Source organism: Pedobacter ginsenosidimutans (assembly GCF_001442625.1).
GTDB classification, from domain to species: Bacteria; Bacteroidota; Bacteroidia; order Sphingobacteriales; family Sphingobacteriaceae; genus Pedobacter; species Pedobacter ginsenosidimutans.
Genome location: NZ_LMZQ01000003.1, coordinates 1 through 57671 on the forward strand (window position 1 = coordinate 1; position 57671 = coordinate 57671).

Below are 57671 nucleotides of genomic sequence, written 5' to 3' on the forward strand. Positions count from 1 at the left end.
ATCCGTTTCAATCTTTTTTCTGTTACCTTTCCGGCATCCGCCGTTCCGGTTTTCCCCGCTTCCTTTCGGTTGGGAGTGCAAAGGTAAGGAACTTTTCCGAACTTCCAAATAAAATAAATTTTATTTTTTCGTCTTCTTTTTTTCCCTTCCTCTTATTTCAATATGCCGGTTTTGACCAGCTTTCCGTTCTTCCGATCCGGGCTGCAAAGGTAGCAATCTTTTCTTCTCCCGCAATATTTATTTTAAAATAAATCCTTGCCTGCGCGCTCCAATGCCATCCTTTCAACCAAACCCTTCCTCCGAAGCGGGATGCAAAAGTAGGGATTTTTAACCTATATCCAAAGGATAGGCAAACATTAGTTACCCTATTTATGTAACACAATGGTTTTCAGACAGAAAAAATGTTGGCACATACAAAACTTTTTGAACGAAAGCATGTTTAGCGGCAGATGCATCACTTAAGGCTTCCGGAGTTTTCCCTGCAACCGGCCACTTGAAACTTAGGAAGCCCCTGCCACCTAAACCCGATAGCAGCGGGCATCCCGATTTTCATCGGGATAAAGCGGATAGCGGGAACATACCTATATAGTAGCACTAAACCTGCTTTGCTAAAAAAACAAAAGCACTCCTATATATAGTGTAGCAATAACATGGGTGAGTGAATAAACTTCCCAAGTTCTTGAGCAGCAATTAACAACCATCATATCGAATTTTTGAACAATAATTAATACTTTTATGGCTTATTAAACCATCCATATAAATGAAGTTGATGCTCAAACTATACTTTTCTCTGCTATTTATCGGCATGGCGGAAATCGGTTATGCGCAAAATTATAAAAATGAGCTTGTTATTATCTCCGAGAATGATGCTTATATAGATATTACGAGCGATCGATATTATACAAACGGTGCTTTTATCAAATATCGGCATGCCCTGAATGGGGAGAACTTAAAAGCAGGAAGAAGTAAAGAAATTATCGGTTTTGAATTCGGCCAAAAAATATACAATCCATATTACAGCTTTGTACCAAACCCTGCCCTACACGACCGCCCTTTTACGGCATACCTTTATGGCGAGGCAAATTATAGCCGGTTTTACGCAAATAAACAGATGCTTAAGGTTTCTGCACAGATTGGACTTACCGGAAAAGATGCTTTAGGTGAGCAGTTTCAAAAAGCATTTCATAAACTGGTTGGTCAAAATCAGATTGAAGGATGGGAATATGGTCTAAACAGCGAACCAACATTAAACCTGGGTGTAGAATATAATAGGCTTTTAATGAGCACAAACAATAAAATATTCGATATTACAGGAACAACGTCAGCAGCAGTTGGTAATGTGATTACAAAAGCAAATCTCGGGGCAATGTTCCGTCTGGGCAGATTTAATGATATGGATGGTTCATCGGCTTTTAATAGCTTGGTGAGCAATAACCATCTGAACAAAGCACAGCGCAAATACGAACTTTTCCTTTCTGTTAGTCCTCAGTTACATGCCATTGCTTTCGATTCGAGTTTGCAGGGTGGATTATTTTTGAATGATAAAGGCCCAATTACTTTTAAACCTAAGCCAATTGTTTTTACCACACAAGTAGGTTTAACCTTCGCCATTGCACGTTGGACAGCCAATTATACCGCTACTTTTACTTCGAACGAAGTTAAAAACAGTGCCACAGGCTACCGTTATGCCTTTTATAGTCTTGCTTACCGTTTTAGTAAAAGCTAATGAAAAAACAACTACTCTCTTTTATTTTCGTTATTACAGGTTGCACATTTGCTAAGGCTCAAATTGCACCCGAAAATCATTCGATTATTATCAAGCCCGTATTTGGCACACACGTAAATAATGACCAGGGTCATCTGTTTCAGGATCAGATTACCGGATTTGACGCGGCATATTTTAAAGACATCAGCCAGAACAGCGATAAATGGATCGGATTTGGTGGTGCCAAATCTTATGGGATCGGATTTGTTTTTAGAGATCTGAGCAAGCTGAAAGGTACAAAAGATACCTCAGCCAATGCTTTTGGACAGGTATATGGCTTAGTGGCACAGATGGATTTTCAGTTATTCAAAGTCGGAAAAGCTAAATTTAATTTTACGCCGGGCGTTGGCTTGGGTTATACAAACAAGTATTACTTTAATAATACCAAAAACCGATTTTTAGGAAGCCCGATTAACGAAACCATTAAAGCAGATTTAGGAATGGAGCTGCCCATGAGTAAATATACTGATCTACTGTTAGGCTTTGGCTTTCTACATGTATCTAATGGAGGGGCCACTGTTCCAAATGGTGGATTGAATACAGGAAATGTTTACATCGGACTTAAACTAAACAATCCAAAAACATTAACTGCTGAGCTGAAAAGCACCTACACCACTCTACAGCGTAATTCGATTGAGCTTAGTGCGGGTTTAGGCGCAAGGGGCGTATTTGCGAACAGGAACAAAAGCTTATACAAAAGCGGGTTATATGCAGGTTACAATTTTTACCTGAATGATGTGATGTCTCTTAAGGCTGGTGCGGATGCTGTTTATTATTATACTGTATTTGACCCAGATAATTATGGGGAAACTTTCCAAAACTACGGAACTTCGTATGATAAATGGCGTACCGGGGTCAGTGTTGGTGCTGATATCAACTTATGGCGCATAACCGTTGCGGCTCAGATTGGAAAATACATCCACTACAACAGATTGATGGATAAAGCGACCTGGTACTGGACCTTCGGACCTACTTTTAATATTACGCCACACATTGGCTTGCAGGCAAAAACCTATATGCACTTTGCCCAGGCAGATTATGTAAACTGGGGCGTGGTATATAGATTTTAATATTGCCCTGTGCTTAGCAACACCAAAGTACAGGCTTCAACGGGTTCGATATTGTGCTGATCCAATAATTTTTCGAGCTCATAATTTTCAGTTCCTGGATTGAAAATTACCCGCTTGGGTTTTGTTGCAAGGATGTAATCATGATATTGCGCCTGTAGAGGTGGCCCAATATATAAAGTTATGGTATCTATATCAGTGTGGATCTGATCCGGTTTTTCAATTTCTACGCCTGCAACCTCTCCTTTTTTTATGCCTACGTTAACAATCTCGTGATTGAAGCGCTTGAGCATATTGGCTGCTTTATAAGCGTATCTGGATGGGTTTGGCGATGCGCCGATAATAAGTGTCTTCTTCATAAAGGTGATTCCAAAGATTTATTGATTACAGATTAATTACTAAAACTTAGAAAGCAAAGCAATTTGACCGGAATGGTAAGCATGGTGTTGTGCCAAACCACTTAAAAGTTCTGCATTGGTTACCCCTGTTCCCAACGCCGGGTTCCGCTCACTCTTTACTTCATCATTCCATTGGTTATCTTTTATGCTTTCGCACAAGCGGATAAGTTCTTCATTAGCAATTTTAAAATTAAAGATAATGCGCTCCCAGGCCTTAGGCGTTCTACTTTCAGGCATTGGCCAATCGCCCATTGCGGGTTCTGCAGCAGGTTTCCCGCTCAGTCTTGAGGTAACTTCTTCTGTCCAAGCAGTTAAATGCAGGGCAATTTCGGCAATAGAATGCGCCCCTGGCACAAAATGACTAAATGCACTTTCAGGATTAACGTTATTTAAGGTTTGCATTACATGGTTACCATGCCAGGCATCACCATTAAATGCCTTTTTAATTTCGTTCGTGATATTAAACATACCAAAACAACAATTAGAGCAATATAAAGTTTGTTAAGATGCGTTTAATATTGCATTGGCACAGTTAATACCATCTATTGCTGCCGATACAATTCCACCGGCATAACCTGCGCCTTCTGCGCAAGGATATAAACCTTTTACCTGAGGATGCTGATAAGTCTCTTTATCTCTCGGAATTCTAACCGGGGAGGAAGTTCTGCTCTCTACCCCTACCAAAATGGCTTCATTTGTATAATAACCTTTAATCTTTTTTCCAAACAAGGGTAGTGCTGCACGTAAGCTATCCGATACGAAATCGGGTAAAATATTATCCAGCATTGAACTTTTGGTGCCAGGCAGATAGGAGTTCTTTGGTAGATCGATCGATAATTTATTGTTCACAAAATCAACCATGCGCTGGGCCGGAGCTACCAGATTTCCACCACCGGCCTCAAAAGCCAATTTTTCAATCTCCGATTGGAAGTGCAACATTCTAAGCGGATCGTAACCCTGAACATCGTTTAAGGTAACTTGAACCACCGTTCCAGAATTGGCATAAGGATTATTCCGTTTAGATGGCGACCAACCATTTACCACGATTTCATTTTCGCCTGTAGAACAAGGCGCAATAATGCCTCCAGGGCACATACAAAAAGAAAACACCCCACGGGCACCAACCTGCTCCACCAAACTGTAGTACGCGGGAGGTAAAAACTCCGATCTAATATTGCAGTGGTACTGGGCTGAATCAATAATTTCCTGAGGATGCTCAATCCGCACGCCTAAAGCAAACGGCTTCGCCTCAATCAGGATATTTTTACTGTTTAGCAATTCGTACACATCTCTTGCAGAATGACCAGTTGCCAAGATGATATCATCAGCAAACAACTTTTCTTCAAAATTTACCTCAATTCCTTTTACTTTTCCGAATTCGATCAAAATATCAGTCATACGGCTATCGAACATCACCTCGCCCCCAGCATTCAGGATAGTATCTTTTATGGAAGTGATAATATGCGGAAGTTTATTGGTGCCTATATGTGGGCGGGCATCGATAGCAATATCGGCTTCTGCCCCATGGTTTACAAAAACCTGGAGCACTTTATTAATATCGCCCCGCTTATTAGAACGGGTATACAGTTTACCATCCGAATAGGTTCCTGCCCCACCTTCACCATAACAATAATTAGATTCAGTATTCACTAATCCCTGTTTGTTTATGGCAGCCAAATCTCTCCGGCGTTGTTTTACATCTTTACCACGTTCGATAATAATGGGCTTTAATCCATTCTCTATACACTGCAAAGCTGCAAACAAGCCCGCCGGGCCAGCCCCGATAATAATCACAGGCTTAGCGTCGCTTACATTTTTATAATTAATGGTGTATACTTCGGAAATGGCTTCCTCATCTACAAAAACTTTTACCTGAAGTCTGAATATCACTTTTCTCGAGCGGGCATCTATCGATCTCTTCAGTATTTCATAGCCTTTAATTCTTGAACCAGGTAATTTTAGGGATTCAGCCAATTTCTGGTTAATCACTTCTTTTTGCTCTACCTCGTGCGGGAGCAGCGTAATTTCGATGTCTTTCTGCATATCATGTCAGGTTTTTATCCCGAACAGTACAAAGATAAATATCTGATAGCATATTTGATGATTTCAGCATATGAATAAAAACTATTAGCAGACTAAAGTAATGCTTTTATGTTTTTTGGAAAGCAATTGCAGTGTTTCATTGGAAAAAACTACAGTCCCGCTCTACCTCCAGCCCCGATGAAAAATCGGGGCTGGAGGTAGAGCGGGTTTAGATGGCGGCTTTGTTGCTACTATGCCGGTTTTCCGTGCCACAGCCCAAAGTTTTTAGCCCCGATCGGAGCGGGCACGAAGTAGAGCGAAGAGCGGGAGCAAACATTAAAAAAAGCGAATGACCTTGCGCTTCAAAACAAAAACATCAGTTTAAACATTACCCTAAGCTTGTCAACCTGTCAGATAAATACCGAAACTGTAACAAAGGCATGCAATTTGATATCTAATTCGTAAATTGACCATAAATCAATTCTATTAAAAAGACAAAAACCATAAAAATGAAAAGATTAATATTTGGAATTTTAGCTGCAGTTATTGCAGTGAGCACTTTAAGTTCATGCGGATATAACAGCATGGTTAAACTTGATGAAAACGTTAAATCGAAATGGGGAACTGTGCAAACCCAGTATCAAAGAAGAGCAGATTTAATTCCGAACCTGGTAGCTACGGTAAAAGGAGCGGCTAAATTTGAGCAAGGTACTTTAACTGCTGTAACCGAAGCACGTGCAAAAGCAACACAGATGACAGTTAAAGCTGACGAATTAACACCAGAAAACATCCAGAAATACCAGGCTGCTCAGGGACAATTGAGCCAGGCTCTGGGTAAATTATTATCGATTACAGAAAATTACCCTGAACTAAGAGCTACACAGCAATTTAGTGATTTATCGGCCCAGTTAGAAAGTACTGAGAACAGGATTACTGTTGCCCGTAAAGATTTTAATGATGCAGTACAAGAATATAATGGCAAAATCAGATCGTTTCCTACCAATTTAACAGCTGGCATGTTCGGCTTTAAAGCTAAAGGATATTTTGAAGCCGATGCTACTGCAAAAGACGCCCCTAAAGTAGAATTTTAATATTCTCAATTAATATATATAAGGGTAGTGAATGTTTATTAAATAAGCATTTATTACCCTTTTTACTTCATACAAAATAAGCACATGTCGTTATTTTCAGATATTGAACAAGAAAAAATAGCAACCGCGATCTCCGATGCAGAAAGAGCAACATCTGGAGAAATTAGGATTGCTATTGACAAACACTGCGCGGGTGACCCATACGAAAAAGCTATAGAATATTTTACAAAGCTGGATATGGACAAAACAGCCAAAAGAAATGGGGTACTGATTTACCTGGCACATGCCGATCATAAATTTGCCATTATTGGCGATGTGGGCATTAACCAGGTAGTACCTGAAAATTTTTGGGAAACGGCCAAAATAGCGATGACTGCACACTTTGCAAAAGGCAATTTAGCTGATGGCATTATTGCGGGCGTAGCATTGGCGGGAGAAAAGCTGGCCTTGTTCTTTCCTCCTCAAAAAGGCGACATTAATGAATTGCCAAATGATATCGTTTTTATGGACAATCTAGAGCAGAAATAAGCGATGAAGAAAACATTCCTTTTCTCGTTACTGAGTTTATTATTCACTTTCGCCTTTGCACAGGATTTTCCCGAGAAACCCAATACTTTGGTTAATGATTATGCTAATGTGCTATCAGCCGATCAAAAGCAGCAACTGGAAACTAAATTAGTAGCTTTTAATGATTCGTCATCAACGCAGATTGCTATAGCGATATTAAAATCTGTAGGCGATTATGATATTAATGAATACGCCGTTGAGCTGGGCCGAAAATGGGGAGTTGGCCAAAGTGGCAAAAACAACGGTATTATGATCGTTGTGGCTGTTGGCGACCGAAAAATCTCTATCCAAACGGGTTATGGCTTAGAAGGTGCATTACCTGATATTTATGCCAAGCGTATTATTGATAACGATATTAAACCCAATTTTAGAGCAGGAAACTATTATGCCGGCCTAGATGAAGGTACTACTTCGATTATAAAATATACCAAAGGTGAATATAAAAATGATAATCCTAAAACTTCTTCAAAGAAAGGTGGCGGAGGTGGTAGTATTGTGATTATTATCATTATTGTAATCGTAATCATCATCATCATGAGGAAAGGCGGCGGAGGCGGCAGTGAAGTAATTGGCGGTCGGGGTGCATCTAACGCTTTGTTCTGGGCTATGCTTTTTGGAAGCGGTGGCGGTGGTGGCCGAAACAGCGGTGGCTGGGGAGGCGGTTCTTCTGGTGGAGGCGGCGGTGGATTCGGTGGTTTTGGCGGAGGAAGCTTTGGTGGTGGTGGCAGCAGCGGAAGCTGGTAAACATATTAGTTCATTGGTCATTGGTCATTAAGTTAGAATCTACTGCATTTTGAACTTTCCAACAGATTAAAACATTACAACAATAATGTACAGAAGAGATTTAATCACAGCAGAAATACAGAAACTTGCACAGGTTTTGGCCCGTATTATGGGCTTAAAATTAGAAGGCAAGTTGGCCGAGGCCAATCAACTTTTTGACGAAACTATGGAAGGCGGTTTTCAATTACCAAAAGAAATTCTGGAAAATGAAGCGCTTTCCGTTTTTGAAAATTGGTTAGCGGAAGGCAACCTCCCTCCCGAAAAACTCGACTCACTGAGCGAATTCTTATATTACGAATTAGGTATAAGCCCCGATAGAAACCTAATGATTGCGCCAAAACTGAATTTAGTCTATCAATACCTGTCAGATCGGCACAAGATCGTACATTTGGTAAACTTGCACCGTCAGAAAACGATACAGCAATACCTTAGTTAAGCGTTGACAGTTTTCAGTTTGGAGTAATTCAATTAACATAAATAAAATAATGATTATAGAAAAGTGGCAAAAGCTTGCCTCTAAATATTTAGTAAAAGAAAAGTGGGCTACCTTAAGGGTAGACGAAGTTAAACTTCCTGATGGTATTATAAAAGACGATTATTATGTTTTAGAGTACCCGAACTGGGTTAATGCGATTGCACTGACAGAAGCAGGAAAAATAATCATGGTGCGCCAGTACCGCCATGCGGCCGATATTGTTTCGCTTGAAGTTCCGGGTGGTGTAATTGATGGCGACGAAGCACCTGAGTTCGCTGTTAAACGCGAACTCTTAGAAGAAACAGGTTACAGTTTCAAAACCTGCAAACTTATTGCCGAGCTTTATCCTAATCCGGCAACATCAAACAACAGAACCTTTACCTATTTCTTAACAGGTGGTATTAAAACGCATGAACAGCATTTAGATGAACATGAAATATTAAATGTTGAAGAATATACTGTTGAGGAGGTAAGGCAACTGATTAAGGAAAATAAAATAGCTCAGGCATTACATGTTGCGGCCTTATTATATGGCTTAGCTGAAGTAGAAAAACTTTAAACTTATCTTGGTCAAAACGAAAAGCTCCTTAACCCAAATAAATTAAGGAGCTTTTTTATTAGTGAACAGTTTTGCTACCTAATACTTCGTAAGCTTTTTCGAGGTATAATTTCTTATCTTTTTCTTCGTTTCCAGTAAGCTGACCAATTTTAATGTCACCCACTAATCCTGCTCCGACGTTCACGTATTGTTTTAAATTCCTGTCGATGGTAATGCCTTCTGTTAGTACCAAAAATGCGCCATCACTAAGTTTATGTTCCTGATTTGCCGAAGTTAATCCATTTGTTTTATTCCCAATTATGGTAACATTTTTCTGTCCTACGAAAGATATAGCGGCAAATTCGGCGCTACTGGCAGTTCTTTCATTTATCAATAACACCAGATTAGGATTCTTGATTTTTATTTTATGGGTAGTTAGTTTAAATAGATAAACAGCTTTTTTATTTTCGAATAACCTATCATCTTTAAAATTAAAAAAATTGTTTTCCCCATTTCTATCTATCCAGCCGATTACATTAGATTGATCTAGCAATGGAGCAATTGCCGCATACATTGGCGCAAACATTCCGCCTTCATTATCCCTCAGATCCAATATCCATCCTTTAGGTTTTTGAGCTGAAAGTTTTGACAGCTCTGCTCTAAAATTATTTACAAATTCGTTCCATTCATCCATATTATAAGAATAAAAGGCTGGTAATACGATATATGCATAACGATTTGCTAAAAATGCCGTCTTTATTTCAGGGAAGGATATTCCTGTTGCACGGTAACCTTTCACGTAAGATGCTACAGTTTCGGGCGGAAAAAACTTGGAATGCGAATCACCTAGTTTTTCCAGTACGTTTTTTATAATGGGGTAGGTTTCCCTAATACTTTTTAACTTGCCAATCTTTTGTGCAACCTCCAGATCAATTTTATTCCAATCCATTTTGCCACTATTTATCGATCTGTTCTTTATAATCTGAAGCACATTATCTACATAAATTTTAATGCTGTCTCTGTTTTGAGTTTGTACCACTGCGTTAACTTTAAAACCAGCCAACAGCAATAGTGATAAAAAAATCTTTTTCATAAATATATTTTAAGGAGTTACTGAACTGATTTAATAGCAAATTTGAGCTGCCTATCCATATCTGAGAAGATATCTTCAATTTTTGGTTTAACTATTTTATTGATCCTCACTCCTTTTCCCTGTGCTGGCGTTCCATCTGGATAATAAATGGCATTACCTGTAAAACAGATATTGTAATTTCCGGGAATATTAATTTGCTTTTCGTCGCCATCTGCCCCCGCCGATTGCTCGCCGATGGTAATCGCCTTAGGGAATATGTGCTGCAGATTCATGCTGTACCATTCTGATGCACTTTGTGTTTGCGCATTAACAATAATGCATACTTTACCTTTATAACTGAAACCATCTGTAGTTACATTATCTGGATAGTAAGTAATTGTACCGGGGATAGCAGTAAAACTTCCAAGGTTTTGGGTATCAGCCTGAAAATACTGCGCAAAAAGGTTATTCTGTTTTGAGAATTTTTTATAAATGTAGTGAAAAACAAAACCACCCCAATGTGGATAGCCCCTCATATCGAAGATCATTCCTTTTTGTTTTGCAGCTAAGTTTAAAATAGAATCAATTTTTGTATCCAAATGATCATCGTGTACGTCATTTAACAACTCATGTATTTTATCGATATTAAAATAAGCGATTTCATTATCTATCACCCGAAATGGCAAAATACTTTCCGCCACCTTCAATTTGGCATTCATGTAGTTGTTGATCGCCTTAATAGCTACACCATTTTTTGTAGTTACAAAAGCTACCGAAAGCACTTTTTTCTTTCCCGATGAAGAAACGGCTAAACGAAATCGCGAAGAATCACTGCTCCATATCAAATTGGTCTTGTAATTGTTCAATTTATAAACCAGGGTATTCCGGTTCGAAGCAGAAAGCAGTTCTTTGAGACCGTCGATCAGTTTATTTACCGTTACTCCATTAACCGCTGTGATTAAATCACCAGCCTTAATGCCTGCTGCTGTACACAGGTCTGGAACAATAATTCTCTTAACCAGTATTTTGTTATCGATAATCTGGTAGTCGAAAGGAGGATAATAATTGTTTTTAAAGATCTCCCTTTTATAAGTTAGGTCATCGTAAAAGCGGTTGTAGGCATGAGTATCGTTTAGTTTGGCCACAATTTTAAGAAGCAGCACTTCATAATCCATACGGGAAACACAGTTTTTAAACAGCAGGATATTATTCTTCACTGTTTGATCCCAGCCTTCATCCATTAAACCTTTATGTGGATAGAGATAATCGATTACGCCTTGTAGCCTGGCCAACGCTAATAGCCTCATGCCCAAAGGCAGGTTTATTGAATCCGGGAATTTGTATTTCCGCTCATTAGGGATTTCTGAGGCGTAGTTAAGGGTTGGCACATAATATTTCCCAACGGTATCGCGGTGCGTGTAAACATCCAATAGTTCATTTTTCAGTTCAGCATTGATCAACGCATTCTTCAGGTACCATTTATGTAACGGATTAACTTCCAAAACAGTTAGATTAGTATTTTTCAGATCCTTTTTATTAGTACCGAGATCAGTAATAATCATCCGCATCAAAAATGTATTCAGCTCAGTCTTACTACTAATATTATCCAACAGGCTCTGGTTTTTCATAAAAACAGCATCTGCATCCTTTTTTCCACTTGCAAATTGTGGATGATAATATTTCAGGAAATTCCATGTTTTAAAAAAGAGAAAGTATTTCTCGGTTTCATTTATGGGTTGTGCACTAGCATGATAAAAAGCACACATTAGCAATAAGGTATAAAAACAGCGTGTTAGTTTAAATAGATTTCTCATTCCCTGATGATTTAATTTTCTCCAAAATTGACACGAAAAGAAAATAATAAAGGATGTAATTGATCAAACCCAAAATTTCATTGCTGAATAGCCTTTTTAGTCCAAAAAAGGGTAAAACATGATAATTCCGGCCTTGGTGTATAAAATTCAGGGTTTTATACTTTTTAAAGTGCTCTTATAAGGTGATTATAGTATTTTTAGCAAATTTCGGAAATGAAGAAAGCGTATTTTATATACCTACACATTGGCTATTGGCTAATTTTATGGCTAAAAGAGTTTTTATTTGGTTTTCAAACCTACAATCTTAACGATTTAAGTTTTGCAACCATTGTATCAACTTTAAGCGTTAAGCTTATTGTGCTTTTTTTTCCGGTATGCATTTTCTACGCTAATTTTTTAGTATTGGTACCAAAACTGGTCAGGACAAAAAAAATTATACTTTACATAGCAGTACTTTTTATTCTTTTCTCCTTGCTGGCTCCTATCCACAAATATGTGTATGCAACGCTGCTCCCACTAAAATTCGGTTGGTACTCTTATGTATATATAGATAAGCTGAATTTTTGGTTATCATTCCAAACTTTACTGTTTGAAAACTATGTGTACATTTTCTTCAGCATAGCTATAAGTTATGTTGGCGAATATTTTGAAACACAGAAAAAACAACAGGAACTGGAGAAAGAACAAGCCATAACAGAATTGGCTTACTTAAAATCGCAGATTAACCCGCATTTTTTATTTAATACCCTGAACGATATTTATTCATTAACCTACCAAAAAGCAGAGATGGCACCCGAAGCGGTATTAAAATTATCGGAACTGCTAAGGTACATGCTTAAAGAGAGCAACGATAGATTTGCTTCGGTTGAAAGGGAAATCAACTACCTGAAAAATGTGGTAGAATTATTTGAAATAGGGCAAAAAGGTAGCGCCTATATCGATCTCGAAATTAATGGGAATTATAAAAATAGGAAGATTGCGCCACTGATATTGATTAATTTTATAGAGAATGCTTTTAAACACGGAATTGTAAATGACCCTAATAACCCTGTAAGGATTAAACTTTATATCAATGAAAGCGATTTTGATTTTGAGGTTTTTAATAAAAAGAATAAGGATTACAAAGATAAAACCGGTGGTATAGGACTGACCAACGTACAGAGAAGGTTGGCACTGATTTACCCCGATCGGCATAAGCTCGAAATTATTGATGAAAATGATACTTTTACCGTTCACCTGAATATAGAAAACATATGATCCGTTGTGTAGTTGTGGATGATAAGCCGCTTGCTATCGATATCCTGAATGATTATATCAGTAAAATTCCAGACCTAACGCTTGCTTTTAGCAGTACCAACCCATTAGAGGCTTTAGAATATGTGATGAAAAATGATGTAGAACTCGTTTTTCTGGATATACAGATGCCGCAGCTCAATGGTGTACAGTTCATGAAAATTGTGAACGAAAAATGCCTGATTATCCTGACTACGGCTTATGCAGAATATGCGTTGGACGGTTTTGAAAACAATGCGGTTGATTATCTCCTTAAGCCGGTATCTTTTGAGCGCTTTTATAAAGCTGCACAAAAAGTTGTGCGCCATTTCAGTTTAGCAGCGCCAGCGCAAGCAAGCAACGCTTATCAACCTGCAGAATCCGAAAATGACTTCATCTTTGTAAAAACTGAATATAAATTGATCAGAATCAACACAGATGATATCCTTTTCGTAGAAGGCATGCAAAATTATGTAGCTATCCAGACCAAAACAGATAAAATCCTATCGCTTCAAAGTATAAAGAAAACTGAAGAACAGCTCCCCAAAAAGCAATTCATCAGGGTACATAGATCTTTCATTGTTGCGGTAAAAAAGATAAATAGTATCGAAAGAGCCAGGATATATATTGGCGATGCTGTTATTCCTTTTGGCGATTTGTACAAAGAAGATTTTTATAAACTGATAGAGGGCAAAAAGTAAAGGCCAGATAAAATACCTGGCCTTTACTGTTAACGCATAAACTTTTGAACATAAACGAAAGATTTTATTTAAACCCTTCTATCTTTCCGTTCCTGAACTTAGTCTAGCTCATTTTTAATTTCTTTTGGATATCGTGTACGTAAGCTTTAAACTTTTTATCAGTATCAATTAAATCTTCTACTGTTTGGCAAGCATAAATTACGGTACTGTGATCGCGGCCGCCGAAGAAAGCACCAATCGTTTTCAAAGATGATTTAGTATGGCTTTTAGAAAGGTACATCGAAATCTGACGTGCCTGAACAATTTCACGTTTACGCGTTTGCGATTTAACCATATCAACTGGAACCTCGAAATACTCACAAACCAATTTCTGGATATATTCCATTGAAATTTCTTTAGAAGTATTTTTAATAAAGTTCTTCAGCATTTGCTTAGCAAGCGCTAAATCGATTTCTTTTTTATTCAAAGTGGCCTGTGCCAGAAGAGATACCATAGCGCCCTCTAATTCACGCACATTGTTATCAATGTTGTGTGCCACATATTCTACCACCTCGCCTGGTAACTCAATACCATCAGCATACATTTTCTTTCTTAAAATAGCAATACGCGTTTCCAGATCAGGGATCTGTAGATCTGCAGATAAACCCCATTTAAAACGGCTTAACAAACGCTCTTCCAAACCAGCTAAATCTTTTGGTGCTTTATCAGATGTTAAGATTACCTGTTTGCCCGACTGGTGTAGGTGGTTAAAGATATGGAAGAAAATATCCTGTGTTTTTTCCTTACCAGCAAAGTTGTGTACATCATCCATAATGATCACATCCATTGCCTGATAAAAGTTAACGAAATCGTTAATGGTGTTGTTTTTCAATGAATCTACAAACTGCTGGCAGAACTTCTCACAGCTTACATAGATCACCAACTTATCTGGCATGCTGCGTTTAATCTCGTTACCGATCGCTTGCGCCAAGTGTGTTTTACCCAAACCTACTCCACCGTAAATCATTAAAGGGTTAAAAGATGTGCCTCCTGGTTTAGCAGCTACAGCGTAACCTGCAGAACGCGCCAAGCGGTTGCAATCTCCCTCAATATAATTTTCGAAAGTATAGTTAGAGTTTAATTGTGGATCAACATTTAATTTTTTTAATCCAGGGATAATAAAAGGGTTTTTAATATCCTTATTAATGGAAACCGGAATCGGCATCGATTGTACCTTTGCCTCCGCTCCATTTCCATTTGAGGGCATATTGGTAGTATAAGGATTACCGCTGTTTGATGATTTATCTACAACGATGTTATATTCCAACCTGCCATCCTCTCCAAGTTGTTTTTTTACAGTCTTGCGCAGCAAGCCCACATAATGTTCTTCAAGCCATTCGTAAAAGAACAAACTTGGCACCTGTATAGTTAAAACCTTACCTTCCAATTTAAGGGCTGTTATTGGCTCGAACCAAGTTTTGAAACTTTGACTCGGAATGTTATCCTTAATAATTTGAAGACAGTTCTTCCATACTTCTGTACAAGTTTTTTCCATTGCGATTTCTATAATTTATTGGTTTACAGTGCCTATTCGAATTAAAGGGATGGTCCGTTTAGGGACTACGAATATTGAGAAAATTATCAACATTTTAAACAAAAATTTCAAATAAATCGTAACATACTGATAAGGAATATAGTAGCCCGCTTAACCTCAATTTTTTATGTTGATAACTATTTATTAACACTGGTTATCCACATTAACCATTACTTAACATTAAAATACCCTCATCACATCGAATTGCTGTTGAAAAAGCAAAATCTAAGCCATTTTAAGTACTAGTTAAGCGTTTTAGTTTTTTTAAATCTCGAATAAACTGAAAATCAAAGCCATAAGATAAATAAATTAATATTAATTTAAGCCGATCGTTTAAATTGATTTTGTATTATTTCATTATGCCTTGTTTTTGTATGAATTTCACGACACTTTAGCTTATTATTTTAAGATCAATGAACGAAGTATCTGTTCATTTTATCATCGTTTCATTAAAAGCAAAATACTTTTAATTTTAATCTGGAATAAATCACAGAATCAGGGTGCTTAAGTTTCTTAGTAAACTCCAAAAGTACCCCTAAACACATCTGCAATTTCGCCAAGTGTAGCATACTTTTCAACAGCATCTATAATCAATGGCATCAAATTTTCTTCACCTTTAGCAGCTTCACGCAACCTTTGCAATGCTTTTTCTACATCATCACGATCGCGCGTAGCTTTTAAAGCTTCCAGTTTTTCTGTTTGCAGTTTGCGGATTGAATCATCAATATTAAAAACCTCTGTCAAGCCATCTTCCTCCTGGGTAAATTTATTTACACCTACCGAGATCCTTTCGCCATTTTCGATTTCTTTCTGATATTGGTAAGCTGCATCAGCAATCTCATTTTGCATATAGTTGCTTTCGATGGCATTAACCGAGCCGCCCATTACATCTATGCGGTCGATATAAGCCCAGGCAGCAGCCTCTACTTCATCAGTTAAGCTTTCCACAAAGAACGACCCCGCCAATGGATCTACGGTGTCGGTAACGCCGCTCTCGAAGGCAATGATCTGCTGGGTACGCAAAGCAATTTTTGCAGCCGATTCGGTTGGAAGCGAAAGCGCTTCATCATAACCATTGGTATGTAAGGATTGGGTTCCGCCAAGAACTGCAGCCATAGCCTGATTGCTTACCCTGATTACATTGTTTAATGGTTGTTGCGCCGTTAAGGTTGAGCCTCCGGTTTGGGTATGAAACCTTAACATCTGCGCTTTTTCGTCTGTGGCACCCAAATCTTTGGTAATTTTCGCCCACATCCGCCTTGCAGCCCTAAATTTAGCTATTTCTTCAAAGAAATTATTGTGACAATTGAAGAAGAACGATAACCGTTTCGCAAACACATTAATATCTAAACCTTTATCCAGCGCTGCTTTTAGGTAGGTTTTACCGTTAGCCAATGTAAAAGCAAGTTCTTGCACAGCGGTTGATCCAGCTTCACGAATATGATAGCCTGATATAGAAATGGTATTCCACTTCGGCACTTCTTTGCTACAAAACTCAAAAATATCGGTAATTAAACGCATCGATTGTTTTGGCGGATAGATATATGTGCCTCTTGCTGCATATTCTTTTAAAATATCATTCTGTATCGTCCCCGAAATCTGTTTTAAATCTGCACCTTGTTTTTTAGCCAGCGCAATATACATGGCCAGTAAAATTGAAGCCGTTGCATTGATCGTCATCGAAGTAGTAATGTCTTTCAGCTCAATACCATCAAATAAAATTTCAATATCCTTTAACGAATCGATAGCTACCCCCACCTTACCCACCTCTCCATCGGCCATTTCATGATCAGAATCGTAACCGATCTGTGTTGGAAGATCAAAAGCAACAGATAAGCCCGTTGTTCCCTGAGCCAATAAATAATGATAACGCTTGTTTGATTCTTCAGCGGTCGAAAAACCAGCATACTGCCTCATCGTCCACAAGCGACCGCGGTACATATCCTTCTGGATTCCCCTGGTAAAAGGAAATTCTCCAGGCAACTCTTCCATTGGCCTCGCTTCGGTATACAGCGCTTTTATTTCAATACCTGAAGTGGTGGTATATTTTTTCTCGCTCATAATTGGTTAGTTTATTCGTTCAATGGTCATTGGTTCATTGGTCAAGCCGAGTTGGCTAATTGCGCATATTTTGCAGATCAATCTAAAACAGTTAACCAATTAACCACATCAAAAAAGTTGGTGAATATCCTTTTTGATCAGTTCGATGGTTAAATCGTAAGGATTTTCATCAATACTGGCCATGTGCTGTAAAATTGCTTTACTCAACTCAATTCCATTTGCATCAGGAGGTAAACCTTGTACTGCATTGTTAATCATGGCAATAGTATCGTCTTTTAATTTACGGACCACACCCCAGGTTACGCTATCTACATACAACTGTTGGGTAATATTATGTTGGTACTCTGAGCGGACTTCATTTAAAACACCAGCTTGCAGCGTAGCAATGGCAATTCCTTGCTGATGCAGGCGAACAAGCAAATTTGCAGGGTTAATACGATCGATAAATATAATTAAACGCTCGTGTGCCTGTAAGCGCAAAGGCAAAATATGTGCCCGGCTTTCTTTGTTCAGCTCGATGGTTTTTAAGTTAAAGAAACGCTGGATATCGTTCTTTAAAATATAATAAACAGCCATTAGTGCAATGAAAATGCCTGCAAATAAGATCACTATATCAACTAAAATTTGTTGGGTATTCATAAGTATTGTTTAATTACGGTAATATTAACGGACCGTTAAAAGCAAAAATGTGCATTATTATTTATATTTGTAACAGATAAAATTTAAATAACATGAGCACAACAGTTGATACAGCATTTGCACCAGTTACTTTTTCTGAAGGAGCAGCTAAAGAGTTATATAAATTAAAGGATCAGCAGGAGATCAGTGAAGATTATGGATTACGTGTTGGCGTAGAAGGTGGCGGCTGTGCTGGCATGAATTACGTTTTAGGTTTTGATCAGAAAAAAGATGGCGATCAGGAATTTTTTATTGATGGTATTAAGGTTTTTATGAACAAAGCACACCAGATGTACTTAATGGGCATGATGATCGATTGGCAGGATGGATTAAATTCACGCGGTTTTACCTTCGTTAATCCTAACGCAACCAGCACCTGCGGTTGTGGCACGAGTTTCTCGGCATAAATAAAATATTATTGTAACATATAGTGCAGTCCCCTTGTCTAAACATCGGGACTTTTTTTATTTTTACCCATAGAGGTTGAAGGCAAAAGGTATAGGGTATAAGGTTAATCCATCTTAATACTTGATACTCAATACTTGATCCGATACTTGATACTTACAATAAATGAATTACAGAGAAAACATCAGACTGGCATTAGAATCTATTAAAGCGAACCGCTTACGTACTATGCTTACCGCCTTAATTATTGCCATTGGTTTAATGGCTTTGGTTGGGATTTTAACCACTCTCGATGCTGTAAAGAAAAGTATGACGGATGCTTTTAGTAGCATGGGAGCCAACTCTTTTACCATCAGAAACCGCGGTACGGGGATTAGAATTGGTAATGGCAAACGCCCAAAACCTTTTAAAGCCATCCGCTACGAAGATGCCGTTAAATTTAAAGATAGTCTGAATACGCCTGCAACTGTTGCCGTAAGTGTTTTTGCCAGTGGTGGTTCTACCATCAAATATGGGAGTTTAAAAACCAATCCCAATATCAATGTTCAGGGTATAGATGAAAATGGCTTAGCCTCTCAGGGATTAAATTTATCACAAGGAAGAAATTTTAGTGTTTCTGAAATACAGCTCGGAAGCAACGTTTGTATTGTTGGTGGCGAAGTAGTTGAAAAATTATTTAAAGATTCCGATCCGTTAGACAAACTGATCAACGTAGGTAACAACCGCTTTAAAATTGTTGGCATATTAGAGAAAAAAGGATCGAGCATGGGCTTTAGCGGCGATAGGGCGGTTTATGTGCCTTTGCTAAAAGCCAAACAGATTAATGCTAATGCCAATCCATCTTACACCATAACGGTAATGGTACCCAGCAATGAGATGCAGGAAAACATTATTGGCGAATCTACTGCACTATTCAGAAATATCCGGAAGGTAAAAGTGAACGAAACCAATAATTTCGAGATTACCAAGAGTGATGCTATTGCTCAAACTTTATTCGAAAACCTGGCATTTGTAGCTATTGGTGGTGTTGCCATTGGAATTATAACCCTGATTGGAGCTTCAATCGGCTTAATGAATATCATGCTGGTTTCGGTTACTGAACGTACACGCGAAATAGGCATCCGTAAAGCTATTGGCGCAAACCCGAAGGTAATTCGCCGCCAATTCTTGATCGAGGCTGTGGTAATCTGTTTAATGGGTGGAGCCCTGGGGATTTTTCTGGGAATAGTTTTAGGAAACCTGATCTCCCTCGCTATGGGTGGTGCATTCTTAATCCCCTGGCTATTTATTATTGGTGGTTTTGTATTATGTGTATTGGTAGGTATCCTATCTGGGTATTACCCTGCTAAAAAAGCATCAAAGCTAGATCCTGTAGAGGCCTTGAGGTACGAATAACCCCCAGCCCCTAAAGGGGAGTTAATGGCAGGGAGTATATAGCAACAGTAAATCTATATTTTATCCTTCCTCTAGTTCTGTCCAAAGTTATTTAACTAACAAAATTAAATAACGTCTTTTTTAAAAGATTAGTTATTACCGTCAGCAAGGCAAAGTCCCTTTTAGGGGATTTAGGGGGCCTAAAGCAAGGCGTTATTCAACTGAGACTGAGTAAGCAGTTGTTGCATCAAGGGCATACTAAGACTATCTTCGAGCGCTGCAGCATGTTTTAAATGGTGCATATCACTGCCTACAAAATCGACCATATGGTTTTCGACCATTTCTCCTGCTACTTTTTTTGCGCCAGCACCATAATAACCTGTTAAAGCAATGCCGTTCATTTGCAACAGGCAGCCGGTTTCTCTGATCTGATGATAACTTTCGAAAGAATTGTAGTAGTAAGGGTAACGCTCAGGATGCGCCAACACAGGTTTGTATCCGGCATCCTGCATCATCTTTATAAAATCGATCAGGTTCTGAGGGGCATTTATATAAGATAATTCAAACAAAAGATAATTATTCCCAAAAGTTAAAACCTCTTTCTGTCTGATTTTTTTCTCCAGGGTTTCATCCAGATAATATTCGGCAGCGGCATCAACTTCCAGATCGAGTTCAATTTCTTGCAAACCTTTTCGTAATGTATCAAGGCCACGGTTAATGGTATCGGGCGTATTCCGAAAATAATCAGCCATGATGTGCGGAGTGGCAATCAGTTTCTTATAACCTAAAGCTTTAAATTTTTTCGCCAAAAGGAAAGAATCTTTAAGCGTTTGTGCACCATCGTCAATCCCAGGAATAATGTGCGAATGCATATCTGTTCCAATACCGGAGAAGTTAAATTCGGGTGCTATTTTTTTCTTTTTAAATAATCCGAACATAATGGTAGATCATAGCTTTAACTTATCTCTTTTGGCAAATTACTTGCCTCTGCTGCACCAGCTAATTTAGAGGAATAGATTTTATCGAGCAAATTATTTAAGTCTTCACTTAAATCGAACTGCAGGTCTTCGTGCAGTTTTTTGAATTTATTTAGGGTTACCGCGACAGTTTTTAAGTAAAATATACTAAAAAGCATCATAAAATCACGGTAACCAAAAATTGATTTCTTATAATCAAAAGGGATGGCATTGAGGATAAACAGTTTCAATTCTACCTCACCAACAGGATCTTTAGTCACTTTATAAAAATGATTAACCGAGGTAATCATTTTCCGAACCTTTACCAATGCCTCTTTGGCATTTAGTTTTTTCAGTTCCAGAATCTGTTCTTCCACATCGGCTTTAATCCTTTCCTTCCGATCTTCCAAATCGGTTTCATCTTCTAACAATTTGTAATGAAGATGCTCTGTAAGCACTTTATCTTTAGCCACCAAACGCAGCAATAGCTTGTCTTTTTCTTTGACAGGCAATTCTGTTATAGCAGTTTTTAGATCCTTGTGCTCCGATAACTTCATTTAAAAAGGGTTAGCCTTGATGTATTTTTCCCACTCCCATGCAGAGCGCATCATCTCATTGATATCAAGATTGGCTTTCCAGCCCAGTTCGTTATTCGATTTTTGAACGTCGCCATAAATCTGAACAATATCACCGGCCCTTCTTGGACCGATTTTATACTCAAGTTTCTCTCCGTTCACTTTTTCGAAAGCTGCAATAATTTCTAAAACCGAAGAGCCTTTACCAGTACCAATATTGAACACATCATAATTACCGTTAGGATTTCCTTCTTCCAGTTTCTTAATCGCTGCAACGTGTGCTTTTGCCAGATCAACCACATGGATATAATCGCGGATGGCGGAACCATCAGGCGTATTGTAATCGTCGCCATAAACCGTAATCGGACCACGTTTGCCAATAGCCGATTGGGTTATGAAAGGGACAAGATTGGCAGGAACACCATTTGGCAATTCGCCAATTAAAGCGGTTTCGTGCGCTCCAACAGGATTGAAATAACGCAAAGCGATAACATTTAGGTTGGGAGTTACTGCAGCAGTTTCTGCCAATATTTCTTCGGCAATCTGTTTGGTATTTCCGTAAGGCGATTCGGCTTTCTGTACTGGCGCAGCTTCAGTTACCGGTAAAGTTTCTGGCTGACCATAAACGGTACAAGATGAAGAAAAAACAAAATTGATCTTCCTGTTAAACGAAGTTAATAGGTTAATTAAACCGTAAAAATTGTTTTTATAATACTTTAAGGGTTGTTCTACCGATTCGCCAACAGCTTTTGATGCTGCAAAATGAATAATTCCATCAATATCGGTGTGATTTTCTGCAAATTCCTGAACTGCTCTATCATCCTGTAAATCGATCTCATGAAAATCGAACCATTTGCCAGTAATCGCATGAAGCTGGGTTAAAATTTTGATGTTCGAGTTAGAAAGGTTATCTACAATTACGACTTCGTATCCTGCGTTGTGTAACTCTACTGCTGTGTGCGAACCTATATATCCTGTTCCACCAGTAACTAATATTTTTGCCATTTTAACGGTTAAATGTGGTAAAATCTTTATGATCTATCTTCTCCAAAGCCTCTGCAGGCAATGATTTAAAATATTCGTATGTAATTTTCAATCCTTCAGCACGGCCTACTTTTGGCTCCCATCCTAATATCGCTCTCGCTTTGGTAATATCAGGTCTGCGCTGTTTAGGATCATCCTGCGGAAGTTCTTTATAAACAATTTTCTGCGTGGTGCCCGTAAGTTTGATAATTTCCTCACAGAACTGCTTGATGGTGATTTCATCCGGATTACCAATGTTTACAGGCTGTGCATAATCGCTCATCAATAAACGGTAAATTCCTTCAATCAGGTCATCAACATAACAGAAAGAACGTGTCTGACTTCCGTCACCAAAGATAGTTAAATCTTCGCCTCTTAAGGCCTGCCCGATAAAAGCTGGTAAAACACGACCATCATTCAGGCGCATTCTTGGCCCGTAAGTATTAAAGATTCTGACGATTCTGGTTTCTACGCCATGGAAGGTATGGTAGGCCATGGTGATGGCTTCCTGAAAACGTTTGGCCTCATCATAAACGCCACGTGGACCAACCGGGTTTACATTGCCCCAATATTCCTCTGGCTGAGGGTTTACATTTGGATCGCCATATACCTCAGAGGTTGATGCAATCAACATCCTCGCATTTTTATTCCTGGCAAGGCCCAAAAGATTATGCGTACCCAACGAACCTACTTTAAGGGTCTGTATCGGAATTTTAAGGTAATCGATCGGACTTGCAGGTGAAGCAAAGTGTAAAATGTAATGAAGTTTGCCCGGAATATGTACAAATTTGGAAACATCATGGTTATAAAACTCGAAATTTTCCAGTTTGAACAAGTGTTCGATATTTGCCATATCGCCCGTAATCAGGTTATCCATTCCGATAACGTGATAGCCCTCTTTCACAAAACGATCACAAAGGTGCGAGCCTAAAAATCCGGCGGCACCTGTAATCAATATTCTCTTTTGACCCATTTTAATCTATTAGTTTTCTACCTATGCTATTATAATAATAGCCAAGATCGATCATTTTTTGCAAATCGTACAAATTTCGACCGTCGAAAACCACTTTATTTTTTAAAATGTTGTCGATTTTCTCAAAATCAGGGTTACGGAAAACCGACCATTCTGTTGCAATCAACAGTGCGTCAGCACCTTCTAAAGCTTCGTATTGGTTTTTAGCATAATTTACCTGATCGCCAATAACGTTTTTAACATTTGTCATCGCCTCCGGATCGAACACGGTAACGGTTGCACCGTTCTTAACCAGTGCATCGATAATATATAAGGCCGGTGCCTCGCGGATATCGTCGGTTTCTGGTTTAAAGGCCAAACCCCAAAGTGCAAAATGTTTGTCCTTGATATCACCTTTATAGTATTTAAGCACTTTGTCAACCAGGATTGTTTTTTGTCTTTCATTAACCTCCATTACCGATTTCAGGATCTGAAAATCGTAGGCATAATCATCAGATGATTTTACCAATGCCTGAACATCTTTAGGGAAACATGAACCGCCGTAACCTACCCCCGGAAAAAGAAAACGTTTACCGATACGGTCATCAGAACCAATGCCCCTTCTTACCGAATCAACATCAGCACCTACGAGCTCACAAAGGTTGGCTACCTCGTTCATGAAGGTAATTTTGGTGGCGAGGAAAGAGTTTGCCGCATATTTAGTCAATTCAGAAGAACGCTCATCCATAAAAAGAATCGGGTTCCCCTGACGTACATAAGGACCGTATAGTTCAGTCATCAGCTTTTTCGCCTTTTCACTTTTTGTACCAAGCACAACACGGTCTGGTTTCATAAAGTCATCAACTGCTACACCCTCTCTTAAAAACTCAGGATTGGATACCACGTCTACTTCAATCGAAGTATTTTCGGCAAAAACAGCCTTTACCTTATCGGCCGTTCCAACCGGAACCGTTGATTTATTTACGATGACCTTATATTCGGTAATCAGTTTTGAAATATCCTTTGCAGCGCCTAAAATATAAGAAAGATCAGCAGCGCCGTCTCCACCCGGAGGCGTTGGCAAAGCCATAAAAATAATCTGCGCATCTTTTACAGCATCTGCAAGATTTGTCGTAAAAGTTAACCTTTCCTGTTCTATATTTCTATGGAACAAAAGATCTAAACCAGGCTCATAAATCGGCACTTCGCCAGCTTGCATTTTTTTTACTTTCGCTTCATTAATGTCAACACATATTACATCATTTCCTGTTTCTGCTAAACAGGTTCCGGTAACTAAACCTACGTATCCGGTACCAATAACGGCTATCTTCATCTGTTATAATTTATTAAACAATATTAAATTGTTTTTTATCGGTTTTAATGAGCTCGCAAGCTCGGTTACTTTTAGCTGCTATGAAGTAATCATGACCTGTCTATTTATTGTATTGAATGATAGGCCAAATCGCGAGAACTCCATATATTTTTAAGCTTTTTAAATATATTCGTTTTATCTTGCCACGAAGATATGAAATTACACTAATGCTTTTGCTTTACATTATCGGAATTCGGGTTTACACTTTGCTCATCAGGATATTTTCATTATTTAATCCTAAGGCCAAACTGTTTATAAATGGGCGTAAAAATAGCTATACACAAATTGTTCAGAAAATAAATCCGAACGAAAAACACATATGGTTTCATTTTGCTTCTTTGGGAGAATTTGAACAGGGCCGACCGGTTTTGGAAAAACTAAAATCGCTTTATCCAGCTAAAAAAATCGTAGTTACTTTTTTCTCCCCTTCGGGATACGAAATCCGGAAAAATTATGCCCTGGCAGATGTATTTTATCTCCCCATTGATACCGCAGCCAACGCCAAACGTTTTATAGCAAGCATTAATCCCGAAATGGCCATTTTCACCAAATACGAATTTTGGCATTTTTATTTTAAGGAATTAAAAGATAAGGGCATTCCTTTATATGTGATTTCTGGCATTTTTAGAGAAAATCAGGCATTTTTTAAATGGTACGGTGGCTTTTACCGCAATATTTTAAAATCTGTTACTTACTTTTTTGTGCAAAATGAAGAAAGTAAAAATCTTTTAAAATCGATCGGATTAAATAATGTCACCATAAATGGCGATACCCGTTTCGACCGTGTTTACGAAAATGCACAATCGCCCAAGCAGCTTAGCCTAATCGAAAGCTTTATTGGCAACTCCCCTACATTAGTTTGCGGAAGTACCTGGCCTGAAGATGAAAAAATATTATCGGCTTTGCCTGAAAAATATCCCAGCTGGAAGTTTATTATCGCACCACATGAGATCCATGAAAGCCATATCGAAAGTATCGAGAAACAATTTTCAATTGGCAGTGTGCGGTTTTCAGTTCTCGAGGCTCAAATCTCAGATCTCAAATCTCAAATCTTAATAATCGACAACATCGGCATGCTTTCTTCTTTATACCAATATGGAAATGTAGCCTATATTGGTGGCGGTTTTGGAACGGGAATACACAACACTTTAGAAGCTGCAGCGTTTGGTTTGCCTGTAATTTTCGGCCCGAAATACGATAAATTTCAGGAAGCGAAAGATCTAATTGCCATAGGTGCAGCCAAAAGCATTTCTTCTGTTGAGGAATTGATTGGTGCTTTTGAGGATTTTGCAAAAAATGAAGATGCCGCAGCGCAAGCCAAAAGATATGTTGCAGATAAAAAAGGGGCAACCCATCAGATTATTTCGATGATTACGAAATCAGATCAGCCTTAGCAATTTCTTCCACAATTTCGGGAATACCCTGATCAATAGAAACCGTTATTACATCTTGTTCATCAGCCTGAGGCTCTTCCAGTGTTTCAAACTGGCTTTTCAATAAGCTGCTCGGCATATATTGATGAGAACGTTTAACAATCCTTTCGTGAATTAAATCGAAACTTCCTTTTAAATAAACAAAGCAGATTGATGTATTATCTGTTCTCAGCAAATCGCGGTAAGATTTTTTCAATGCAGAACAAGCGATAATGCATGTTGCTCCATGGGCAACATGTTCGCGGCCAACTTTCGCAATCAATTGTAGCCAATCTAAACGATCAGCATCTGTTAACGGAATTCCGGCAGCCATCTTATCTACATTACGTTGCGAATGCAGGTTATCGCCATCTATAAATTCGGCATTTATTCTCGGGGCCAAAGCTTTACCAACGACTGTTTTACCACTTCCCGAAACGCCCATTAAAATAATAAAGCTCGCCATATTTAAACTATTTAACCATTCCAGCCAAAGCCTCGATAAACACAGGACTATCGTTTAAACTTTCTACCAGCTGAACATGTTCTCCACCTAAAGCCTTAAACTCTTCGTGGTACTCAACTGTGATTTCGTAAAGCGTTTCCAAGCAATCGGCCACAAAAGCAGGACTAAAAACCAAAAGACGTTTTTTGCCTTCACCAGCCAATTGCTTCAACACATCGGTAGTATAGGGTTGCACCCATGGCTCTTTCCCTAAGCGCGATTGGAAACAAACGGTATATTGATCTTTTGACAGATTTAATTCTTTGGCAATTAATCTGGCTGTATCATGTCCTTGTGCAGAATAACAGAATTTATTGGTATCGTTTAATGTCTGACAGCAATCGGCACTTTTCAAACAGTAACTTCCAGTATGATCGCACTTTAGCAATTGACGTTCAGGTAAGCCATGGAAACTGAACAATACGTGATCGTAGCTTTCTACATGATGTTTTTTGGCATTTTCTGCAAAAACTTTAATCATTAATTCGTTATCATGGAACGAATTAACAAACGAGATTGGCGGAACCGTTGGCCATTTGCTCACCAATTCCATTACCAGTTGCATTACCGAGCCTGTACTGGCAGAGGCATATTGAGGAAACATCGGGATAACCTGAATACTTTCTACTAAACCTGCTTTTAAGTTTGCCAGCGCCGATTCGATTGACGGACTTTGGTAACGCATAGCCAATTCTACATGATAATCGTCGCCCAATCTTTCTTGCAGCATTTTAGCCTGTAACCTACTGTAATACAATAGCGGAGAACCATTTTCGCCCCAGATTTCTTGATATAATTTTGCTGTTTTAGGGCTACGGAAAGGAACAATAATACCTTTAACCAATAATGTCCTGTTCAACTTAGGGATATCGATTACCCGCTCGTCCATTAAAAATTGATCTAAGTATTTTCTAACATCTGCCGTTGCCGGACTATCAGGTGTTCCTAAATTTACCAGTAAAATTCCCTTTTTGCTCATCTATAAAGAATATGTTTCGTGGCGCAAATATCGCCTTTTTATTGTTTTTTCCCTATGCTTAAAATGTGATTGCAAACATTTTTTAGTCAAAGAAGTGTTATTTCATACTTCCAAAGGCTATCAAGCAATAGCGTGTAAATACATAGTGAAAACTTCCCGTCATAAGTAGTGAAAAATCATGAGCAATTATTAAAATTGAACTTTAAATCGCATAAATATGCTGTCAGATGTTACCATCTGACAGTTAGATCAAGTAAAAATTATTTGGAAATTAGTTAATGCCGGATGGTAACATCCAACACCACGGATAAACTCAATCTTTTGCTTTATGCAATTGCCACCAGGGCATGCCTGGTTTTTGGTGATGTTCTAAATGATAGCCAAAAAAGTAACAGGTAATGAAGGCAACAAAATGATTTTTCTGTAGAGAAGAAGAATGATATTCATTATCGTGTTCCCCCTTATGCGGCAAATAGGTTCCAAAATAAAATAGCTGAAAAGTGCTTAATAAGGATGGCAGTACCCAAAACAACAGCAGGTTCTTTTCATCGACACAAATTTTCAAAGCATTATAAGCTATGGCCATAATTACCAATTGGATTATCGTGACATAATTCAGCATGAAACGAAAATACCATTTCCAAAAGCCATGTGGTGCAAAATCAGGATCATCTTCCGTGTGTACATGACGATGGTGCTGGTGATGTTTTGCATACAAACGGTTATAAAAAAAACCTGCGTAGAGAAAAACGGATAGATAGCCAATAAAATTATTTGCTTTTTGGTTCGGCGATATCGTTCCGTGCATAGCATCGTGGGCGGTGATAAACAGACCGGTGTATAAATGCATCTGAACAACAATCATCAGATAAACCAAAGGGTTGCTCAATGCAAAATTCCATGTAAGCAAGAAATAAAGAGAAACAAACCAACAGGCAATTACGGTTAACGCAACCAGAATTCCAATATGTGGGTTTATAGTTTTCAATTTATAGTTTGGTTAAGCTAATAACCTTTGTTCTTAACTAAACAAAGTAAGTAGATCCTTAGTTTTTGCGACTTGAATTTTAAAGGTTGTTGGGGTCATTTCCCTCCAGATCCAATTGTAATGCTCAATTACTTTTGGAGCACTTAAATGAGGTCTATTTGCAGTTGTATGAGCATCTTCAACAACGGTTACTTTATAATCTTTACTAACAGCCGATTTTACAGTTGCATCGATACAAAAATCAGTAGCACAACCTGTTATAAACAGCTCTGCAGTGTTATTTTTGGCCAGGATATGATGCAAATCTGTATTGTAAAATGCGTCGTTAGCTGATTTTGAAACTATATAATCAGTAGGACTGGTGATCAATTCTGGCAGGAGTTCCCAATCAACAGTATTTGGCAAAAAGATGTTTTCTTTTGTACCATCATGTTGGATAAACATTACTTTATCATTATTGGCCCTGAAATAATTCGACAATTTATTTATTCTCTCAATTACTCCTGGTGTATCATATCGCAACGAATATGGCTTAAAACTACCCATTTGCATGTCTATAATTAATAATGCTTTCATTTAAATCACAAATATTAATTAATAGATTTTGTAGTTAATATTTTTCTAAAGCGGCTTTAACCTTTTCCATCAGCCACATTGGTGTAGAAGTGGCACCGCAGATCCCAACTTTATCATTTTCATTAAACCAGGTTTGGTCTAATTCCTCTACATTGGAAATGAAATAAGAATTATCATTGTGTTTTTTACAAACATCATAGAGCACCTTACCGTTAGATGATTTCTTGCCTGATACGAAAACGATTTTATCGTAATGACTTACGAAATCTTCGAGTTCTTCATAACGGTTAGATACTTGCCTGCAAATGGTATCGTTAGCCTTAACTTCATAACCACGGCTCAATAACTCGTCTTTAATGTGATAGAATTTATCGGTGCTTTTGGTAGTTTGGCTGTATAAGGTAAATTTAGCTGGTAGTTCCACATTGTCTAGCTCAGCTAAATCCTGAAAAACAATCGCCTTACCATCGGTTTGTCCTTGTAGTCCGATTACTTCTGCATGGCCATGTTTACCAAAAATAAGTACTTGCTCATCATCGTCATGAGAGTTTTTGATCCTGTTTTGCAATTTCAGCACAACAGGACATGAAGCATCTATTAAAGTCAGGTTATTTTCTAAAGCCAATTGATAGGTTGAGGGCGCCTCACCATGGGCTCTGATTAAAACCTTTTCGTCTCTTAAGTTTTTTAACACTTCGTGATCAATGATTTTTAATCCTCGATTGGTTAAGCGCTCTACTTCTTCATCGTTATGCACAATATCGCCAAGGCAATATAAATAACCTTCGTTATCCAGAATATCTTCGGCCATTTCTATGGCATATACTACGCCAAAGCAAAAGCCTGATGATTTATCGATGTTGACCTGTAAGTTGTAACCCATTGCGATACAAAATTAAGCAAAAATATTTGTTCCAGCTGTCATGTATAAGACAACAAAAAAGATTAGCTGTGAAACGAACATCACGGCACCAATATATTTCTGTTGTTTTAGGCCCAAAGCATAGTAAAACTTCAGCAAAATTACCGAAACAATAAACCAGGCCACATAATTCTGAACAGGGATTTCATGCCAGTCCCACTGCCAGTAATTAAATTTCATGGCTACAGGTTCCAAAAAGAAATCGAACCCTACCAGCATAAAAGCACCAAGAACCGAAGCCAAAATACTATGCCTGATTTTCATACTTTTCATCATTTGCCCAATACTGAAAATAAGGATCACCCAATTTACGCCCATTAGTAATGGAACTGCAGCAACTTTGTAGCCCAATGTATCGCCGTAATAATAGCTGCCAAATATCTTTCCGGTATGCACGCCCAATACCTCGACTAAAAAACCACAGAGAAATACACCCGAAACCAGCAACAATAAACGTTTCACATCGGCATTGTATGAAAAAACAATTACGGCAAACATCAGCAACAAATGAAAGGGAACCAGTTTGATAAAATAAGGCTGGGCAGCTGGAATTAAGAAACCAAGCAAGCCAACCATATGAAAAACGACAATTATTGCAACTGCAATCCTTTTAATCTTTAAATCGTTTTGATCGTTCTGCCCTTCCATGTGCTCGTTTTAAAAATATGTTTTTTTATAGAAATGAATGAAATTATTAAGAAGAACAACATCTGTAAGGGATGTAAAATCAGATTTGTCAAAACATTTTGTCCCGATAAATAGGAGATCATTATTCTACTTAGTACTATTAAAGTTAATGGTAATACAAGTAAAGCAATATTAAAGTTTAAGATTAAAATTACTGGTCCTACAGTTACCAAAAGCTGGTAAAGTAATAATATTATGATGTTATTACCAAAACCTGCCAGTAAATTTTTACTGAAACCGTTTAAGCTTTCGCCTAAATTCTTGTACATCCTGCAATAGATCAGTCCGTTGGCTAAAAGGGCCTCGGCATTAAATTTTTCCTGTTTTACCAACTTCATAATCTCCACATCTTCTACAACCTGGTGTTTAACCCGCTCGTGCCAGTGGTTTTCTTTGTAATTATTGGCATTAAAAAACATACATTGTCCGCTTGCCGCTGCAAATGCTGAGTTTTTCGAAAGTTTAACCAATCGCAGTGGCAATAAATTTAGCAGTATAAAATGCATTAAGGGTACCGTTAACCACTCGCCTATCGATTTTATCGTTTGGTTGGTAAAAACACTTAACAAAGCCAGACCTCCAATTTCCATCCGATTGATCAGGCTATTAATCAATCCTCTTTTTACTGATTCGTCTGCGTCGATAAACAAAAGATATTTCCCTGTAGCCAATTCGCTAAGCTGGTGGCAGGCATAATTTTTCCCAAGCCAGTTTTGAGGTAATTCTTTACCGCTTACCACTTTGAACTGTGGGTTTGTGAGGCAAAATTTTTCGACTACTTCGAAAGTATTGTCATCGCTGTTATCATCCAAAACAATAACTTCATAATTAGTGTAATCCTGATTTTTTATCGAAAAGAGTAGTTCTAAAATATCCGCTGCTTCATTTCGCGCAGGAATTAGGATCGAAACCTTATCATGATAGTGTTTAACCACTCTAGGCAACTTCGGATTAGAAAGGAAATTGAAAACAGTAACAGAAAATCTGATGACCAGGAAAATTAAAACGGCGTAAATAAAAATTGTCATTCAATTAGCTGAGTTTGTTTAACAACAGATTGATCATAATGTTTATTATAGGCACTTTTAAGCAATTGCAAGCTCACATATTCTTCATTTTCCCAGTGCTGTAAATAAGTATAGGCTGAAGGCTTTCTTTTCGCAAAATAATCGATAAAGGTGGCGGCAAAAATAATATTGATTTTTTTCTGACTTGCATTGATCATCTGCATCACTCCTTTTTCGAAACTGATATTTTTTAGATGGTTTGAATATAATTTGCCCTGGGGGAATACAAGCACCAAATTTTCGGGGTTATTTAACAGTTTTCCTGCATAATTAAGCGTTTCTAAAACATCTTTGCCTTTATTTTCGGCAGCAAAAGCGCCAAGATATTTTAAAAAACCAACTTTAGTATAGTTTTCGGCATTTACCAAAACATGAAATTGTTTCTTAAATACTTTTTTGTTGATGTAAAAAAGAAAAAAACCATCCCACCAGCTAAAATGATTGGCCAAAACCAATATAGCAGCATCTTGTTTAATTTCTACCTCGCCATATTTAAAAGCGGAAAAATCTTTTTTGATGATAAACTGGATGTACCAGGAGAAAAAGCTGAAGATTAAATTATTTTTTCTGGGCTGATACATTTCGGGAAATTGCAAAAAATTGGGGTGAATTGCAAATTTAGTGGTTATAGTCCTCGTTTGTAACGAGGATTAGCGAGGTCCACATTTGTAATGTGGGATGAAATTTCTTTATATTAGCTATAAATCCCTAACATCCTCATTAAAAAATGAGGATAATAATTTAATTAAGACACTAAAATCTTATTTGATTATGGGAGGAAGCAGATATATAATTACTGATCAAAATCAGACGTATTTTATAACATGTACAATAGTTGGTTGGATAGACTTATTCACAAGACCTGAATATAAAAACATAATTGTCGATTCGTTAAACCACTGTATCGAGAATAAAGGATTAATATTAAATGGTTGGGTTCTGATGACGAATCACATTCATTTTATTGGAAGATGTAAAGAGCCAAATAAAATGTCTGATTTTTTGAGAGATTTTAAAAAATTCACTTCGAAGCAATTGGCTGTTAACATTAAAGATATACCTGAAAGTAGGAGAGATTGGCTTTTAGATAAGTTTAGTTTCGAAGCTAGAAAGACCAATCGGGCAGAAAATCACAAAATCTGGCAAGACGACAATCATCCTATCGAATTACAAGAAATCGATGCTTTTCAAAAACTACATTATATCCATGATAATCCTGTTAAAGCTGGTATTGTTGAATCTCCCGAGCAATATATTTACAGTAGCGCCAAAGATTATGCTGGAATTAAAGGTTTGGTGAAAATTGAATTGATTTAAAAAAAGCGATAAAATCGCTATTCTCGTGCATCCTCGTTACAAACGAGGACGATAACATAGACTCATTATAGTCCTCGTTTGTAACGAGGATTAGCGAGGTCCACATTTGTAATGTGCTATTATCTCTATTATTTTAACTCAAATATACCCGATCTTCTTCACCTTCCACATCCATTACTACATCTACATGTTCTTTTAAGATGGTAGCCAGTTCAAGACCAACAAAATCGGTGGCAATAGGGAAAATTTTATGGCTTCGATCAACCAAAACTACGGTGCGGATTTTTTTATGTGGGGTATTTAAGAAAACACCTAATCCATAAGCAAGAGTTTTACCACTGTTCAATACGTCATCAACAATAATGATCACCTTATTTTTCCAATAGCTTTCATCTAAATCTGTTGAAGCAACTAATTTGCTACTTTCTTTCTGCAGGTCAATTCGCAGCAAAGTTAGCTTAAAGCCCGAAATCTTTTTAAGCACTTTTTCTAACCTTAACGCTAATTTGTAACCACGGTCCCAAATACCGGCAAGCACCACTTCTTTCTCATTCAGGTTATCTTCTAAAATCTGATAAGCGATACGATCTATTTTCTGCTGAATTTGTTTCTTGTTGAGAATAAGTAATTGCGATGCCATTGTATAAAAAGGATTGAATACAAAAAGAACGATTTTAAGGATGAAATTCAAACTATTTGAAAAATAATTTCGATTGTTTGCAACGTTTTCATTAGAGATGCGTCTAATCTATAACCAAAACACAAAATCGAAGCCATCGTTGCCTAAATGCTGAGTAATGATAGCTTCAGAATCATTTAACGAAAAAACGACTATGAAAACCCTTATCAAATCATCCGCCATTTTGTTTATCATAATAACCAGCTATATGGCCAAGGCACAAGAAACTAAAAGTTTCACGGTTAAAAACTTTAATAGCATTGGGGTAAGCAGTGGTATAGATTTATACCTCACCCAGGGTGGAAGCGAAAGTGTGAGTATAAAATCTGATTCAGAAACATTAAGAGATATTGTTGTTGAGCAGAGCGGCAGCAATGTTACCATAAAGTTTAAAGACGGTATCAATTGGAGCGGCCTGTTTAAAAACCGCACCATTAAAGCTTATGTAAGTTTTAAAACCCTAAATGCAATTGCAGCATCGGGAGGATCAGATGTTTTTACACAAAACCAGATCAAAACAGATAAACTTGCCATTCGTTCTTCTGGTGGTTCAGATTTAAAATTAACGGTTGTTTGCAACGATCTATCTATTCAATCAAGCGGCGGTAGCGATCTCGATTTAAAAGGCAAAGCAGAAAATATGACTATTCAATCTAGTGGAGGTAGTGATATCGACGCTTATGAATTAATTACAGATTATGCAAAAGTGCAGGCATCTGGTGGTTCTGATGTAAATCTTTATGTAAATAAAGGCTTAGAGGCCAGCGCAAGTGGTGGTGGTGATGTAAGTTATAAGGGAAATGCTTCACTTAAGAAAACATCAAGCTCAAAAAGCGGAGATGTACACCACGTAAATTAAAAGTTTAGTTTAGTTAATAATAATGCGCTGCTTTGTGGATACAAAGCGGCGTTTTTTATTCGTTGATTGCACGGATTAATAAATTACACAGATTCTGATCATTAAAGGCTGTAGGGAGGAAAACTTCAGCCTTTCTATCCTCTACCTTTTTTGTACGGATAGTAAATAAAGTTGGCCCCTTCTGGAACAATTACGAATACGCACATAAAATCCTCTGGTTTTTTATAAATCTTTAAGAAGGGTTCCTTTTTCTCCTTGCTGATGATCCCTTTTTCTACAAACTCTTCCAAAGTAGAGGCTTGTATAGTCCAATCGGTATTAAGTTCTTCTTTATTTAGGATGAGTTCGCCAATGTTCACCTCATGTTGATGCGCTATAAAAATTGGGTGGGCAGAGATGCCTTCAACCATAATCTCGATTGCAACTTCTTTAATCGCATCAGCATAGAACTCCAGGTCCTTTTCTAAACTTACCAGCGGACTTTCCTGCTTTTTTTGTGGTGTTCCGTTCTCTTCCGGCGTTGCGCCTAATAATTCTTCTCTATCCATTTCAAGGTAAAAGGTTTATGGTTTAAGGTATAGGGTTTAATATGACAACATTTGATTTTAAGGTTATAGCCTTAAACCTTTTGTCTTATGCCTTAAACCTTAATAATACAACGTTCTCTACGTGTTGCGTGTGCGGAAACATATCCACAGGTTTAATGCGCACCACATCGTATTTCTCTTTCAATAACTCCAAGTCGCGTGCTTGCGTGGCCGCATTACAGCTCACATAAACAATCTTTTCAGACTCCATTTCAAGTAATCTCTGTACTACATCTGCATGCATACCAGCGCGTGGCGGATCGGTAATGACCACATCTGGTTTACCATGTGCCAGGATAAATTCTGAAGTAAGTATATCTTTCATATCTCCGGCATAGAAAATCGTATTATCGATGCCATTTAACGCTGAGTTAAACTTTGCATCTTCAATAGCGGTTGGTACATATTCTACCCCAACTACCTGTTTCACATTTTTCGCAATAAAATTTGCAATCGTCCCTGCGCCAGTATATAAATCATAAACCAGTTCATCGCCTTTAAATCCGGCAAAATCCCTGGTAATTTTATATAATTCAAAGGCTTGTTCAGAATTGGTCTGATAAAAGGATTTCACCCCAATTTTAAAACGGATGCCATCCATTTCTTCGAAAATATGATCGCGACCTGAGAAAACCATTACATCCTGATCAAAAATGGTATCGTTTTTCTTTTGATTAACGATATACAGCAAAGAGGTAATCTGTGGAAATTCATTTTTAAGAAAAGCCATCAAACCATCAACCTGTATCTGCTCCGGATAAGCAAATACCACCGCAACCATCACCTCTCCTGTGCTAGAAGTACGGATAATCAGGTTACGCAGAACACCTTCATGGTTGCGCAAGTCATAAAACGACAGGTCATTTTCTAAAGCATATTTACGGACAGCGTTTCTGATCGAATTAGAAGGCTCATCCTGTAGATAACAATGCTCGATATCTAAAATTTTATCGAAACGCAACGGTACGTGAAAACCCAGTGCGTTCATATCAAAATCTTGATCGCGTTCTACATCGGTTTTTTCTAACCAACGTTTGTTCGAAAAAGTAAATTCTAATTTATTTCGGTAATATCTGTTTTTTTCTGAGCCTAAAATCGGTTCAGTTTCTGAGGTATCTATTTTACCTAAACGTTGTAAAGCCGCCTCAACATTTTTCTGTTTAAACTTTAATTGAGCATCGTAGCCCATATGCTGCCATTTGCAACCGCCACAGGTTCCGAAATGAGGACAAAAAGGATCAGTACGCAATGCTGATTTTTCATGAAGCTGATCGATGATTGCTTCAGCAAAATTCTTTTTCTTTTTGGTCAACCGAACATCTACCACATCACCAGGAACGGCTTTATCAACAAAAATGACCAATTCGTCAGCCTTGCCAACACCTTTTCCTTCTTCAGCAATATCGATTATATGTACGTTTGGAACAATAGTTACCGTACCAGGTTTTCTTCTACTCATTATTTTGCAAATATAGAAAAAAGAGGTTAAAGGTTAAGAGCAGAAAGGTAGAGGGTTAAAAAACCAATTAATCAAAAGATTGGCCATAATCATCCTACTCGAACAAGAACTGTCCGGCAATGAAAACCCTGATTTTAAAAATTATTTTCCAAAAAATTTAAATGCTGCACCCCAAAAGCCATCTAACCAGTTAAATTTTAGGTCAAATTTTTCATCTACCAGTACAGAAAACTCTAATATTTCTTTGCTCATGATAAAAAACCTATCTATTTAAGCAATAATACTAAATTCATACCAAAAACCAAAACGGTATAAATTAATATTATGTTAATTTTACATCAACCGGTTAAACCTCGTTATTAATATAATTACCTATACCACGGTGTGCTATTTTTTTAGCTAATAAGAAGGGAGGGGCTAAAAAAAGTCCTAGGTGACTCTACAATCTTTTTGTACTGAAAATGACGTCAATTCAGGTACTTCATAACGTCAACGACCTTATATTCTGGGCTTGCGTTAAAAATTTGGTTGAGCAGGTACATATGGGTGGCACCATAAATCACAAGTATGCGTTCATGTTTTCCATTGGTAATACGCTGTACATTTGAATATATCCTAACATTCCTATTGAAATACCGCGTGATAAACCCATCAGCTCCTATGGGATGTGAGTTATCTCCTTTTTTTGTTGTGATGAGCCACATTCCAATACTTGAAGCCCTTTTCTCAGGTGCGTTTAAGTATTGTAAATATTCGTTTAATGGCAAACGAAACTTAAGGGTATCTTGAAAACGTTTTTCGGAATCGTATTTTTTCTGCCAATAAGCATAAGATGTATCCCGCTGATTGCTGAATTTTTCAAAGGTTAAAACCGAATCCTGAGGGCTTAACTTAAAGCGGAAGGGTTGCGCATCTATGGGGTAAAGTTTTTCATGGCCGAGCATCTTTGCAAGCCTAAAGCCCAACTGGAATGTCTCATCTACAGTATCAATGCCTTTACCTGTTATTTTATGTCCCAGTTTATATTCAGAGTAAAGAGAATCGTAATATTTTTCCCTTGCAGGCGACACCTCAATGGCAATTTTGGTCGGTCTAAACGCCAATATCCTTTTTGCGAGCCGCTGGATCTCGTGCTGCCTTTCATCACCAAGCATATTTATCCTCAGGTTTTCAGGAGTGGTATTTTCATCGACCTTTTCACCAGCAAAGTGGAACGTACCCAAAAGCAAAACTTCTGCCACAGGCCTATTTCTTTCCAAGATTTTATCCAATTGCTTAACAGCCTTTTTAGTTGCTGTTGATTGAGCAAAAGCTTGCTGCGCAGAAAGTATGAAAAGAATGAGAATGGTAGGTTTAAGCAACATCATAAACATTATTGATTTACAATAAGAGACACCTGAAATCTTCATTAGTTGCTCGTACCCATATATAGATTTTAGCCCATAAAAACATAAGTATATTATAACACATATTTGGCGGGTTGCTAAATCCGCAAGATTAATGTGATACAAAGGCAGGTTGCCAATTAAAGTATTTCATTCTAAAAGGGTTAAAAGTCTTTATTGCCAAATTTTATAAAGATGATTGTTTGCTGTGATTTACCTGAAGGCAGTAAATGATTTTCAGTTCCTTATTTGATAACTAAATAAAAATCCGTAACTTAAAGTATAATTCACATAAAAATGGAGGTTCATTATGAACGTTATCCGTAAAATTGAACATTGGGGAGATGTTCATCACTCAAAATGGCTAGATTATCTTCGGATTGTACTTGGCCTGATCATTTTTGGAAAAGGTGTTTCTTTTGTTAGTGACACTTCGGTTCTTCAGAACATGATTACACAAAACAACGTATTTGGTTTTTCGGGCATGCTCATCAGTGTTGCCATTCATGTTGTTGCATTTGCACATTTGGTTGGGGGTGTTTTAATTACTCTAGGTTTAGTTACCCGCTTTGCCGTTGTAATTCAGATTCCAATCTTATTGTTTGCGGTATTTTTTGTTAACCTTACGCCGGGCTTCTCCACGCCGAATTCGGAATTGTGGTTTTCGGTCTTGGTACTGTTTCTGCTCATCATGTTTTGGGTAGTAGGTTCAGGCCCATTATCGGTTGATGAAGGATTGAAACGCAAAACTGGCAAGCGGTACGCCTAAACAACATATTCTTAGTATCTTTCGCTTTTACTAACGATCATGAAAACGAAGATACTTTTTGCACTGCTTTTTGCGGGACTGGGATGTTACGCACAAAATTCGACAGATGAATATTTCAAGCTAACGCGGACTGGTTTTATAGAAAAAAACGCCTACGAAACAACTGCTTTTGTAGAAAAATACTTCCGTGTACCCGGCAACACAGGCTTTAATGCTAGCATCCATTGTGTAGAAAATATCCTTAAAAAGGCTGGTTTTGTAGAACAGAAGCAGAATGAGTTTGAAGCTCCTTTAACTTATCGTATCGAAAAAAGGGCAATGAAAAACAATACCTGGGAGCCCGTTGATGCCAATATAGATATTGTTGGGGAAAAACAACCGCTTATTTCTTATAAAACTAACCGCAACATGATTCCAATCAATTGCAGATCAACAGCGGCAGGCGGCGTTATGGCTAATGTGGTTTACATTGCCAATATAGTGCCTGCCGAAATAGAAAAAATGGATCTGAAAGGGAAAATCCTATTTTCTGAGAACAGTCCATCACGATTGCTCCAAATAGCCACTAAAGCCGGAGCCATTGGCGTGCTTGGCTATTCGATGCCAAAGTATACCCAACCAGAGGTACACCAAACATCTATCCAGTTTGGAAGCATGAAAGCCAACAGTGAGGTATGGACACTGCTTTTATCTTACGCTGCCAAAGAAAAGTTAAAAACGGCCTGCTTAAAAGGCGAGACTAAATTGAAAGTAAATATTCAGACTAAAATTTATCCCTCTGAAGAATTAACCATAGTAGCAAATGTTAGAGGCAGTGTAAATCCTAATGAACGTTTTGTGTTCAGTGCCCATGTTCAGGAGCCTGGTGCAAACGATAATGCAAGCGGCGTTGGCACATTAGCCGAAATGGCAAGGCTAACAGCAGCACTATATCAGGCAAAAAAGATAAGCCCGAAGCGTACCCTCACTTTTTTATGGGGCGACGAAATTGTATCAACAAGAAGATATATTACCGAAGATACCACCCGCGCTAAAGGCATTATGTGGGGAATGAGTTTGGATATGGTTGGCGAGGACACTAAAAAAACCGGCGGCTCATTCCTGATTGAAAAAATGCCTGATCCATCTGCCATTTGGACAAGGGGAACAGATAAACATACCGAATGGGGAGCAGGCGATGTTAGTGAAAAAGATCTTTTTCCACATTATTTTAACGATTTCATCTTTGATATCTGCAAAGCTCAGGGCAAATTTGCCAACTGGACAGTTAATTATAACCCGTTCGAAGGTGGCAGCGACCACACACCATTCTTGCAAAATAAAATCCCTGGATTACTGATGTGGCACTTTACCGATGTGTTCTACCATACGGATAACGACAGGATTGACAAAGTTTCGCCAACCGAAATGAAAAATGTTGGGATAAGTGGTTTAACTGCGGCCTATACTTTAATTTCTGCTGACGAAAATACTGCAATAACCACTGTTTCGAAGGTTAAAACCGATGCATTGAACCGCTTAAAAACCGAATTTGAACTGAGCAAAAAAGAAATTGCAAAAGGGAAAACCGCAACGGATGAGAAACACATTATTGAAGTGTGGGCCAAATGGTACACAGATGCTTTGGCAACGGTAAACAAAATGCCCGTAAAATCCGAAACCACCAGAGTTGGTTCGGCCATCAAATTTGCCACCAGCGAGATCGAAAAACAAACGAAGGTATATTTAGAGGAGTTGAAATAGATTGATGCCTAAACCAAAAGCAATAGTTATCGGTGCCGGAATTGCGGGCATTGCATCGGCAATCCGTCTTTCCGTAAAGGGTTATGAGGTTGATGTTTTTGAGGCTAATTCAAAACCTGGGGGCAAACTTGCAGAAATAAAAATGAACGGTTTCAGATTTGATGCCGGACCAAGCCTCTTCACCATGCCGCAATATGTAGATGAGCTTTTTAAACTGGCAGGTAAAAACCCTGAAGGTTATTTTGGATATATTAAACTAAAAGAAATTTGCCGTTATTTTTACGAGGATGGCTTAAGGTTAAATGCGAGTGCAGACCTGGATAAATTTGCAAAGGAAATTGAAGAAAAAACAACTTCAACCGCGAAAGAGATTGAACGCTACCTAGGCAAAAGCAAAACCATTTATGAAGTTACACACCATGTATTTTTAGAAAGAAGTCTGCATAAAATTAAAAGCTACCTGCACTGGGACACCTTAAAATCTATATTCCGCTTTGGCCAGATTGATGCTTTTAGAACACAGGCAAAAGCAAACCGATCGTTCTTTAAGGACGATAGAATAGCGCAGCTTTTTAACCGTTATGCCACCTATAATGGTTCCGATCCCTATCAGGCACCGGCCACATTGAATATAATTCCACATTTCGAGTATCACTATGGAGCCTTTCTTCCAAAAAATGGGATGTATTGTATTGTTACTGCCCTGGTAAAATTGGCAGAAGAGTTAGGAATAAGATTTCATTACAATCAAAAGGTGGAAGAAATTATATATGCTAATGGGCCTAAACCCGAAGTACTGGGCGTAAAAGTTAATGATAAAACCTATAAAGCTAACGTTGTTGTTTCGAACCTCGACATCTGGTTTACTTATAAAAACCTGCTTAAAGGCATAACTCAACCTAAAAAGCTATTAGACCAGGAACGGAGTAGCTCTGCTCTGATCTTTTACTGGGGCATGGATGGAAATTACAGCGATATGGGCTTGCACAACATCTTTTTCGCTGAGGATTACCAAAAAGAGTTTAATGCCATATGGAAAGATAAAACCATCAGCAGCGACCCTACCATTTACATTAACATCAGCGCCAAACACATTAGAGAAGATGCGCCTGCAGGTAGTGAAAACTGGTTTGTAATGATAAACGTTCCGGCTAATAACGGTCAAAACTGGGATGTGTTGATTAAAGAGGCCAGGGCAAATATTATTAAAAAGATCAGTCGATTGTTAAACAGAAATATTGAAAAAGATATTATCTGTGAGCAGATTTTAGACCCCAGAAGCATTGAAAGCAAAACCGGTTCTTATCAAGGTTCTCTGTATGGTAACAGCTCCAACAATCAGTTTTCTGCTTTTTTACGACATTCCAATTTCAGTTCGAAAGTTAAAAATTTATACTTCTGTGGAGGCAGTGTACACCCGGGCGGAGGAATTCCACTTGCATTGTTATCGGCTAAAATAATAGATGATGAAATTAGTTCAGTAGTTCATTAACCATTGGTTAATTGGTAAACCTATCTGCTTATTAATTAATCGAGTAAAGACTAGAGAATAATGACTGCAGACTATCGATTGTTCTTAATGGCTTCTTCCAACTTTTCGCCATCCAGATCAAATGCATCTACAATTAACTTAGCTTTGGTATAAAAAGGATCACGTTCCTGAAGTTTTATTTTGATAAATTCTAAAAGTTGTTCATCGTCCAGATCTTTAATCAACGGACGTTTTTGACGGTTATGTAAGCGCGATACCAAAGCCGCTGGCTCCATTTGCAGGTAAACCGTTTCACCATTTGCATTCATCCATTCCATGTTATCGAAGAAACACGGCAATCCGCCTCCAGTAGCTACCACACAGGTTTCTGGATAATCGAAGGTTTTAAGCATTTCGCTTTCATAATCCCTAAAGCCACTTTCTCCAAATTCGGCAAAATATTCAGCAATGCTTTTACCTGTTTTTGAAACAATTTCGGCATCAAGATCAATCACAGGGCATTCTAAACGATGTGCCAGCTGTTTAGCTTTTGTACTTTTGCCGCAGCCCATATATCCGATAAGGAAAATCTTCATGTGTGTTCTATTTAACCGACCTAAAGTAAATGGTCGCGTTTTAACATAATATAATCGGTTACAGGTGGCGTAAAACCTTCTTTTTTCAATAAAGTTACAACCTGTCCGCGATGATAAGTAGAATGATTAAATAAATGAAATAAAATTTCATCTAATCGGTTCTCGTACTGAATACCTTGTGTGTTGCTGTACAAAATCTTTTTATCTAAAGGACTTTCTTTCAATACGGCCCTAATCAACTTAAAATTTTCAGCGGCAATACGCTCAAAGTTTTCCTTTTGATGAATATCCCAAACACCATAAAGTGGCTTCTTGCCTGAAATCCGTTGTGCCCATATATGCTGCGCATTAAGTACATGGCTAAACAATCGCTCCGCATCAGGCATTTCGGCTGTTGCAAGCTTAAATATTTCGATAATGCGTTGATCGGCAAGCTCAGTATAATTTATAATTTCTTCCTCGCGCATAACCTAACTTAATTTAACTCTTGGGTCAACATAAGCATATAAAATATCAACCAAAATATTGATGACAACAAATACAAAAGCGATAAAAAGAATAGATCCCATCACCACAGGAAAATCAGACATTTCTAAAGCGGTTACCGTTGTTCTTCCCAGTCCATTGTATCCAAAAATATATTCTACAAAAAAAGAACCCGCCAATAAAGAGGCAAACCATCCCGAAATAGCCGTAATTACCGGATTCATCGCATTTTTTAACGCGTGTTTATAAATTATGGCATTTCTACTTAAGCCTTTGGCTCTTGCAGTCCTGATATAATCCTGCGCCAAAACATCCAGCATTGCGCTTCTGGTTAACTGTACAATAATAGCCAAAGGTCTCAAACCAAGGGTAATCATTGGCAGCCATAGGTTTCTTAAGGTTAATACTTCACCATTAAAGGGATCGTAAGAATATAAGCTGCCGCTCATTTTTAGGCCTGTATAATTGCTCAGTACAAAGCCGAACAGCCAGGCAATAATAATCCCTGCAAAAAAAGAAGGCGCTGATATACCTAAAATAGCAAAGGCATTGGCCGATTTATCAATCCACGAATCTTTATAAACTGCTGAAAGTACACCCAAAAACACACCGATTATGGTCGCAAAAATCATCGCTGTTAAAGCCAGGATAAAAGTATTCGGTACCGTTTCTGAAAGTATAGCTGTTACATCGCGTTTGGTCTGGTAAGAACTGCGGAGATAAGGCCATTTTATCACCAGCGCCTTTTTCTCAAAGGCCATCAGTTTCGCGTAATGATATTTCTGTTGATTGGTACTATCGTTATCCAGAATGCTAATTGGAGATAAATCGTTAATATATAAAACGAACTGAACAGGTTTGGATCGGTCTAAGCCAAACTCTTTACGAACGGCTTCGAGCGATTGTACATCGGCCCTTTGCCCCATCGTCATCCGTGCAGGGTCGCCAGGCAAAATATTAAACAGCACAAAAACAACCAATATTACACCGCCCATTACCAGCAGCCCATACATCAGTTTTTTTAGTGCATATCCGATCATATTTATTTATCGAAATATTTTCGACTGAGTTGGTCGAAAGTGGGTACGTTGTGAAAATGCCATTTATTGATTACCACTCCATTCTTCATCAATAAGACACCAGGATTTGCCCTAACCATACTCTTTAAAGGTACGGCATCGGCATAAAAAACCTCCGAAAACAGGTTGTTCTTTTTGATAAAAGCCTGTGCATCCTGAGCTGAATTGGAAGTAAGCAATACAGTACGGATATTAAACTGCTGTGTAGCGTTTAAAGCCAAAGCGTTTAGTTTACCAATAGCGGCCTCGTTTGTAGCATGAAGATCGTAAGCTACAAAGATCAGATTATAATAAGGGTTTTCGATCAGTTCTTTGGTATAATCGGTACCCGAAGCATCTGTAATGTTCAGGTCTTTGATTTTAGGTTCAAAACCTTTTTTAACCAATTTTTTTGTGGGTTCGCCAATAATTTCCCAGTTATTGTCTTTCCAGATTTCGGTTTTAAGATAGGCTTTATCGCTCATATCTTTCTCTTCATTGGTTTTCTTGTTTTTTAAGTGATACATGATCTCAAATTCATCTGGTTTTTCTCCAGGAGGGATAACCATTAATGATGGAATATGTGCACCAACTTTATAGGGCAGAAAATCGATGATCGGCAAAACATTGTAAGTGTACAGTCCAAAACCTAAAGATATGGCTGTTACTGCAATGGCAATATTTCTTTGAATGGTTTCTTTTTTGAATAAAGGCTGTATCAGGTTCTTGTTTAAGAAAATAACAATGATCAGCGCTAAAAGAACCAGATCTTTACTAAACGACTGCCATGGGGTAAGCGGAATAGCATCGCCAAAACAGCCACAACTGGTAACTACTTTGAACGCTGCAGATATAAATGTTAGCAGGGTAAAAAAGATAATGAGAAGCAATAAACCCCAGGCTACCTTTTTACTCCAGAAACCCAATAGCAATAAGGCACCGAGAACAATTTCTAAAGTACAAAGTAAAATGGCGATACCAGTGGCCATTCCACTCAGGAAATTCATGTGAAAAACTTCAAAATATTCCTGTAGTTTATAGCCAAAGCCAAGTGGATCGTTTGCTTTGATTAATCCTGAAAATATGAATAAAGCACCGACAAAAATCCTGGAGAATCTTAAAAGTATGTTTCGCATCTTATGTATCTATTTTTTAAAGGCTGTTACGCTATTTCTTAACACCGAGTTTGATCAGTGCAAAAACCGAATAGTTCAACATATCCTGATAATTTGCATTAACACCCTCCGATGCCAGGGTTTGCCCTTCGTTATCTTCTATCTGTTTAACCCTGAAAATTTTCATCAAAATCAGATCGGTTAACGAGCTAATGCGCATATCGCGCCAAGCCTCGCCATAATCGTGGTTTTTGGCAAACATTAAATCTTTGGTTTCTGTTACCTTTTCTTCAAACCGTTTTTCAACTTCGGCATAAGGCATCTCATTCGGGTCGCTTTCAGTGAGTTCGAGCTGCATCATGGCGATAATACAATAGTTTACAATTCCGATGTATTCAGATATCACACCCTCTCCCACTTTACTTACTTTTTTTTCTTCGAGGGTACGGATGCGTTGTGCTTTGATAAAAATCTGATCGGTTATCGAACTTGGTCTTAAAATCCGCCATGCAGTGCCATAATCTTTAGTTTTTTTTAAAAATAATGATCTGCAAACTGCAATCACTTCATCAAATTCGGTAGAGGTATTTGTTTGTGCCAAAGCCAATAATTATTTAGTTTTTAGTGTATTTTTGTCGTGAAAAAACAAAAGCTAAAGATACATTTTTAAAGCGAAACCCAAATCCCGAAAGGGTTTATTATGGCAGAAAAAAACTTTTTTGAGCCCAAACAAAGCTTAAACATTAAAGGTAAGCTTATCGATTTAAGCTTCCCAAAAGTAATGGGTATTTTAAATATCACCCCCGATTCTTTTTACAGCAATAGCCGCACAAAATCAATAGACGAAGCTTTAACCAAAGCTGCTCAATTCCTTCATGAAGGTGCCACCTTTATTGATATCGGCGGATACTCTTCCAGACCAGGGGCTAATGATATTTCTACCAGTGAAGAGGTTGATCGTTTGGTGCCGGTGGTAGAAAGCTTAGTAAAAGCATTTCCTGAAGCGATTATTTCTATCGATACCTTCAGGGCGAAAGTAGCAGAGGAAACGATTTCTGCCGGCGCGCACATCATTAATGATATTGCCGCCGGAGACATGGACGAACAGATGTTCGAAACAGTGGCCAAACTACAGGTACCTTATATGATGATGCACATGAAGGGTACACCCCAAAATATGCAGCAAAACCCTGTTTATGACAATGTGTTATTGGAAGTAATTGATTACCTGGCGAAAAAAGTTGCGGCGCTTAAAGCGCTTCATGTTCACGACGTAATTATTGACCCTGGTTTTGGATTTGGAAAAACAATCGAACATAATTATGAGTTGCTTAACCAATTGGAAGCTTTTAAAATTTTTAAACTTCCTATTTTAGTGGGTTTCTCGCGTAAAGGAATGATTTATAAAACACTTGGCACTTCGGCAGCAGAGGCCCTGAACGGAACTTCCGTACTCAATACCATTGCACTACAAAAAGGAGCGGGTATTCTAAGGGTACATGATGTTGAGGAAGCAGTAGAATGTGTGAAGTTAGTTGGGATGCTGAGTTAAGCTGCTGCTATAAGAAAATCACCATTGGATAATTATTTGTTATTAGATCCTGAAATGAATTCAGGATAACGCCTCCACTTAGATTCGTCCTGCTGAACTTGTTTTACAAGTAGAAATATTTTTTCAATTGTCTTGTAGCTACTCCGTGGTCAGCATCTATTTTTGGGTAAAGACCCTGAAACAAGTTCAGGGTGACGATCATTAATAACCAATTTAAACAGTTAACCTAGTATTGTAAACTGAAAACCGTTTTACTATCTTGCCATTGATGAAAGGATTAGATTTTGATTTCGTAAAATTCACCATTACCGACGTGGTAGACATCGTGCTCGTAGCACTTTTAATCTATTACGTTTATACCCTAATCCGCAATACCTTAGCTGTTAACCTGCTGGTTGGGATGCTCATCATTGCAATATTTTATCATATTGTTGATGCTTTGCATATGAAATTACTCACGGCCATCATAGAGAAATTTATGAGTGTGGGGATTATTGCATTGATTGTAATTTTCCACCCGGAGATCAGGCGTTTTTTGTTGCTGATCGGTAAAAATGCCTTCTTACAGAAAAATAAAGCCTGGTGGGGATATTTATTTGGCAGAAAAGAAATTGAAAGGAATAATTTAACCCGTATAAAACCGATTATCGACGCCTGTAAAAGCATGAAAAAAACGCGTACAGGAGCATTAATGGTATTTGTTAAATTTTACGATGAGCAGTTTTTTGCCAATAGCTGTGAACTTGTTGACGCCAAAATATCGAAACGTTTGCTGGAAAGTATCTTTCAGAAAAATAGTCCACTGCATGATGGTGCCGTGGTTATTTCTGAAAACAAAATTAAAAGTGCGAGCTGTATTTTGCCTTTAACGGATAACGACCAGTTACCTTCACAGTTTGGGTTAAGGCACCGTGCGGGTATTGGTGTTTCTGAAACAACTGATGCCGTTGCGGTAATCATATCAGAAGAAACCGGGGAAATATCGTATGCCAAACAAGGCAGGGTAAGAATGAATGTTTCGTTTGGGGAGTTGGAGAAATTGCTGAATAAGGATTTTTAGGAACACAGATTGGGGATTGAAAGTGATTACACAGATTCGGACTTCTATGTCATTCTGAACGCAGTAAAGACCTGCGTTGCAAGCATGAATACCTTTTAAATCTTAAACACATCATGAATAATCCCTCACCTATGAAAACGATCCTTCGACTACGCTCAGGATGACGAATCGAAGGGGAATATTCCGTGCTTTCTGTGTTTCCGTGGCAAAAAATTACAATAACGCAAAATGGTGAATGTTTCCATTCACCATTTCATTATAAATTCAGGTTACTCTTGTAATCCAATAATCTGTTTAATCAATCTTAGCAGTATTGTTCAAAAGCACCGATCAGGTTATCAGCGATCATTTGTGCCGGACGGCCTTCAATCTGGTGACGTTCGATCATGTGAACCAATTTACCATCTTTAAATAACGCCATTGCCGGAGAAGATGGCGGGAAGGGCATCATGTAATTTCTTGCCTGATCTACCGCTTCTTTTTCCATTCCTGCAAAAACAGTTACCAATTTATCAGGGTGTTTTTCGTGTGCTGCTGCTGCTCTGGCGGCCGGACGTGCATTTGCTGCTGCGCAACCGCAAACCGAATTTACTACTACCAACACAGTTCCTTCGCCTTTAATCGCTTGATCTACGTCTTCTGCGTTTTTTAATTCTTGAAAACCTACGTTAGTTAATTCCTTACGCATTGGCTCTACTAAATATTCTGGATACATTATCTTAGTTTTTTATTTACAATTTCAATCCTACAAAAATAAGAAAATCGAATGGCATGCACCATTCGATTTATATTTTTAAGGTAAAATTAAATTCAGCTTATTTCAGATCTCTTAAGAAATTCTCAAACATATGTGGATTTGCAACCACACCTACAATAATGAGTATAAACATAAGCACCATCAATGCACTTAAAATCGTCGCAATCATTCCGCATATCTTACCTGCCTTAGCATTTTTGTACGACGATTCAGTGTACAAACTTGGATTGAGCTGATACTTTTTCATATCACCTGCACCTAATACCCAAGCAATTACGCCAAAAATCAATCCAAATATCCCATAAAAGCAACATGCTGGTATAGCTAAAATACCCAATACTAGCGAAGCTGTAGCGTTTGGCAGGTTCTGCTGACCAAAACCTCCTCCAAACTGTCCAAATGGCGGCGGTTGCTGAAATGGAGGTGGGGTAACCGGACCATTACCTAATGGCTGAAATGGTGCAGGTTCTGGATTTTTATCTTTTGAAAGATCAATCGGTTTATTTTCTTGAGGAGTTTCCTGTTCTTCTGACATAGCTATATTTAGATCAATTGATGAGTGTATATTTTGTAAATGTAATTGATTAAAATAATTACTGCAACACTTGCGAAAACGATTTTTATCAGCTGCGCCCCGAACTTAAAATCGACCTTGAGGTGAACAATGGTAAATACTATAACAAAAATGAGTGGAATTGTTGCGGGATAAAACTTAAATGATGCGATTAAATCGCCCCGAAATAAAGCCAGAACCGAACGCTGAAAGCCACAGCCTGGGCAATCGAATCCAAAATGGGCTCTAAACGGACAGGCAAAAAGATGCTCGCCTATCCAATCGAGAAAATTACGTTGCGGTTGGGCCATCTATATTGCCAATAAATTTCACCTGTGCATCTTTCCATGTTTTGTACTTCTCCAGATCTTTAAGCACTTGCCTATACACCAGGTTTAAAATATAAATATCATCAACAAAACCTAAAACCGGCACAAAATCAGGAATAACATCTATCGGAGACAAGAAGTAAACCAAGCCACCCAAAATAGCAATGATCGATCTTTTAGGAATTTCGGTATAATCGCCGTTCACATAATCTTTAGATACGGCAAACAACAGCACCAGTTTTGACCAAACACCTTCAAGATCACCTTTATTGCTTACTGCCTTTCCCAATGCATCTTTAATCGTATTGCTGGCTTTGGTCTTATCACTTAATATTACCGAAGCTTTGCTTTGCGATTTTTTAAAGAAACCCAGTATTTTCTCCCTATTCAATTTCATAGTTAACTACATTACAAATTAACGGCCAAAAGCATCATAATTGTCTTCGGCATACTTGGTAAAGCGATCCAATAGTTTAATATTTTTGTTCTCGACAGCCGTTAAATCGTTATCAACATTGTTTTTAACAGGAACATACCATTCTACAGGATCGAAAAAATTTCTGAAAGTCTGTTTTTTAAAGGCATAACCATGTCTGGCGAAAATGGTGTTTTTGATAATCTGAAGATCAAGCTTTCTCAAATTCTTTACATCTTCTTCTTTAAGTACAGTAGTAGAAGCATTTAATTTAAAAATCTGTTCGGATGCGCTTCTATAAAAAGTATTGGCTCCTAACGAATCTATACTTCCATCTTCAAGGGTATCTAACCGCTCTACCATTTTGTGATCGCTCCAATCTACATATTCCATTTCGGTTGGCAACATACGGCTGGCATTATATTCAAAAGCCTTTTTTAACAACTTAAATTCCTTTCCTGGCCATTTCAGTTCCTTTTTATAAGCGTTCCATTTACCAATTAAGGTGTCGCCAACAAGGGTAATTTCAAATTTCCCATCGTATTTATCCGTCCCAGGCTCATCCAGAATGAAGGTAATTTTGCCACCATCTTCTGATATTTTACCCAATAGCGGACGGCTGTTGCCAGAAACCACACTTTGTGCAATCACGGTATCTTTGGTTATTTTTTTTATGTTGATATTCAGTTTTTTAACAGCATCAGACATATCTCCTTCGTATTCCAACTCATCGGTTGTGTAAAAATCGCCTACCCAAAAGCCATAAAGTTCTTTGTGGATTTCCTGCTGCGCAATGCCTGCTGCTTTTTCTTTTTTTGTTTTTTTGGTGTCTCTGCATGATAGCATCAAAAAGGGAATGAGCGCGAATAATAAGATTTTTTTCATCGGTATATATGTTAAGGTCAAATAAATTTCTTTTTGATCAACCATTCGGCGATTAACAAATTGGGTATCCAGCCCAACCAGGCAATAATCTGATAAACATCCATTGGGGCTGGATGAAATAAATATACTAAAATAACTTTCCATAGCCTTAAAGTTATCGCAGAGGTTGCCAAAGCAAAACTACGGTACATAAACTTTTTATGTGCTATTATTTCTCTTTTTAAAATAAACAGAATGGCCCTAAGGGTAAACCAGAACCACAAAACGCCTAAAATAATAAATGAGGTTTTAGCCATTAATCCCCCATTTGCAAACCAGCCGATAAAAATACCTGAAGGCGCGGCAAGTAACAATACGAAGCCTGCATACAAGTAGCCCAACCATTTATGTATTTTGGGGTATTTAGCTAAAATTTTAGGATTAAACTGTGTAAAACCAGCCAGTAGTACAAATATGGCACTATAAACATGGATGTAAAATATGGGAAGATAGGCTTTGATCCCTGAAACTTCAGTCTGTTTAATCTGCAGAAAAGAAACTTCACTGCTCATTGGGATATACCGTAAAGTAATCTGAATCATTAACATAAAGAAATAGGCAAAAAACAATAGCCAGGCCACATGTTTATAGCTAAAGCTTTTCATCTATTTTTTATTGAAGAGTAACTCATAATCCTAAAAATAAAAAAAGATGAGGATGTTTTTCATTGTGAGTAACATTAGTAATATAAAAAATATCAAACTGAGCTTGCAAATTGCCTTAAAAGGCTCTAGACATGCTAACATTGACAGATTTCAATAGAATAGTCGTCATCTCGACTGTAGCACAGCGAAATAGAGAGATCTATGTACCAAATTAATCAACTTTGAAAGATTTCTCCTCCGAAGGAGTTCCTTTGGAACATTGTGGTCGAAATGGCGATACTTCGAGCCCATTCACCTTCTTTATCTATCTGTCATTCAAATTGATTTTTATATAATAAATTATCCCTAAGACTGACACGCCTAAATGAGATTTATTAAATTTAAGAAGATTTCATCATCTCCAAAATATCATCAACATATTTACGCTCATTGGCTAAACGTGGTACTTTATGCTGTCCGCCCAGTTTATCTTTTGCCTTTAACCAATTATAGAAAGTATTTGCGGGCGCATTATGTACTTTGGGACGGGCTAAAGCCATATCCTTAAAACGTTTGGCATCATAATCAGAATTCACCTCACGCAAGGTCTGATCCATGATATCGACAAATTTTTCAAAATCATTGGGTTGTTTATCGAATTCGATAATCCATTCATGCCCACCCGCCTTTTCATCTTTAAAGTAAATTGGTCCGGCGGTATAATCTTTAATTTCGGCACCGGTTTCCTGGCAAGCTTTGGTTAAAGCCTGTTCTGCATTGTCGATAATCACTTCTTCACCAAAGGCATTGATAAAATGTTTGGTACGTCCGGTAATTTTAATGCGGTAAGGAGAAAGTGAGGTAAATTGAATGGTATCGCCGATCATATAACGCCATAAGCCACCATTTGTAGAAATAACAATGGCGTAATTTTTATGCAGTTCTACTTCACCCAGCATCAATGCCTTTGGATTTTCTTCACAGATATTCTCCATTGGCACAAATTCATAAAAAATACCATAATCGAGCATCAGCAACATTTCTTCTGAGTTATCCTGATCCTGAATACCAAAAAATCCTTCAGAGGCATTATAAGTTTCCAGATAATACATGTCGGCGGATGGGATGAGCTGTTTAAACTGTTCACGATAAGGTGCGAAGTTTACCGCCCCGTGGATATACAATTCGAGGTTTGGCCAAACTTCCAGTAAATTCTGCTTTCCCGTAAGTTCGAGCACCTTTTTGGCCAGTACAATAGTCCATGTGGGCACACCCGAAATACTGGTTACATTTTCATTGATGGTGGCCTCGGCCATTCTATCCATCTTGATTTCGTAATTGTCCATCAATGCGATAGACATATCAGGTGTACGGTAATATTCGGCCCAGATGGGCAGATTTTTGATCAGCACGGCGGATAAATCGCCATAAAAACAATCTTCGTTTAACTGATTAACCTGATGGCTTCCACCTAAAACCAATCCTTTCCCGGTAAACATCTGGTTATCGGGACGGTTATTGCAATAGATGGAGAGCATATCCTTACCTCCCTTAAAGTGGCATTCTTCCAATGATTCTGGAGAAACAGGAATAAACTTACTCCTATCACTTGTGGTACCCGATGATTTTGCAAACCACTTGATATCTGATGGCCAGAGAATATTTTGTTCTCCATTAAGCATGCGCTCAATATAAGGTTTTAAGGTATCGTAGTTTTGAATCGGAACACGTTCCTGATATTGTTGTGGGGTTAAGATTGATTTATAATCGTACAGTTTGCCCCATTCGGTATTTTCGGCGCTATCAATCAAGTTATGAAACCATTCTTCCTGAACATCGTACGGATATTTCATAAAAAGCTCGATCTGGTGGATCCGCTTTTTCATTAACCAGGTAAAAATTGAATTTACAAATGCCATTTTAAAATGTTAAAATTAATGAGCTTCATTTTACCACAGATTTTCACAGATAAGCACAGATTTTTATACAGCGTAAATAATTTTATAGCAGTTTGTTTTAACATCGCGATTAGGCAACACACCAAATTAGAATTTGTTTGTTAGCAGAAATACTTTTGTTTGTGATTAAGTTATTAAACATCAAATTTCTTACGTTTCAGTACGAAGTTCGATCCAAGATAAACTTTTCTTACCATCTCGTTCTCTGCCAACACCTCTGGAACACCCTGTTCTAAAATTTTACCTTCAAAAAGCAGATACGCCCTATCGGTAATCGACAGTGTTTCCTGCACGTTATGATCGGTAATTAAAATGCCTATATTTTTATGTTTCAGTTTAGCAACAATACTCTGGATTTCCTCTACCGCAATTGGGTCTACCCCCGCAAAAGGTTCATCCAATAAGATAAAATTAGGGTTAGCGGCTAAAGCACGTGCAATTTCGGTACGGCGGCGTTCACCTCCTGATAATAAATCGCCACGGTTTTTACGCACTTTATGTAAACTAAACTCATTGATCAGTTCTTCGAGTTTATCACGCTGTTCTTCCTTGGTCAATTTGCTCATTTCCAAAATGGCCAGGATATTATCTTCGACGGTAAGTTTTCTAAAAACAGATGCTTCCTGGGCTAAATAACCGATTCCTTTTTGCGCCCTGCGGTACATCGGATCTTCGGTAATGTCTTCTTCTTCCAGGAAGATACGGCCTTCGTTTGGTTTAATTAAACCAACGATCATGTAAAAGGAAGTTGTTTTTCCGGCACCGTTCGGGCCTAAAAGACCAACAATTTCCCCTTGGCTTACATTAAAAGAAACATTGTTTACAACAGTACGCTGTTTATATTTTTTAACCAGATTTTCGGCTCTTAATATCATATATTGAATGCTATCCTTGGTCTGTCACATTGAGCTTGTCGAAATGTCCTTCGACGGGCTCAGGATGACACCTTGGAAATAGTTAATTAACTTTTATTCCTTTAATATTTAATTGCAAACGTTTCTTATCACGCCACACGTTTTCCTCTAACGTATAACAAACCGAAAACGGTACCTTTGGTTGTAAAAGATTTTGAAATTCGGCCAACCCGAATGCAATGCCTTCAAAAATAGGCGAATTTTGTTGTTTTATGTTAATTTTTAAATGATTTGCGCCAACCGCCATAGCTTGTTGTGCGAGATATACGTTATGGGTAACAAATATAGGCGCCATATTTTCTGGCCCGAAGGGTCCCATCTGTGATAAAACGCGATAGAATTTACCATCTATCTGCGCCAGCTCGATTTCGGCATCAATCCTGATCATCGGCGTAAGCAACTCATCTGTAATACTGGCCGATACAATTTCTTCAAACTTATCAGCAAAGGCATCTACATTATGCTGTTGCATGGTTAAACCTGCGGCAAATTTATGCCCGCCATATTGATCCAGTAAATCGGCACAACCGCTTAAAGCTTCGTACAAATCGAAACCAATTACCGATCGGCAGGAACCTGCTACATGTCCGTTAGATTTTGTTAATACGATTGTTGGGCGATAATATTTTTCAGTTAAACGCGAGGCCACAATCCCGATTACCCCTTTATGCCAGTTTTCGTTAAATACAACAGTAGTTTTTTTGTTGATCAGGATATCGCTTTCGCCAATTAAAGCCAAAGCCTCTCGGGTAATGTCCTGATCGTAGGTTTTACGCTCAGTATTTTTAAGGTTAATCAGTTCACTCTGCTCTAATGCGTTTCCATCTACCTGGCAAAGCAACATGGCAACTGCATGTTTAGCATGGTCTATCCTTCCTGCGGCATTAATCCGCGGACCTAAGGTAAAAACCACATCGGTAATGCTATAGTTTTCGGTTTTGCCCGAAACTTCCATTAGGGCACGTAAACCTTCGCATGGATTGGAATTCAATTTTTTTAAGCCGTAATAAGCTAAAATCCTATTTTCGCCAACCACAGGAACAATATCGGCAGCTATGCTTACCATTACCAAATCTAAATATTGCAGATAAGTTTCTTTAGGGAGCTGATGTTTTTGCGCATATGCCTGTGCAAGTTTAAAGCCTATACCGCAACCGGCCAGTTCTTTAAAAGGGTATGCGCAATCAGCACGTTTAGGATCTAAAACGGCGATAGCCCGCGGCAATTCATCTCCTGGCAAATGGTGATCGCAGATAATGAAATCGACACCTAAAGTGTTAGCGTAATCAATTTTATCGATAGATTTTATTCCGCAATCTAAGGCAATAATCAAAGAAAATCCATTTTCATTTGCATAGTCAATCCCTGCAGTAGAAATGCCGTAACCTTCCAGATAGCGATCGGGAATATAATATTCGATGTTTTTAGTAAGCTGCGAAAAAAAACTGAAAGCCAGTGCAACCGAAGTTGTACCATCTACATCATAATCGCCATAAATCAGTATTTTTTCATGATTGGACAGTGCGGTTTCGATGCGGGCGATAGCAACATCCATATCCTTCATTAAAAAAGGATCATGAAGATGGTCAAGATCTGGCCTGAAAAAATCTTTGGCCTGATCGAAATCACAAATATTCCGCTGTACGAGTATTTGTGCAAGTGAGCGATCTACATTAAGTTGTTCTGCTATTTTTGTTATCGTGGCATCATTGCAATCTGATGCCAGCACCCATCTTTTTTCCATTTATTCTGTCTCCGAACAGTAAATATACATTTTAATTGGATATGATGGAGGCAATATCTAATGGGTTGGCGAACAAAACCTTTAAAAACAAAAAGTTAAACTTTACTTCGAATTTCCGGGATATGCCTGATAAAGCTTCATCAAATGCGCTTTCTGATCGACATACTTTGCATCATCAATTAAATTTACACGCTCTGCCGGATCCCATGATAAATTGTAAAGTTCGTTAAGTTCTTTAGTGTCTTTTTTGGTAATCCTCAACTTCCAATCGCCATCTTTTACGCCTTCTAAAACATAATTGTGGTAATAAATCGGGCGGTGAGGTTTAGTATTGTTTTTACTGGTTAGCAGGGCAGAAATAGATTCCCCGTCATACACCTTTTGAGGTAATTTGCTTTTGGTCCATTCAGCCAATGTAGGAAAAACATCCAGATTTGAAATGGGCCTGGTTAATTGGGTATTACTAAGGGTATGGCCTTTCCAGTACACAATAAAAGGAACGCGATGGCCACCTTCGTATGAAATCCCTTTCGAGCCTCTAAAAATCCCAGCCGAACCCACGTGGTAAAACCTGGTAAAACCATCGTCGTACATGCGCTGTGGTGCGTTAATCCACGGACCATTATCACTGGTGAAGATAAAAATAGTATTATCTGCCTGTCCGGAAGCGACCACCTGCTTCCAGATTGCACTTAAACCGGCATCCATATCTTCAATCACATCGCCAAGTTCACCACCAGCAGAAGGTGTTTTTCTACTTTTTTGTGCTGCAAAAGCTATAGGCAAATGCGGCATATTTTGCGCCAGGTAAAGAAAAAATGGTTTCTTAGCTGTAGCGCTTTGTTTAATGAATTTGATCGATTCGCGGGTGTAAGAACTCGTTAAAATACTATCGTGTGGTTTATAGATCTCTGGTTTGGTATTCCTAAATATCTTGATTGTCGTATCGGTTTTAACATAAGGCGCTCTGTAATCGTGGCTATATAAAAGGCCATAGAACTCATCAAATCCCTTTTTATTTGGCAGTGAAACACCATGATCGCCCAAATGCCATTTACCAACCAAAGCGGTAGCATAGCCTGATTGTTTAAGCATCTGTGCAATGGTAATTTCATCTTCAGGTATGCCACGTTTATCGCCCGGACCAATCGGCCAAGGCAAATCCATCCTGCTACAGTATCTTCCGGTAAGCAAAGATGCCCTTGATGGTGTACAGGTTGGCGAGGTGGTAACAAAGTTTGTGGCTTTTACTCCTTTCGCAGCCATTCCATCCAAAAATGGTGTTTTGATCAGCGGACTTCCATAACACGATATATCAGCATAACCCATATCATCAGCCAATACAATAATTATGTTTGGTTTTTGTTGTGCTTTTAATTGTATCGAAAAACCACACGCCAGCAGAAAAATTAAGATTCGGAGATTCATGCCTGAAATTTAAGCATCATATTTTACAAAAAAAGGAAGTATCCAAGCTTTTACCAAAACAAATACTAATGATTAGATTGTTACCTTTGTAGAAACATTAAAGATCTATATTTTGCAAGTTCACACTCTATTCGAAGGTACCTATTCTGTTGATGCTACAAAGAAATTTGTGCCTTTCGACCCCGCCATACATCATTTTAAAGACAGGCCTGCATCACTATTTGTTAACGTTCAGCCATTTTTGATTGAGTTGAAGAAC

61 protein-coding genes (1 of these 61 running past the window's edge) are annotated in these 57671 nt (G+C 38.1%); 20 read left to right on the top strand and 41 right to left on the bottom strand.

All coding sequences use genetic code 11. The annotated features are described in order from the left end of the window. Positions 1-769 precede the first annotated feature (769 nt). A complete protein-coding gene (locus ASU31_RS03940) occupies positions 770-1726 on the top strand; it encodes a lipid A deacylase LpxR family protein (protein WP_167346154.1) in 957 nt (318 codons plus the stop codon). Further along, on the top strand, positions 1726-2835 hold the full coding sequence (locus ASU31_RS03945; protein WP_057931101.1) for an acyloxyacyl hydrolase: 1110 nt from the start codon (positions 1726-1728) through the stop codon (positions 2833-2835). The genes ASU31_RS03940 and ASU31_RS03945 overlap by 1 nt, the downstream gene beginning before the upstream one ends. Here ASU31_RS03945 and ASU31_RS03950 read toward each other — a convergent pair. Genes ASU31_RS03950 through ASU31_RS03960 form a run of 3 tightly spaced genes read right to left on the bottom strand, consistent with a single transcriptional unit; the run spans position 2832 to position 5273 of the window. Continuing rightward, positions 2832-3191 carry a CoA-binding protein gene (locus tag ASU31_RS03950; RefSeq protein WP_057931102.1) on the bottom strand — a complete coding sequence of 120 codons (360 nt, stop codon included), beginning with the start codon at positions 3189-3191 and terminating at the stop codon, positions 2832-2834. The two genes, ASU31_RS03945 and ASU31_RS03950, sit on opposite strands and share 4 nt — an antisense overlap. 39 nt (positions 3192-3230) lie before the next feature. Beyond that, on the bottom strand, positions 3231-3698 hold the full coding sequence (locus tag ASU31_RS03955; RefSeq protein ID WP_057931103.1) for a DinB family protein: 468 nt from the start codon (positions 3696-3698) through the stop codon (positions 3231-3233). A 33-nt stretch (positions 3699-3731) separates the two neighbouring features. Then, the gene (locus tag ASU31_RS03960; protein WP_057931104.1) at positions 3732-5273 is read right to left on the bottom strand and encodes an NAD(P)/FAD-dependent oxidoreductase; all 1542 of its coding nucleotides are present in this window, start codon (positions 5271-5273) and stop codon (positions 3732-3734) included. A gap of 488 nt (positions 5274-5761) precedes the next feature. Between ASU31_RS03960 and ASU31_RS03965 the strand changes: the two genes are divergently transcribed. The 5 genes from ASU31_RS03965 (at position 5762) to ASU31_RS03985 (ending at position 8727) form a co-directional block, all read left to right on the top strand. Further along, complete coding sequence (locus tag ASU31_RS03965; protein WP_029275651.1) at positions 5762-6343, top strand: LemA family protein; 582 nt, start codon at positions 5762-5764, stop codon at positions 6341-6343. A gap of 84 nt (positions 6344-6427) precedes the next feature. Further along, positions 6428-6871 (top strand): TPM domain-containing protein, encoded by a 444-nt coding sequence (locus ASU31_RS03970; RefSeq protein WP_057931105.1) that lies wholly within the window; start codon positions 6428-6430, stop codon positions 6869-6871. Positions 6872-6874: 3 nt separating this feature from the next. Next, positions 6875-7654 carry a TPM domain-containing protein gene (locus ASU31_RS03975; protein ID WP_057931106.1) on the top strand — a complete coding sequence of 260 codons (780 nt, stop codon included), beginning with the start codon at positions 6875-6877 and terminating at the stop codon, positions 7652-7654. Positions 7655-7739: 85 nt separating this feature from the next. Next, positions 7740-8129: a hypothetical protein gene (locus tag ASU31_RS03980; RefSeq protein ID WP_057931107.1), complete on the top strand. Its 390-nt coding sequence runs from the start codon at positions 7740-7742 to the stop codon at positions 8127-8129. A 49-nt stretch (positions 8130-8178) separates the two neighbouring features. Beyond that, a complete protein-coding gene (locus ASU31_RS03985) occupies positions 8179-8727 on the top strand; it encodes an NUDIX hydrolase (protein WP_083505267.1) in 549 nt (182 codons plus the stop codon). 58 nt (positions 8728-8785) lie between these two features. Here the strand turns inward: ASU31_RS03985 and ASU31_RS03990 are convergent, their stop codons facing one another. Beyond that, positions 8786-9799 carry a S41 family peptidase gene (locus ASU31_RS03990; RefSeq protein ID WP_057931108.1) on the bottom strand — a complete coding sequence of 338 codons (1014 nt, stop codon included), beginning with the start codon at positions 9797-9799 and terminating at the stop codon, positions 8786-8788. Positions 9800-9816: 17 nt separating this feature from the next. Further along, positions 9817-11592: a S41 family peptidase gene (locus ASU31_RS03995; protein WP_083505268.1), complete on the bottom strand. Its 1776-nt coding sequence runs from the start codon at positions 11590-11592 to the stop codon at positions 9817-9819. Between the two features lie 213 nt (positions 11593-11805). On the opposite strand from ASU31_RS03995, the gene ASU31_RS04000 reads away from it, so the two are divergent. Together ASU31_RS04000 and ASU31_RS04005 are read left to right on the top strand one after the other, a co-directional pair. Continuing rightward, positions 11806-12849 (top strand): sensor histidine kinase, encoded by a 1044-nt coding sequence (locus tag ASU31_RS04000; RefSeq protein ID WP_057931110.1) that lies wholly within the window; start codon positions 11806-11808, stop codon positions 12847-12849. Next, positions 12846-13565 carry a LytR/AlgR family response regulator transcription factor gene (locus ASU31_RS04005; protein ID WP_057931111.1) on the top strand — a complete coding sequence of 240 codons (720 nt, stop codon included), beginning with the start codon at positions 12846-12848 and terminating at the stop codon, positions 13563-13565. Before ASU31_RS04000 ends, ASU31_RS04005 begins: the two co-directional genes overlap by 4 nt. Before the next feature lie 103 nt (positions 13566-13668). On the opposite strand, the gene dnaA is transcribed toward ASU31_RS04005, so the two are convergent. From dnaA to ASU31_RS04020, 3 genes are all read right to left on the bottom strand, one after another. Continuing rightward, the gene (gene dnaA, locus ASU31_RS04010) at positions 13669-15099 is read right to left on the bottom strand and encodes a chromosomal replication initiator protein DnaA (protein ID WP_029275646.1); all 1431 of its coding nucleotides are present in this window, start codon (positions 15097-15099) and stop codon (positions 13669-13671) included. Between the two features lie 552 nt (positions 15100-15651). Next, the gene (locus ASU31_RS04015; RefSeq protein WP_057931112.1) at positions 15652-17199 is read right to left on the bottom strand and encodes an acyl-CoA mutase large subunit family protein; all 1548 of its coding nucleotides are present in this window, start codon (positions 17197-17199) and stop codon (positions 15652-15654) included. 108 nt (positions 17200-17307) lie between these two features. Further along, positions 17308-17838 carry a DUF7935 family protein gene (locus ASU31_RS04020; RefSeq protein ID WP_057931113.1) on the bottom strand — a complete coding sequence of 177 codons (531 nt, stop codon included), beginning with the start codon at positions 17836-17838 and terminating at the stop codon, positions 17308-17310. 92 nt (positions 17839-17930) lie between these two features. Between ASU31_RS04020 and ASU31_RS04025 the strand changes: the two genes are divergently transcribed. Continuing rightward, positions 17931-18284: a HesB/IscA family protein gene (locus ASU31_RS04025; RefSeq protein ID WP_057931114.1), complete on the top strand. Its 354-nt coding sequence runs from the start codon at positions 17931-17933 to the stop codon at positions 18282-18284. Between the two features lie 163 nt (positions 18285-18447). Then, a complete protein-coding gene (locus tag ASU31_RS04030) occupies positions 18448-19677 on the top strand; it encodes an ABC transporter permease (protein ID WP_057931115.1) in 1230 nt (409 codons plus the stop codon). A gap of 179 nt (positions 19678-19856) precedes the next feature. Here ASU31_RS04030 and ASU31_RS04035 read toward each other — a convergent pair whose 3' ends face one another. The 5 genes from ASU31_RS04035 to ASU31_RS04055 are packed head-to-tail and all read right to left on the bottom strand — an operon-like array spanning position 19857 to position 24495. Next, complete coding sequence (locus tag ASU31_RS04035) at positions 19857-20594, bottom strand: tyrosine-protein phosphatase (RefSeq protein ID WP_057931116.1); 738 nt, start codon at positions 20592-20594, stop codon at positions 19857-19859. Positions 20595-20611: 17 nt separating this feature from the next. Beyond that, positions 20612-21169: a hypothetical protein gene (locus ASU31_RS04040; protein ID WP_057931117.1), complete on the bottom strand. Its 558-nt coding sequence runs from the start codon at positions 21167-21169 to the stop codon at positions 20612-20614. Further along, entirely contained in the window at positions 21170-22192 is a 1023-nt protein-coding gene (galE, locus tag ASU31_RS04045; RefSeq protein ID WP_057931118.1) for a UDP-glucose 4-epimerase GalE, read from the bottom strand. Position 22193: 1 nt separating this feature from the next. Then, a complete protein-coding gene (locus tag ASU31_RS04050; protein WP_057931119.1) occupies positions 22194-23183 on the bottom strand; it encodes a UDP-glucuronic acid decarboxylase family protein in 990 nt (329 codons plus the stop codon). A gap of 1 nt (position 23184) precedes the next feature. After that, positions 23185-24495 (bottom strand): UDP-glucose dehydrogenase family protein, encoded by a 1311-nt coding sequence (locus ASU31_RS04055; RefSeq protein ID WP_057931120.1) that lies wholly within the window; start codon positions 24493-24495, stop codon positions 23185-23187. Positions 24496-24674: 179 nt separating this feature from the next. On the opposite strand from ASU31_RS04055, the gene ASU31_RS04060 reads away from it, so the two are divergent. Then, positions 24675-25928, top strand: a complete 1254-nt coding sequence (locus ASU31_RS04060; protein WP_342437230.1) for a 3-deoxy-D-manno-octulosonic acid transferase — start codon at positions 24675-24677, stop codon at positions 25926-25928. Here ASU31_RS04060 and ASU31_RS04065 read toward each other — a convergent pair. From ASU31_RS04065 to ASU31_RS04100, 8 genes are all read right to left on the bottom strand, one after another. Next, entirely contained in the window at positions 25906-26412 is a 507-nt protein-coding gene (locus ASU31_RS04065; RefSeq protein ID WP_057931122.1) for a gluconokinase, read from the bottom strand. The genes ASU31_RS04060 and ASU31_RS04065 overlap by 23 nt on opposite strands. 7 nt (positions 26413-26419) lie before the next feature. Next, positions 26420-27430 carry a ferrochelatase gene (gene hemH / locus ASU31_RS04070; RefSeq protein ID WP_057931123.1) on the bottom strand — a complete coding sequence of 337 codons (1011 nt, stop codon included), beginning with the start codon at positions 27428-27430 and terminating at the stop codon, positions 26420-26422. Between the two features lie 313 nt (positions 27431-27743). Continuing rightward, positions 27744-28418 carry a fatty acid desaturase gene (locus tag ASU31_RS04075; protein WP_057931124.1) on the bottom strand — a complete coding sequence of 225 codons (675 nt, stop codon included), beginning with the start codon at positions 28416-28418 and terminating at the stop codon, positions 27744-27746. 33 nt (positions 28419-28451) lie between these two features. Continuing rightward, complete coding sequence (locus ASU31_RS04080) at positions 28452-28994, bottom strand: cysteine hydrolase family protein (RefSeq protein ID WP_057931125.1); 543 nt, start codon at positions 28992-28994, stop codon at positions 28452-28454. A gap of 34 nt (positions 28995-29028) precedes the next feature. Next, a complete protein-coding gene (locus ASU31_RS04085) occupies positions 29029-29877 on the bottom strand; it encodes a 4-hydroxy-3-methylbut-2-enyl diphosphate reductase (RefSeq protein WP_057931126.1) in 849 nt (282 codons plus the stop codon). Positions 29878-29889: 12 nt separating this feature from the next. Then, positions 29890-30564: a carotenoid biosynthesis protein gene (locus tag ASU31_RS04090; protein WP_057931127.1), complete on the bottom strand. Its 675-nt coding sequence runs from the start codon at positions 30562-30564 to the stop codon at positions 29890-29892. Next, complete coding sequence (locus ASU31_RS04095) at positions 30534-31631, bottom strand: glycosyltransferase family 2 protein (RefSeq protein ID WP_057931128.1); 1098 nt, start codon at positions 31629-31631, stop codon at positions 30534-30536. The genes ASU31_RS04090 and ASU31_RS04095 overlap by 31 nt, the downstream gene beginning before the upstream one ends. Then, positions 31628-32251 (bottom strand): 1-acyl-sn-glycerol-3-phosphate acyltransferase, encoded by a 624-nt coding sequence (locus ASU31_RS04100; protein WP_057931129.1) that lies wholly within the window; start codon positions 32249-32251, stop codon positions 31628-31630. Before ASU31_RS04100 ends, ASU31_RS04095 begins: the two co-directional genes overlap by 4 nt. Positions 32252-32441: 190 nt before the next feature. On the opposite strand from ASU31_RS04100, the gene ASU31_RS04105 reads away from it, so the two are divergent. Beyond that, the gene (locus tag ASU31_RS04105; RefSeq protein ID WP_083505288.1) at positions 32442-32987 is read left to right on the top strand and encodes an REP-associated tyrosine transposase; all 546 of its coding nucleotides are present in this window, start codon (positions 32442-32444) and stop codon (positions 32985-32987) included. 133 nt (positions 32988-33120) lie between these two features. Here ASU31_RS04105 and ASU31_RS04110 read toward each other — a convergent pair whose 3' ends face one another. Further along, positions 33121-33627 (bottom strand): phosphoribosyltransferase family protein, encoded by a 507-nt coding sequence (locus ASU31_RS04110; RefSeq protein WP_057931131.1) that lies wholly within the window; start codon positions 33625-33627, stop codon positions 33121-33123. 193 nt (positions 33628-33820) lie between these two features. On the opposite strand from ASU31_RS04110, the gene ASU31_RS04115 reads away from it, so the two are divergent. Continuing rightward, entirely contained in the window at positions 33821-34525 is a 705-nt protein-coding gene (locus tag ASU31_RS04115) for a head GIN domain-containing protein (RefSeq protein ID WP_057931132.1), read from the top strand. Between the two features lie 134 nt (positions 34526-34659). Here the strand turns inward: ASU31_RS04115 and ASU31_RS04120 are convergent, their stop codons facing one another. The 4 genes from ASU31_RS04120 to ASU31_RS04135 all read right to left on the bottom strand — a co-directional run bounded on the left by ASU31_RS04120 (position 34660) and on the right by ASU31_RS04135 (position 37938). Further along, a complete protein-coding gene (locus ASU31_RS04120; protein ID WP_057931133.1) occupies positions 34660-35073 on the bottom strand; it encodes a hypothetical protein in 414 nt (137 codons plus the stop codon). An 85-nt stretch (positions 35074-35158) separates the two neighbouring features. Then, positions 35159-36571 (bottom strand): 23S rRNA (uracil(1939)-C(5))-methyltransferase RlmD, encoded by a 1413-nt coding sequence (gene rlmD / locus ASU31_RS04125; protein WP_057931134.1) that lies wholly within the window; start codon positions 36569-36571, stop codon positions 35159-35161. A gap of 141 nt (positions 36572-36712) precedes the next feature. Next, the gene (locus ASU31_RS04130; RefSeq protein WP_029275619.1) at positions 36713-36823 is read right to left on the bottom strand and encodes a hypothetical protein; all 111 of its coding nucleotides are present in this window, start codon (positions 36821-36823) and stop codon (positions 36713-36715) included. A gap of 215 nt (positions 36824-37038) precedes the next feature. Then, positions 37039-37938, bottom strand: a complete 900-nt coding sequence (locus tag ASU31_RS04135) for a DUF5694 domain-containing protein (protein ID WP_157257922.1) — start codon at positions 37936-37938, stop codon at positions 37039-37041. Positions 37939-38266: 328 nt separating this feature from the next. Here ASU31_RS04135 and ASU31_RS04140 point away from each other — a divergent pair, with 328 nt between their 5' ends. Genes ASU31_RS04140 through crtD form a run of 3 tightly spaced genes read left to right on the top strand, consistent with a single transcriptional unit; the run spans position 38267 to position 41960 of the window. Continuing rightward, a complete protein-coding gene (locus ASU31_RS04140) occupies positions 38267-38725 on the top strand; it encodes a DoxX family protein (protein ID WP_057931136.1) in 459 nt (152 codons plus the stop codon). A gap of 39 nt (positions 38726-38764) precedes the next feature. Continuing rightward, positions 38765-40468: a M28 family peptidase gene (locus tag ASU31_RS04145; protein WP_057931137.1), complete on the top strand. Its 1704-nt coding sequence runs from the start codon at positions 38765-38767 to the stop codon at positions 40466-40468. A 4-nt stretch (positions 40469-40472) separates the two neighbouring features. After that, entirely contained in the window at positions 40473-41960 is a 1488-nt protein-coding gene (crtD, locus tag ASU31_RS04150; protein ID WP_057931138.1) for a 1-hydroxycarotenoid 3,4-desaturase CrtD, read from the top strand. A 71-nt stretch (positions 41961-42031) separates the two neighbouring features. Here crtD and ASU31_RS04155 read toward each other — a convergent pair whose 3' ends face one another. From ASU31_RS04155 to ASU31_RS04175, 5 genes are read right to left on the bottom strand one after another with little or no spacing between them, the layout of a single operon-like run. Beyond that, positions 42032-42535: a shikimate kinase gene (locus ASU31_RS04155; RefSeq protein WP_057931139.1), complete on the bottom strand. Its 504-nt coding sequence runs from the start codon at positions 42533-42535 to the stop codon at positions 42032-42034. Between the two features lie 20 nt (positions 42536-42555). After that, positions 42556-43002: a DinB family protein gene (locus ASU31_RS04160; RefSeq protein ID WP_057931140.1), complete on the bottom strand. Its 447-nt coding sequence runs from the start codon at positions 43000-43002 to the stop codon at positions 42556-42558. A 3-nt stretch (positions 43003-43005) separates the two neighbouring features. Further along, positions 43006-44061: an ABC transporter permease gene (locus ASU31_RS04165; protein WP_057931141.1), complete on the bottom strand. Its 1056-nt coding sequence runs from the start codon at positions 44059-44061 to the stop codon at positions 43006-43008. A 2-nt stretch (positions 44062-44063) separates the two neighbouring features. Further along, entirely contained in the window at positions 44064-45215 is a 1152-nt protein-coding gene (locus tag ASU31_RS04170) for a BT_3928 family protein (protein ID WP_057931142.1), read from the bottom strand. Between the two features lie 31 nt (positions 45216-45246). Beyond that, positions 45247-45795: a DUF1599 domain-containing protein gene (locus ASU31_RS04175; protein WP_057931651.1), complete on the bottom strand. Its 549-nt coding sequence runs from the start codon at positions 45793-45795 to the stop codon at positions 45247-45249. Positions 45796-45894: 99 nt separating this feature from the next. On the opposite strand from ASU31_RS04175, the gene folP reads away from it, so the two are divergent. Continuing rightward, positions 45895-46746, top strand: a complete 852-nt coding sequence (gene folP / locus ASU31_RS04180) for a dihydropteroate synthase (RefSeq protein WP_057931143.1) — start codon at positions 45895-45897, stop codon at positions 46744-46746. Between the two features lie 268 nt (positions 46747-47014). Beyond that, positions 47015-47806 carry a diadenylate cyclase CdaA gene (gene cdaA, locus ASU31_RS04185; RefSeq protein ID WP_029275607.1) on the top strand — a complete coding sequence of 264 codons (792 nt, stop codon included), beginning with the start codon at positions 47015-47017 and terminating at the stop codon, positions 47804-47806. A 304-nt stretch (positions 47807-48110) separates the two neighbouring features. Here cdaA and ASU31_RS04190 read toward each other — a convergent pair whose 3' ends face one another. From ASU31_RS04190 to ASU31_RS04235, 10 genes are all read right to left on the bottom strand, one after another. After that, complete coding sequence (locus ASU31_RS04190) at positions 48111-48521, bottom strand: BrxA/BrxB family bacilliredoxin (protein ID WP_029275606.1); 411 nt, start codon at positions 48519-48521, stop codon at positions 48111-48113. Between the two features lie 100 nt (positions 48522-48621). Beyond that, positions 48622-49098 carry a CCC motif membrane protein gene (locus tag ASU31_RS27825; protein WP_209434954.1) on the bottom strand — a complete coding sequence of 159 codons (477 nt, stop codon included), beginning with the start codon at positions 49096-49098 and terminating at the stop codon, positions 48622-48624. An 8-nt stretch (positions 49099-49106) separates the two neighbouring features. Beyond that, complete coding sequence (locus tag ASU31_RS28095; RefSeq protein ID WP_057931144.1) at positions 49107-49427, bottom strand: DUF2752 domain-containing protein; 321 nt, start codon at positions 49425-49427, stop codon at positions 49107-49109. Further along, positions 49408-49842 carry a YkvA family protein gene (locus ASU31_RS04205; protein WP_057931145.1) on the bottom strand — a complete coding sequence of 145 codons (435 nt, stop codon included), beginning with the start codon at positions 49840-49842 and terminating at the stop codon, positions 49408-49410. Before ASU31_RS04205 ends, ASU31_RS28095 begins: the two co-directional genes overlap by 20 nt. Before the next feature lie 18 nt (positions 49843-49860). After that, positions 49861-50745, bottom strand: a complete 885-nt coding sequence (locus ASU31_RS04210) for a YARHG domain-containing protein (protein WP_057931653.1) — start codon at positions 50743-50745, stop codon at positions 49861-49863. Positions 50746-50762: 17 nt separating this feature from the next. Then, positions 50763-51389: a DUF2306 domain-containing protein gene (locus tag ASU31_RS04215; RefSeq protein ID WP_057931146.1), complete on the bottom strand. Its 627-nt coding sequence runs from the start codon at positions 51387-51389 to the stop codon at positions 50763-50765. 380 nt (positions 51390-51769) lie between these two features. After that, positions 51770-53287 carry a GH3 auxin-responsive promoter family protein gene (locus ASU31_RS04220; RefSeq protein ID WP_057931147.1) on the bottom strand — a complete coding sequence of 506 codons (1518 nt, stop codon included), beginning with the start codon at positions 53285-53287 and terminating at the stop codon, positions 51770-51772. A gap of 173 nt (positions 53288-53460) precedes the next feature. Continuing rightward, positions 53461-54201: an LPS export ABC transporter ATP-binding protein gene (gene lptB / locus ASU31_RS04225; protein ID WP_057931148.1), complete on the bottom strand. Its 741-nt coding sequence runs from the start codon at positions 54199-54201 to the stop codon at positions 53461-53463. An 82-nt stretch (positions 54202-54283) separates the two neighbouring features. After that, positions 54284-55984, bottom strand: a complete 1701-nt coding sequence (gene recJ / locus ASU31_RS04230) for a single-stranded-DNA-specific exonuclease RecJ (RefSeq protein ID WP_057931149.1) — start codon at positions 55982-55984, stop codon at positions 54284-54286. 102 nt (positions 55985-56086) lie between these two features. After that, positions 56087-57412 (bottom strand): sulfatase-like hydrolase/transferase, encoded by a 1326-nt coding sequence (locus ASU31_RS04235; RefSeq protein WP_057931150.1) that lies wholly within the window; start codon positions 57410-57412, stop codon positions 56087-56089. Between the two features lie 112 nt (positions 57413-57524). On the opposite strand from ASU31_RS04235, the gene ASU31_RS04240 reads away from it, so the two are divergent. Further along, a protein-coding gene (locus ASU31_RS04240; protein ID WP_209434955.1) for an MBL fold metallo-hydrolase crosses the window boundary here: on the top strand, positions 57525-57671 show its start. It continues 621 nt past the right edge of the window; 147 of the gene's 768 nt are visible here — the first part of the coding sequence; it begins with the start codon at positions 57525-57527; its stop codon lies off the right edge, out of view.

Excerpts from the sequence above, each read along its gene's own strand:
- ASU31_RS03940 (WP_167346154.1), top strand. The coding sequence starts at position 770 with ATGCTCAAACTATACTTTTCTCTGCTATTTATCGGCATGGCGGAAATC.
- ASU31_RS03945 (WP_057931101.1), top strand. The coding sequence starts at position 1,726 with ATGAAAAAACAACTACTCTCTTTTATTTTCGTTATTACAGGTTGCACA.
- ASU31_RS03950 (WP_057931102.1), bottom strand. The coding sequence starts at position 3,191 with ATGAAGAAGACACTTATTATCGGCGCATCGCCAAACCCATCCAGATAC.
- ASU31_RS03955 (WP_057931103.1), bottom strand. The coding sequence starts at position 3,698 with ATGTTTAATATCACGAACGAAATTAAAAAGGCATTTAATGGTGATGCC.
- ASU31_RS03960 (WP_057931104.1), bottom strand. The coding sequence starts at position 5,273 with ATGCAGAAAGACATCGAAATTACGCTGCTCCCGCACGAGGTAGAGCAA.
- ASU31_RS03965 (WP_029275651.1), top strand. The coding sequence starts at position 5,762 with ATGAAAAGATTAATATTTGGAATTTTAGCTGCAGTTATTGCAGTGAGC.
- ASU31_RS03970 (WP_057931105.1), top strand. The coding sequence starts at position 6,428 with ATGTCGTTATTTTCAGATATTGAACAAGAAAAAATAGCAACCGCGATC.
- ASU31_RS03975 (WP_057931106.1), top strand. The coding sequence starts at position 6,875 with ATGAAGAAAACATTCCTTTTCTCGTTACTGAGTTTATTATTCACTTTC.
- ASU31_RS03980 (WP_057931107.1), top strand. The coding sequence starts at position 7,740 with ATGTACAGAAGAGATTTAATCACAGCAGAAATACAGAAACTTGCACAG.
- ASU31_RS03985 (WP_083505267.1), top strand. The coding sequence starts at position 8,179 with ATGATTATAGAAAAGTGGCAAAAGCTTGCCTCTAAATATTTAGTAAAA.
- ASU31_RS03990 (WP_057931108.1), bottom strand. The coding sequence starts at position 9,799 with ATGAAAAAGATTTTTTTATCACTATTGCTGTTGGCTGGTTTTAAAGTT.
- ASU31_RS03995 (WP_083505268.1), bottom strand. The coding sequence starts at position 11,592 with ATGAGAAATCTATTTAAACTAACACGCTGTTTTTATACCTTATTGCTA.
- ASU31_RS04000 (WP_057931110.1), top strand. The coding sequence starts at position 11,806 with ATGAAGAAAGCGTATTTTATATACCTACACATTGGCTATTGGCTAATT.
- ASU31_RS04005 (WP_057931111.1), top strand. The coding sequence starts at position 12,846 with ATGATCCGTTGTGTAGTTGTGGATGATAAGCCGCTTGCTATCGATATC.
- dnaA (WP_029275646.1), bottom strand. The coding sequence starts at position 15,099 with ATGGAAAAAACTTGTACAGAAGTATGGAAGAACTGTCTTCAAATTATT.
- ASU31_RS04015 (WP_057931112.1), bottom strand. The coding sequence starts at position 17,199 with ATGAGCGAGAAAAAATATACCACCACTTCAGGTATTGAAATAAAAGCG.
- ASU31_RS04020 (WP_057931113.1), bottom strand. The coding sequence starts at position 17,838 with ATGAATACCCAACAAATTTTAGTTGATATAGTGATCTTATTTGCAGGC.
- ASU31_RS04025 (WP_057931114.1), top strand. The coding sequence starts at position 17,931 with ATGAGCACAACAGTTGATACAGCATTTGCACCAGTTACTTTTTCTGAA.
- ASU31_RS04030 (WP_057931115.1), top strand. The coding sequence starts at position 18,448 with ATGAATTACAGAGAAAACATCAGACTGGCATTAGAATCTATTAAAGCG.
- ASU31_RS04035 (WP_057931116.1), bottom strand. The coding sequence starts at position 20,594 with ATGTTCGGATTATTTAAAAAGAAAAAAATAGCACCCGAATTTAACTTC.
- ASU31_RS04040 (WP_057931117.1), bottom strand. The coding sequence starts at position 21,169 with ATGAAGTTATCGGAGCACAAGGATCTAAAAACTGCTATAACAGAATTG.
- galE (WP_057931118.1), bottom strand. The coding sequence starts at position 22,192 with ATGGCAAAAATATTAGTTACTGGTGGAACAGGATATATAGGTTCGCAC.
- ASU31_RS04050 (WP_057931119.1), bottom strand. The coding sequence starts at position 23,183 with ATGGGTCAAAAGAGAATATTGATTACAGGTGCCGCCGGATTTTTAGGC.
- ASU31_RS04055 (WP_057931120.1), bottom strand. The coding sequence starts at position 24,495 with ATGAAGATAGCCGTTATTGGTACCGGATACGTAGGTTTAGTTACCGGA.
- ASU31_RS04065 (WP_057931122.1), bottom strand. The coding sequence starts at position 26,412 with ATGGCGAGCTTTATTATTTTAATGGGCGTTTCGGGAAGTGGTAAAACA.
- hemH (WP_057931123.1), bottom strand. The coding sequence starts at position 27,430 with ATGAGCAAAAAGGGAATTTTACTGGTAAATTTAGGAACACCTGATAGT.
- ASU31_RS04080 (WP_057931125.1), bottom strand. The coding sequence starts at position 28,994 with ATGAAAGCATTATTAATTATAGACATGCAAATGGGTAGTTTTAAGCCA.
- ASU31_RS04085 (WP_057931126.1), bottom strand. The coding sequence starts at position 29,877 with ATGGGTTACAACTTACAGGTCAACATCGATAAATCATCAGGCTTTTGC.
- ASU31_RS04090 (WP_057931127.1), bottom strand. The coding sequence starts at position 30,564 with ATGGAAGGGCAGAACGATCAAAACGATTTAAAGATTAAAAGGATTGCA.
- ASU31_RS04095 (WP_057931128.1), bottom strand. The coding sequence starts at position 31,631 with ATGACAATTTTTATTTACGCCGTTTTAATTTTCCTGGTCATCAGATTT.
- ASU31_RS04100 (WP_057931129.1), bottom strand. The coding sequence starts at position 32,251 with ATGTATCAGCCCAGAAAAAATAATTTAATCTTCAGCTTTTTCTCCTGG.
- ASU31_RS04105 (WP_083505288.1), top strand. The coding sequence starts at position 32,442 with ATGGGAGGAAGCAGATATATAATTACTGATCAAAATCAGACGTATTTT.
- ASU31_RS04110 (WP_057931131.1), bottom strand. The coding sequence starts at position 33,627 with ATGGCATCGCAATTACTTATTCTCAACAAGAAACAAATTCAGCAGAAA.
- ASU31_RS04115 (WP_057931132.1), top strand. The coding sequence starts at position 33,821 with ATGAAAACCCTTATCAAATCATCCGCCATTTTGTTTATCATAATAACC.
- ASU31_RS04120 (WP_057931133.1), bottom strand. The coding sequence starts at position 35,073 with ATGGATAGAGAAGAATTATTAGGCGCAACGCCGGAAGAGAACGGAACA.
- rlmD (WP_057931134.1), bottom strand. The coding sequence starts at position 36,571 with ATGAGTAGAAGAAAACCTGGTACGGTAACTATTGTTCCAAACGTACAT.
- ASU31_RS04130 (WP_029275619.1), bottom strand. The coding sequence starts at position 36,823 with ATGAGCAAAGAAATATTAGAGTTTTCTGTACTGGTAGATGAAAAATTT.
- ASU31_RS04135 (WP_157257922.1), bottom strand. The coding sequence starts at position 37,938 with ATGATGTTGCTTAAACCTACCATTCTCATTCTTTTCATACTTTCTGCG.
- ASU31_RS04140 (WP_057931136.1), top strand. The coding sequence starts at position 38,267 with ATGAACGTTATCCGTAAAATTGAACATTGGGGAGATGTTCATCACTCA.
- ASU31_RS04145 (WP_057931137.1), top strand. The coding sequence starts at position 38,765 with ATGAAAACGAAGATACTTTTTGCACTGCTTTTTGCGGGACTGGGATGT.
- crtD (WP_057931138.1), top strand. The coding sequence starts at position 40,473 with ATGCCTAAACCAAAAGCAATAGTTATCGGTGCCGGAATTGCGGGCATT.
- ASU31_RS04155 (WP_057931139.1), bottom strand. The coding sequence starts at position 42,535 with ATGAAGATTTTCCTTATCGGATATATGGGCTGCGGCAAAAGTACAAAA.
- ASU31_RS04160 (WP_057931140.1), bottom strand. The coding sequence starts at position 43,002 with ATGCGCGAGGAAGAAATTATAAATTATACTGAGCTTGCCGATCAACGC.
- ASU31_RS04165 (WP_057931141.1), bottom strand. The coding sequence starts at position 44,061 with ATGATCGGATATGCACTAAAAAAACTGATGTATGGGCTGCTGGTAATG.
- ASU31_RS04170 (WP_057931142.1), bottom strand. The coding sequence starts at position 45,215 with ATGCGAAACATACTTTTAAGATTCTCCAGGATTTTTGTCGGTGCTTTA.
- folP (WP_057931143.1), top strand. The coding sequence starts at position 45,895 with ATGGCAGAAAAAAACTTTTTTGAGCCCAAACAAAGCTTAAACATTAAA.
- cdaA (WP_029275607.1), top strand. The coding sequence starts at position 47,015 with ATGAAAGGATTAGATTTTGATTTCGTAAAATTCACCATTACCGACGTG.
- ASU31_RS04190 (WP_029275606.1), bottom strand. The coding sequence starts at position 48,521 with ATGTATCCAGAATATTTAGTAGAGCCAATGCGTAAGGAATTAACTAAC.
- ASU31_RS27825 (WP_209434954.1), bottom strand. The coding sequence starts at position 49,098 with ATGTCAGAAGAACAGGAAACTCCTCAAGAAAATAAACCGATTGATCTT.
- ASU31_RS28095 (WP_057931144.1), bottom strand. The coding sequence starts at position 49,427 with ATGGCCCAACCGCAACGTAATTTTCTCGATTGGATAGGCGAGCATCTT.
- ASU31_RS04205 (WP_057931145.1), bottom strand. The coding sequence starts at position 49,842 with ATGAAATTGAATAGGGAGAAAATACTGGGTTTCTTTAAAAAATCGCAA.
- ASU31_RS04210 (WP_057931653.1), bottom strand. The coding sequence starts at position 50,745 with ATGAAAAAAATCTTATTATTCGCGCTCATTCCCTTTTTGATGCTATCA.
- ASU31_RS04215 (WP_057931146.1), bottom strand. The coding sequence starts at position 51,389 with ATGAAAAGCTTTAGCTATAAACATGTGGCCTGGCTATTGTTTTTTGCC.
- ASU31_RS04220 (WP_057931147.1), bottom strand. The coding sequence starts at position 53,287 with ATGGCATTTGTAAATTCAATTTTTACCTGGTTAATGAAAAAGCGGATC.
- lptB (WP_057931148.1), bottom strand. The coding sequence starts at position 54,201 with ATGATATTAAGAGCCGAAAATCTGGTTAAAAAATATAAACAGCGTACT.
- recJ (WP_057931149.1), bottom strand. The coding sequence starts at position 55,984 with ATGGAAAAAAGATGGGTGCTGGCATCAGATTGCAATGATGCCACGATA.
- ASU31_RS04235 (WP_057931150.1), bottom strand. The coding sequence starts at position 57,412 with ATGAATCTCCGAATCTTAATTTTTCTGCTGGCGTGTGGTTTTTCGATA.